Origin of the sequence: Microtetraspora fusca (assembly GCF_001570365.1) — a bacterium.
GTDB lineage: Bacteria > Actinomycetota > Actinomycetes > Streptosporangiales > Streptosporangiaceae > Microtetraspora > Microtetraspora fusca.
Genome location: NZ_BBYK01000063.1, coordinates 1 through 57209, shown reverse-complemented (window position 1 = coordinate 57209; position 57209 = coordinate 1). Strand labels below are relative to the sequence as shown.

The following is a 57209-nucleotide window of genomic DNA, read 5'->3' as shown; positions in this document are numbered from 1 at the left end:
GCCGCCACCCAGTCTCCCCGATGTGCAGCGAGCTGGGGTGGAACTCCGAATGGCACAGCCCGAACGGCGCCCGTTCCGCTCCCTGTGATCGCGCCGGTGTCGCGGTCTGCAGCGCGGTGAGCATCTCGGCGATGTCGTCGGTGTGCGTCCAGCGCCCTACCTGGCGGAGATAGTCCAGGTGCGCGAGCGCCCGCGTGGGCAGCCTGCGCAGCCCGGCCCCGCCGAGGGTGATCGGAAGGAGTTCTGATGCGCGGACGGCGTGCAGGCGCGCGGCAGCTTCGGCTCCGTCGCGGTCGTCGGCTTCGCGTACGGGCCTGCCGAGGTCTTCCATCACCATGCCGAGGATGCGCTCGCTGACGGCGGAGCCGTACAGGATCGGGACGGGAACGCCGTAGGCGGCGGCGAGCGTGAGCGCCTGGTCCTCTGTGGTGAACGGCTCGGCGGCGTACTTGAAGATGGCGGTGGCGCCGCCGGGGAAGTGCAGGCGTTCTACGGCAGAAAGAGACCAGGCGCGCAGCGGCTCGCGTTTCGGCGCGCTGTCGAATCCCGCCGCGGCGCATATCTGGGTGCACAGCCGCGTGACCGTCGCCTCGTTCATCGAGTCTTCTCCTTCCGGGAGCAGGGGCTGTACGGCTCCGCACGGGAGCCGTACAGCCTGTGGCTTGGTCAGGCGGCGCGGCAGGCGTACACCTTGGCGAGCCACTCCTGGCGGAAGCCGGTCAGCTCAGTTCGGAAGGTCTCCATCGAAGCGCCGTACGGCACGCAGGCTCCGCCGGACTGGTCGGGCACGGACTGGCAGCCGTGGACCAGCCGTCCGCCGAGGGCGGTGTGGGCCTTGATGGACTCGATGCGGCGGTACTCGTTGAACCAGGTGCCGTGGTAGACGTCGTCCAGCATGCCGCCCTCCGCCTCGTCGAGGTCGAAGACGACGCTGGTTGCGGCAGGGAAGAACCAGCACGGGCCGACGTTGGAGATGTGCCCGTCGAGTTCCACCTTGTTCAGGGCCATGAAGGTCGCGGCCTCGCGGAGCATCCGCAGGTGTTCGGCGGTGACCTGGGGCAGGCCGAGGGCGGGCAGGTGCTCGTCACGGAAGAGGTAGCTGTAGACGTCCCAGGCGGTGGACAGCACGAGCCCGGCGTCGGAGGTCGAGAAGCCGTACGTCTTCACGAAGTCGAGGGCGAGCTGCTCGACGGTGGTCTCGGTGGTCTCCTCGCAGGTGAGGAGCTCGCTGCTGACGATCTGCCAGTCACACAGCACCCAGGTGGAGGTCTCGAACTGGAAGAAGTACGTCTCCGGTTCGACGGTGATGGTGGTGCCGTTCACGGTGATGCCGGGGATGCGGTTCCAGCGCGGGTCGAACGCGACCGGCAGTTGTACGCCGAACCCGGTGCGCGTTTGGGTGTTCGGGGACATTGCTCGTACTCCTTCGTGTAGTGACGGGGTGAAGGGGGAGCTATCGGGCCTGGCCCAGCAGCAGGTGGTGCCACAGCCGTTGGGCTTTCGCGGCAAGGAGCCAGGGACCCTCGTGGACGACCGGACCATCTGGTCCTCGGACGGTGCGGCGGATGAAGGTGAGCCCGCCGGCCTGGCACAGCTCGTAGATCGTCGCCTTGCATTCGCACGTGTGCTCGCGGACGCGGATGCGGCTGCTGCGCGAGGTCGGGGCGATCCAGCGGATCTTGTCGTGTTGCTTCTGCGTGGGGGCGACATGGAGGCCGTGGTACTCGGTGAGAAGGGCCTTCGCATCAGATTGTTGTGGCGGGTCGCGGATCGCTGGGTGTTCCGCGAGCGCTGTGCCGTATTCGGTCATTGCCGCCTTTTCCTGGAGATATCGAACGCCTTGGGGGTATTTGACCTCTGGTCAGTTCTCATCTGCTCGACTAGAGGAGTTACAGGCTCCTTTATGACTCCTCTAGATGAGTTCGTCAAGCGTTATCGCGCGGGAAGTTCGTAGGTCAGCATGTAGGCGTCGCTGGACATCACGGTGTCGCACACCTCGACCGCGCGGCCGTCGCCGGCGTAAGCCGTACGGACCAGGTGGAACACGGGAACGCCGGGAGCGAGCCGCAGCGCCTTGGCTTCGTCGCGCAGGGGCATCCGGGACTTGATCTCTTCGATGAAGTGGTCGAGCTGGAAGCCGAGCTCCTCCAGGCGGGCGTAGATGCCGCCCGGCCCGCTGTCGGGCTGCATGATCGGCGTGCCCTTGGCGATCTCGGCGGGAATGTACGACACCGCGGTCTCGACCGGCTGACCGTTGATCAGATAGCGCCTGGATCGGACGATCACGCGGTCCTTTGCGGCGAGACCGAGCCGTTCGGCGATGTCGGGTGTCGGCGTGGCCTCGGTGATCTTTATGGAGTCGACGGACGGAGTGCCGCCGGCTTCCTCCGTCTCGGCGATGAAGGCCGCCTTGCCCTGCTCGCGATGGCGGCGGGCGAATCTGTCGGAGGCGAGCCGCCGTACGGGGGGATGGGAGCGGACGAACACGCCCCTGCCGTGCTCGGCGACGGTGAGCCCTTCGCTTTGCAGGACCTGCAGGGCGTTGCGGATGGTCATCCGGGCGACACCGTAGTGCTCCATGAGCCGGGCTTCGGAGGGCACCTTGTCGCCCTGGGCGAGGGCGCCGCGCTCGATCGCGTCGCGGAGGTGGTCGGCGATCTGACGGAAGACCGCCCGGTCGCTGGTCGGGTCCAGATCCGGCAGCGACAGCTCCGCCACGGGCCAACTCCTCAACTCGTACATACGTGTAGGGTCGAGGATAGCCACCTGTGGAGGTCTGGGATGGATCATCCGAACATGCACTCGGTCAGTGTGTCCGGCGTGATCCTCGACGGACAGGGCCGGGCTCTGCTGATCCAGCGCCGCGACAACGGCCACTGGGAGGCGCCCGGCGGAGTCCTGGAGCGCGACGAGGACATCATCTCCGGCCTGCTACGCGAGGTCCGCGAAGAGACCGGCCTTGAAGTGGTCCCTCACGCGATGACCGGCGTGTACAAGAACATGACCCGCGGCATCATCGCCCTCGTCTTCCGCTGCGAGGCCGTCGGCGGAGAGTTGAGCGTGAACGACGAGGCCCGCGCGTTCCGCTGGGCAACCGCCGACGAGGTACGCGACCTGGCCACCGAGGCCTACGCCGTCCGCGTCCTGGACGCCATCCATGCCCTGCCGTCGCCCGCTGTACGAGCCCACGACGGCGTCTGCATCACCGCTGACCGCGCTCTGCTTCCCAGATAGTTGATGAGAACCCCTCGATGTGATGCGCCAGGCAAATTGCCATCTCTCATGAGGCGATGAGGACATCGCTCTCGACTTGGGAGGCGGTGGACGGGTCACGTCCCAGGTTGCGACCCCTCGTAGGGGCGATGAGGACTCCGTCACCCGCGAAGGCGTGACGATGACGTTCCTGTTGCAACCCCTCGTAGGGGCGATGAGGACCACACACACGCTCGCTCGCGGCACACGAGCCACGTTGCGACCCCTCGTAAGGGCGATGAGCACCACCTCCCCTGAGCCGGACCAGGTCGGCATCGTCTAGTTGCGACCCCTCGTAGGGCGATGAGGACCACCGTCGAGCTGCTCGGCCTGCTGCAGCAGCTCGGGTTGCGACCCCTCGTAGGGGCGATGAGGACTGCCAGGCGGAGATTGACGCCTGGGCGAAGGAGATGTTGCGACCCCTCGTAGGGGCGATTAGGACTCTTCGGCCGGACCTTGATCATGCGGGCGGGCATCAGCGTTGCGACCCCTCGGAGGGGCGATGAGGACGCGGGCGCTGTTCTTGGTCATGGCCTGTCCTTCGCGGGTTGCGACCCCTCGTAGGGGCGATGAGGACATTCGGTTCGCCATCCGGTACCCCCCTTTGTCAGTGTTGCGACCCCTCGTAGGGGCGATGAGGACTCTTCTGCCCAACCCGGTTACCGACCGCGCTACCAGGTTGCGACCCCTCGTAGGGGCGATGAGGACACCCGCGATCCGTTCGGCGACTCCGACGAGTTCGAGTTGCGACCCCTCGTAGGGGCGATGAGGACTACGGCGCACGTGCCGCTGCTCGGCCGCCTGCTTGTTGCGACCCTCGTAGGGGCGATGAGGACTGGGCCGGAAACATCTCTCTCGTCCCATCCCGGATGTTGCGACCCCTCGTAGGAGCGATGAGGACCTCGGAAATTCGGCAGGCCGAACCTGGGACAACGCGTTGCGACCCCTCGTAGGGGCGATGAGGACCCCCGACCACTACCGCGAGGGCGAGCGACTGCTCGCGTTGCGACCCCTCGTAGGGGCGATGAGGACTTCGCCGACTACGGCGACCTGAAGGCCAAGGCCGGTTACGACCCCTCGTAGGGGCGATGAGGACTTCTCTCTGTACCTCGGTTGGTTCTATGTCTCACTGTTGCGACCCCTCGTAGGGGCGATGAGGACCGGTCTTGGGGTCGTTCATTGCCACCACCATCCACCGGTTGCGACCCCTCGTAGGGGCGATGAGGACCTCCAGCAGGCCGAGAAGAGCGCCGCTGCAGAGAAGTTGCGACCCCTCGTAGGGGCGATGAGGACGCGCGCGGGGATTGGGCTGCGATATTTCGCGAATACCGGGTTGCGACCCCTCGTAGGGGCGATGAGGACCCCACGGTAAAGGCGCAGGTCACTGGCCTGATTATCGTGGGCCACGTGCGGTGTTTTGCAGCGAACCTTCGGTTGTGCAGAAAACCCGGGAGGTCTGCTGCAAATCTCATGATCAAATTGCATGTCCGATCACAGGATATCGCTGGGTGCGGGCTGGGCGATGCCCCATTCCTGGCGCTCCGGAGTCGTACCGGGCGGGAATGTGAAGACGAGCACGCTGTCGTATCCGGCGTCGATCACATCCTCGACCGCATGGCGAAAACGCCGGAGCTGTGCCGCGCTCAGCGCGCCCTCGAAGACGCTTCTTTGTACGTGATGGAGGTATTGGCGGCACAGGCGCAGGATGGCGGCGTTGCGTTTCGCCAGGGTGTCGTAGACGACCACGACATACATGTGACCTCACCACCAGATCTTGAACGGCTTGTACGGCGTTCCTTCCAGGCATGTGCGAGTGAGCTGGAGGGCTTCGAGATAGAGCAGCTCGTCGTATGCCACGCCGGCCGAGGGAGCGGTGCTGGATGGTCACGGCGAGCTCGTCACGTACGGTCTGCACGACAAGCTTGCGACCAGATTCGCTCAGCATCGCCTGGTTGACGTCGACATCGAAGTGGGCCGGCTTGAGCTGGCCGCGACCGGCGAGCCGGAGCAGCAGACGTTCGGAGAAGAGGGGCTTGAACACTTCGGATAGGTCGAGCACGAGGGAGTGCCGCTGGCGTTCCATAGTGCTGTGCCAGGAAGGCGACGCCGGAGTGCAACGGGGTGAGCCGGACGGCCGACAGCAGCCGGGCGTAGACGATGCCGTTGACGTAGCTGATGAACGCATTGCCGGCGTTGAGCGGGGGCCGGCGGCTGCGGCCGTCAAGCCGTAACCAGTCGGGCAGCCGAGTGTCGAGCACGGCCCAGGCGGCGCGCCGGAAGGTGCCTTCCGCCCCCATGAGCTCCTCGCGGGTCGACGCCGCCGCGACGGACGCCTCCAGCACAGCCATCGGACGGGTGAGCAGCTTGCGGTCGATCACTCGGCGCACGTTCGCCGCCGCACTCAGCACGATCGCCCGGGCGACGTCCAAAGACGCGAGCGGATCGCCGGCCAGCCGAGTCTGGGCGACGACGGTCTGACCCGAAGTGCTGCTCTCCGATGTCAGCAACGATCCGGCGTAGTCGCCGTAATGGCTCAGAAAGTGAACGTTGACGCGGTATTGGTTCAGCATGCTGATCACAGCGGTGTTGATGTCGACCGGCTCGCACGCCACGATGTCGCGGACGTCGGTGATCGGGATGTGCACCGGAGAGCCGTCGACCCGCTCGATCAACAGCGATTGGTCTTTCCGCCGGATGCGGCAGGGCGTGGTCAGCCAGTACGTACGGGAGGCAGCAGGCATCTACTCGTTCCAGCAATAGTCGATGTAGGAGCATCCTCGGCAGGCCGAGCGGGCGAGCCGCGGCGGCGAGGAAGGTGCGGAGACCACGGCCAGGACCTCCGCGATATCGGCCTCGGCCTGCTTCGCTGTCTCGGCCGTGTACGGCAGGCGCCGGGTCCGGCGTGTCTTCGGGTAGTGCAGGATTCCGCCCTGCGCGGCGACCCCCACGACGTGCAGCCGATAGCAGTAGTGCGTCGCCTGGGCCTCGTCGGCCCGGCTGGGCTTCGACGACGACTTGACCTCGTGCACCCAGGCGGCTCCGTCGAGGTGGTCGAGCTTGGCGGCGCCGAGGTCGACCGGGGAGGAACGGCTGTACGAGGTCTCGTGGACGGCCTCTCCCAGCTGAACCGTGGAGTTGAGATGCTCCGGTCGGACCCCGCGTGCGTACAACCAGAGCTGGCGACGGCAGTGGTAGAGGTACTTGATGTGCACCCCGCCGACATCGCCGGGTTCGATCACAGCACCTCACCCGCCTGGTAAACCTGGGTGGCCGGCCCGTGGACCGCGCCCAGCCCCAGCCGCTCGTCGTACTCGGCGTTGATGATCCGTACGCCGAGTCGCTTCTCCCATCTGGTGAGAGGAGTCGCCCAGTTCGGCATCGGGACCAGATACCGCTCGGCGAGCAGCCGTCCCGCCGCCTTCTGGCCCGTCGCCAGGTCCGCTTCGTACGCGTCGCGATCGCGTTCCAAGACAGCCTCAGTGCCGTCGAACAGCTCGTCGAACCGTTCGGTGAGCTCGTCTCGGCTGACGAAGGGATGGGCGAAGCCCAGGAATGCCTCCGTGAATAGGGTCTGGCTCCGCAGCACTTCATTACGCCATTCCCGGCCCCATGCGGTGGCGTAGACCTCGTCGAGCCACAGGCGGGCGTCCGATTCGTCTACGGCGAGGCCGTCATGGCGGGTGAGGATATGCCAGCCCGTTTCCACCGGTGCCTTGGGATAGACGCCGTCGGCGACGTCCTCGCCGCCTCTGCGCGGGGGAGCGAAGGCGGCGGCGTGCACGATGACGTCGGCTGGCGGACGGGCGGCGATCCGGTTGACCCGGCCGAACCGCTGCAGGAGCGCTTCCAACGGCGCCGCAGAGGTGAACAGGCAGTCGAAGTCCACGTCCAGGCTCACCTCCACGACCTGGGTGGCCACGACCAGTCCCGGCAGGCGGTCCCGGCCGACCCCGAACCGCTCGGCGATGGCCTGCTCCAGGGCCGACCGATCCATCCGGCGGAACCGCGAATGCAGCAGGAAGGCGGCATCGGCGTCCGCTTCGAGTTCGGTGAACAGAAGCTGGGCGTCCGCGACGTTGTTGGCGACCACGAGCACCGAATCGCCAGCCAGCAATCTGCTCCTGATCTCCCCGATCGACGCTGGATCGGTCAAGTGCCGCTTCCGAAGGCCGAGCCGATGGCGAAGCGGCGCGTCTTCGGTGGACGCCTCGATCAGTCGCACATCGTGATTGAGCAGGTCCTGGAACAGCCGGGCGAGCGCGTCGGGAAGCGTGGCGGACAGTACGGCGACGCGCCCGCCGAGCCGCTCCCACAGCCGCGCGGTCGCGAGGATGTAGCCGAGCCGCTGAGGATCGTAGGCGTGCAGCTCGTCCAGCACGAACACCGAATTGGCCGCATCGATAAGGGTTCCGGAATGGGCCGGTCCCGCCAGCGCGCCGCGCAGGATCTGGTACGGGGTGCCGACCCGTACGGTTTCCCGGAACAGGCGGGTCGCCGCGGCCCGGGACACCGCTTTCTTCGCGGCTTCGACGTGCTCGTCGTCGCCGTCTTCCGGGCAGATGGCGCGCGCCAGGTGGTACGACGCGGCCCGTGAGTGCATGACCCCCACCAGCGCGTCGTCCCCCAAGAGCTTTCCGAGACGTACGGCCATGGCGTTGATGGACGCGAGGTAGGGGAGCGTGAAGAAGACCCGCGGCACACCGCCCGTGCGGCGCGCGATCTCGGCGACCTGCGCTGCCGCCCAGAGGAGCCCAGCTTCGGTCTTGCCCGAGCCGGTGGGGGCGCGGAGCAGAAGATGGCCGTCCGCTTCCGCCGCGTCGGCTTGGTGCGGGCGCAGGGTTTGCCCCTTCTCGGCGAACGCCTTCTCCAACAGGGCTCGGAACCGGGCGCCGATAGGTTGGACGCCGTGGAGCGAGCCGTGTGCGGAGGAGACGTGGTCCGCCAGAGTGACGGCTCCTTGGAGGAGTACCGCCGCGAGACCTTCGTCGGGATGCGCCGGAAGCTCCCACCGGTCGAGCAGCAGCTTGAACACGCGCCGGGCCTCGCCGACCACGTCCAGGTCCTCCGGCGTGAGCGAGGACGCCGGAAGTCTGGCGCGTTTCGCCGTACAGGCCAGCCAGTCGAGGAGCTGGACCGCGACCGTGTCGGGGAGGGGCCGCAGCCGGTCGCGCCACTCCACGTCGGGAACGCCGTCGTACAGCTCGATCAGGGAGCCGCGCCCGCCTTCGAGTGACCGGTGGTGGGTGGCCACTCCGGTTGCGACCCAGGTCAGCAACGCCTCGTCCTCGATGAGGGCGGGGAGGAAACCAAGGGAGACGACCTCATGCCGTTCGCCCCACGACCGAGTGGTTCCTCGAAGCATCGCCTGGAAGCCGTCCGGAATCTTCCCGGCGTCGTGGCAGAGCGCCGCGAGACAGACCGCCGTCCAGAACCGACCTTCGATGACCCGCTCCATCAGGGCGATCTCCCCCACGCGCCGCCGGAGTGCGAGGGCGCCGTCCAGCGTCGCCGCCAGATGGTCGACCAGTCTCTCGCGTGGATCGCTCTTGGCCAGCATGTCCGGCAGCTCCATGTCACCTACTCCCCGTCAGCCGCGTGGGATGCACCGGTGGCAGCGGAGCCACGGCCCTGCCGTCCTCGTCTGCCCAGAGGGAGTCGACCAGCATCTCGCTGCGGCCCGACGCGTCGAAGTGATACGCGTCCCAGCGGGTCCGGTGCCGGTTGAGGGAGACCGCGGTTGGCAGCCGGAGCAGCGTGCCAAGGGGCAGGGGAGTGCTCCCTTCAGGAAGCACGGCGTCGCCCTGACGTCCCGGCCCGTTCCGGAGAACGACACGACGGGTAGCGAGCCCGACCAGGTCCTGGCTCCTACCCAGTCGCAACGGCCAGACAGGCCTGCGAAGCCTGCGTTCCCACACGTCGAGGTGCTCGGTCAGCCACACCGTCAGAGTGACGTCCGCCAGGAACTCACGCTCACGCGGCGTCGGAAGAGCCTTCTTTCCAGTGGCGTCCAGCGGATGGTACGTCTCGAGATCGACGCCTTTGCCGCGGGCGTGGAAGGCCATGGCGAACCGCGTCTCCGTATCCACGGCACGCCAACCGCCGGCAGCCGCGGCGAGCATCCCGCCCACTGTGGCCGGCGGAGGACAAGGGAGCGCCACCTGCACGCCCGCGTACAGCGGGTTGCGGAAAGAGACGATCGGCGCGGCGACCGTCACCCGCAATGCCTCGGTCGTGGTCATGCCTTCGGATCCTCGAACCAGGCGTCTCGCTCACCCCGCTCGATCTCGTCCGCCAGGCCGCCGAACAGCACACGCGGATGGCCGATGGCGAGGCTCCCGGAGTCGATCAGGTCGGCGAGTTCCGCGCGGGCCCTGTCCCGCTGCTCGCCGAGGAAACCCGGCGCCCAGCCCAGCAGCACGGGTCCGTCCAGCTCGTCGGCCCAAGCCTCAATCTCCGCGCGCAGCACGCCGGCGTCGAAAAGCGTGCGGTCGCTCCGGACACCGAGGACCCGAGTGAAGGGATTGACGCCGCCCTTGACAGGTGCGAGGAGGACGAGCGCCGGGGCGCGGTCGCCGTAGTGCATCGACTGCTTCGCTCCGCCGCGTACGGCCGTGAGCGTGCGCAGCAGAAGAGCGGCCCTGCGGCGTCGCTCCGCGATCGTCAGCCGCAACGCCGAGCAGCCGCGGAAGGTGACCGGTTCCGCTCCGCTGTCCGCGGCCTCCTTGGCGGCCGGTTCCGGCAGGGCGATCTTCAAGCCGGCACCGTCGATCTCGAACACGCCGATCCGGGCCAGATCGAGCAGCACGTCACCGGCCAGCTCGGCGCTGTAGAACTCGTGGCCATGCAGCACCGGGTTCTCCCTGGCGGCGAAGCCACGGCTCATCGTCCCGAAGTCCCGCTCGGGCCGACGCGGGACGACAGAGACGAACGTGCCCGTGGCGAGGACCGTGTCCCGCTGGCACGTCTTGTTCTTGTCGCCTTTGACCGCGACCATGTAGCCGAAAAGGTCGTCGTCGAGGTATAGGTCGGGACGGCCCTGCGTGTACGCCTGCTGCTTCTGCCCGCTGCCCGATCGCACGACTGGAGAGGCCGGTTCCGAAGCGGGCAGCGAGTCCCGCAGCCAGCGGCGGAAGGCCTGCGCCGACACGTAGGGATGCACGTCACGCCCGACGCGCAGTTGCTTCACCGTGGCGACGTTGTCCTCGCCGAGGCCGTTGTTCGGCGCGCCGGCCACGATATCCAGGACGATCTTCCCGACCAGGTAGCTCATTTGTCACTCCTCGCCTTTCAAGTAGTCGATGTCCTCGGGGTGCTCTTTCTCTTCGTCCGCCATGGCGGCGGCGACCTCGGCCCGGTCCACGGGCTTGAATCCCAGCTCGTGCAGCCGCTGGACTACCGAGACGATGAGCAGCTGCCGGTGGAACCACGCCTGCTCGACCTCCGGGTCGAAGAGCAACCGGAACTGGCTCTCGCTGACCAGCGGGCCGCTGATGCCGCCGTCCTGGGCGAGCAGGGCATCGAGGTTGCGGCGCATCAGCCAGTGCCGCATCCGCCGGGGCTCCTTGAGCGTCGCGTTGAAAGCGCGGAGCTGCCCCGCCGAGTTCTCCGCGTTCAGCCACGCCGCAACCTGGGCTCCGGCGGCCTTGATCTCGTCAATCTCGTTCTGGTTCATTCGCATCACCTCGGTCACGAAGGAGAAGCACAGCCCGGCTAGCTCGGCAGTGTCCGTACGGATCACGCCACGGTCGAGCCGCGCGGTCAGGTATCGGCCGCACGCGGACGCGATCTGCTCCGATGCGCGGAAGGCATTGCGCGCCAGGCCGAGCACGCCGGGCCGGTCCGGCGTCGAATGGGCGCGCAGCAGCGCGGCGAAGCCACGGTTGTACGGAGGCCGGGACGTGCGGCGCAACCACTCGGCGATCGGCTGGTCGAGCGACTGGATCTCCAGGGTCTGGCCTCGATTGTTGTTGCTGAAAACCAGCAGCTCGACCCCGGCGATCAGCCGGTCCTCATGGCGGCGCAAGGCCTGCAAAGCCATCACCTCGTTCGAGAGCACCCGGCCGGAGTCGGCCCTGCCCAGGGCGATCAACTGCCGATTGCGCTCCACTCGCCGGGACAGCGTCCGAGCCATGAACCGCTCGTCCCAGCTGTGCAGCGCGGTGGAGGGCCCGCCCGTCAGGCGGCAGCCGTATGGCAGGGCGTAGAAACTGCACAGGCACGGCCAGCACAGCGCCATCCCGGCGTGCCCGCGTGGCGTGTTGTTGCGGTAGAGATCGCTTTCGGCCAAGGGGACGTCGACCTTGCCGTAATAGCCCACGGCCTGGCGCCCGCACAGCACGCATGCCGCCTCCGGCCACGCCGACGGATCCGGGCACTCACGCCATCGCTCTACCGCACCACGGATTGTGGGGTTGTCCTTCTTCGCGTTGCTGAGATGGTTCATCTTCGAGTTCGGGAAGAAGGACATGCTGGTCTTGAGCCAGAAACCCTGCTCGCTCTTCGTGTCGCGGACGAGCGCTGCGGTCACCGCGTCCTGGGTCACCGTCTTCACCGCCGCGTCGAAGCCGTCGGGCGTGAGGCTCTCGACTGCTGACGTCTTGCCGAGGGCAGCCAGCGCGTACGCGCCGATCCGCTGGAGGGGGTGCGCGGTCAGCCGGAGCCGTGCCTGTTCGTCGTCCACATGCCGTGGATCGGGTTCGTTCATGCGGCTATCCACCCGAAGCCGGCGGCGTTGGCCTGTCCGAGACCCCAGCTCCAGATCGCCTGGAGTGTCTCCGGCGGCCCGGCCAGCTCGACCTCGACCGGCGCTCCGGGCTTCGCTCCATGGCCTACCGAGAACGACCGCTTGGAGCCGATCCAGGTGATCGCCGTCAGGTACACCTCCGGGTCGAGGCCGAGGGTCTCGGCCTTACGGCGGAGATTGCGCTGGAAGAACACCGGGAACTCTGGGTCGGTCGGCATCAGCCACGCCTGCCGCGTCGTCCGGGCCCCGTCGTCGTCTCGGCCCGTTCCCTTCATCACCACGGGAGTGGACGTACGGAACCGGCCTCGGCCTGACCGAAAGTCCGGCGGCTCTGCGAGGGCCACGTTCAACACGCGGAAGGCCGCGCCGCCCCAATCGAGCAGGGGCCGCTGCTTCATGCCCTGAGCCAGGGCGGTCACGACCTCGAAGAGCGGGCTGCCCAGCTCCACGAAGCCTCGCCCTCCCGCGGCGTACGTGCCCCTGCGTCGCGGAGCCTTCGGGAACACCGGCGCGCCGTGCCCCAGCGGCACCATTCCGTACGGCCCGGCCCCCTGGTAATGCAGTTGTCGTCCGATGTCGGGTGCCTCATGGGCCAGCAGGTCGTACGCCAGGGACCGCCCCGGTGCCAGAACCTTCGCCCACGCGAGCTCGGTCACCGCCGTCGCGACCTCGATCCGCAACCTCACTGCTCCGCCTCCCGTTTGCTTCGCCGTTCACCCTGTACAGATGGACGACGACTTCGTAGAGGAGGCAGGTGACTGTTTGCCGAGGTCAGAGTGTTAATGGATCAGAGATCGACGAGTGCTGGTTCCGTGAGGACGCACCTCGGGCTAATCTTCGTTCGCGATGTCGTCGACGGGGGTGTGGATCATGCTTTTGCAGCAGACCTCCCGGGTTTTTTGCACAACCGGAGGTTCACTGCAAAACGGCGCCGATTTCGGCTTCGCTTGTGCTCATTGACCTGCACCTTTACGGTGGGGTCCTCATCGCCCCTACGAGGGGTCGCAACCGGTTCTGTCCTGGGATCGGGATGGCAGGGGCAGTCGTCCTCATCGCCCCTACGAGGGGTCGCAACAGGGAATCGCAACGGCTGTTTCCGCAATCGTTGCGGTCCTCATCGCCCCTACGAGGGGTCGCAACGTCAGCAGGTCCCGCGTCTCCTCGGGAGCGGCGGAAGTCCTCATCGCCCCTACGAGGGGTCGCAACGTGACCTCACCCCCGCCCAGGCCGCTGGCCTCGCCGTCCTCATCGCCCCTACGAGGGGTCGCAACAAGCGCGGTACGGAGCTGCTGGCCGAGGCTCGGCGGTCCTCATCGCCCCTACGAGGGGTCGCAACCGGCAAACCGGGGCGGCAAGGGCAGCAAGGGAATCGCGTCCTCATCGCCCCTACGAGGGGTCGCAACGCTTAGAAGGGGTAGCCGTCAGCGATTCGCTGCTGGTGTCCTCATCGCCCCTACGAGGGGTCGCAACATGGCGCTGGCCATCGAGATGGGCGAGGACCTTCCCCGTCCTCATCGCCCCTACGAGGGGTCGCAACCGGCCTGTACGAGTCCGACCAGGCCGTCAAAGAGGTCCTCATCGCCCCTACGAGGGGTCGCAACTCGGCCTGCTTCTTGGCGTCCCGGACCAGCTCCGTCGTCCTCATCGCCCCTACGAGGGGTCGCAACACCCGGCCGACCGGCCCGGCGGGAGCCGTACAGACGTGTCCTCATCGCCCCTACGAGGGGTCGCAACCGGAGCGCCATCCGTGTTCCGGGCTGTTGGAGTGCGAGTCCTCATCGCCCCTACGAGGGGTCGCAACATGTCCCGCCCCCGGGTGGCCATGTCCCGTTCCGTCGTCCTCATCGTCCCTACGAGGGGTCTCAACGAGCAAGCGCGCCGCGGAGGAGCAGCGCGCGTCTTGGTCCTCATCACCCCTACGAGGGGTCGCAACGCCCAGTAACGGACGCTGTAGGACTCGGTCACCTGTCCTCATCGCCCCTGCGAGGGGTCGCAACTTGCTTGCCTCATCCAGCACCGCGTGCAGGATCGGGTGTCCTCATTGCCCCTACGGGGGGTCGCAACATTGCTGTAGAAACTGGCGTCGGCCATCGGGACGGGTCCTCATCGCCCCTACGAGGGGTCGCAACATGTGGCAGTGGGCTGTGGTCCGGCGGGCGAGGACGGGTCCTCATCGCCCCTGCGAGGGGTCGCAACATGGTGAGGTTCGCTCTTGTGGTGGCCATGCGTGTCCTCATCGCCCCTGTGAGGGGTCGCAACTTGATCCACGCAACCCACCCTGACGGGGCCTCCTCGTGCTCATCGCCCCTGTGAGGGGTCGCAACGCCGGGGCGTGGGAGGGAAGCTGCGGAACGGCCTGGTAGTCATCATCCCTGTGAGGGGTCGCAACATGACGGTGGGGAGTCGGCATAGATCGTGGTCGTCCTCATCACCCCTGTGAGGGGTTGCAACGCGGTGAGGGTCGGGCATCCGGGCTTGGCCATCATGGTCATCATCGTCCCTATGAGGGGTTGCAACATCTCCGTCCGGTACTCCGCCATGGTCGGCAGGCCCGCCGTTCGCATCGCCCTGTGAGAGGCGACGTCGGCGGGTCGTCGGCTACCAGGGCTAGTTGCTATTCGTATCCATCTCGTCGCCTTTCGTGTCGTCCATCTGTATTGGGTGAAGGCGGAAATGTGGGGCGGAGAGGACGACTGGATGGGGCTTTCCCGGGCTGGGACGACGGGCAGGGCGAGAGCGGCGATGGAGGGTGCGTCGCGGTGGAGCGTGGCGGCCCTCGCAGGTGTCGCGGCGGCGGTCGCCGCCGGCACGGTGCCGGACGTGATCAAGAGCTGGCTGGGCGACCAGCGGGGCTTCCTCACAGCGCTGTGCGTCGCGTCGGCGGCGGTGTTCGCAGGCATCAACCTGTGGCAGCAGCACAGCAAGGGCGTGGGCATCGTGATCGCCCTGCCGAGGGCGAACTGGCGAGCGCCGTGGAGCGGCCAGTGGGCCGCCGCCGCGGTTGCCCACGCGAGGCGGCATCACGATTCCTGCTTCACCGTACGGCAGGACATCATGGCGGCGCGGCCGGAGGACGGTGCGCAGGCGAAGGGCACCGCGCGAGAAGCGCGCAAGGACGCCATCGAGCTCGTCTGCGAGCTGGTGAACGCGCGGCTCACGGAGCTGGCCGAGGCCGATCCCTCGGTCCCGGTGTCGCTCTATGTCAACGCGGCTCTGCCTGACGCCTTCGAACTTGGCGCGAGGTTCAAGTTCAACGTGCATCGAAGGGTTGGCAGCGTAGGTGTATCCCCTCGCAACGACGCGGCCGCTGACTACCGCAAATCGGTCGCCGAGGTTGCCCTGCCGCAACGGGCCGAGTTCACCCGTACGGACTTCTTCACGGCTGTGCGGATCAGCGGCCGGTTGAAGGAGCCGCTGACCCCTGCGGAAGCCGTACGCGCGGCGAAGCTGGCCAAGGTGACCGAGGAGCCCGACTTCGCCGGCGCGCCGGACGGGGGAGCGGTCGCGCTCGTGGTGCATCTCGCGGACAACCCGATGATGGTTGCCGAGGCGCTGCGCGCGGCGCGCGAGGGCTGCCTGGACGTCAATGGGCGATGGGAGCGATGCCGCGCGGCTCTGGTCGTCGACGGCGGTCCGGCCAACATCCCTGAAACCACCGGTGACTTCGAGCTGGTTGTCCGGCACGTCTACGCGGCGTGGTCGGCGTGGATCGGAGCTCGTCCTCACTATGCCGGGCTGCGTCCGCGCCTGTTCATCACCGCTCCGGCCAGCGTCGCCTTCGCTCTCGGCTGGCTGCTGGGGCACACGGTCACCCCGGTTCCACACCCCTACGAGACAGGAGAGCCATGTACGTCGTCGTGATCGGTACGGCGGGCAACCAGCGGTACATCTTCTCCTCCGGCAAGCGGCAGGAGATCGTCGGGGCGTCGGATCTGATCGCACGCGTCAACGGAGCCTGGGCCGACGAGGCGATGGCTGGCGTTTTCCCCGGCTTCGAGCGGAGCTGGCGCATCAAGGACGGCCACGCCGCCGAGATGGTGACCGCGGGCGCGGGCACGATCACTGTGCTGGTCCGTGACAAGGACGCCGGCCGAAGGCTGGTGACCGAGCTGACGGGCCGAGCCCTGCGCGAGGCCCCCGGTCTCGATGTCTGCGGGGTGGTGGTCGAGGCGGTCGGCCCGCTCGCGGACGACATCTCCGCCGCACGTACGAAACTTGCGGAGGTACGTGAGTCGAGGCCGGGGCCGCTGGCGAGATTCCTGCGGCTGCCGCTGATCGAGGACTGCGCCTCCACGGGACTGCCCGCGATGTCACTCCATCGCGAAGGGCGGGGCGAGCCCGTCAGGACGAGGTCGGCGGCATCGATGGCCAAGCTCGGCCATTTCCCGCATGCGCTCGGCCGCCTGGCTCAGGACGCGGGGACGGACGTGGCCACGATGCGGAAGATCGTCGACAGGCTGGGGCTGGAAGCCGACTGGGTAGCGGTGGTGCATGCCGACGGCAACGGGTTCGGCGACCTCTTCCGCGGCCTCGGGAAGGTGGTCGAGACGGACGCCGGAGATCCCGATGCCACGTACGCGGAGGCCCTGCGCACGCTGTCCCTGGGGGTCGATGACTGCGCGAGAAGGGCCTTCCGTAAGGCACTGGCCAAGACGGCGGCCGAAAACGAGTCCGACACTGTGAACGGCAAGCCTCCGGTCCTCCCGCTGGTGCTCGGCGGCGACGACCTGACCGTGCTGTGCGAGGGCGCTGTGGCCCTGCCCTTCACCCGGCACTACCTGGAGGCGTTCGAGGATGAGACCGCGAGCGACGCCAAGCTCCGCCCGATCCTCGCCAAGGCGGACCGTCCTTGCCTGGGGGCGGCAGCCGGGGTGGCGATCGTCAAGCGCAACTATCCGTTCAGGTTCGCCTACGACCTCGCCGAAGAGCTGATCAGCGATGAGGCCAAGCTGGTCAAGGCATGGGGTTCGGCGCTGGCGTTCACCGTGCTGTTTGAGAGCTCGGCGCCCGATCTCGCGCGGATACGGAGCTCTTCCACCTTGGCGGGAGGGTCCGTGGCATCGGCGTCTCCGTACCTGGTTGGGCGAGGAGAAGCCGACCCCCGCGCGGAACGGCGGCGCTGGTCAGACCTCGTCCGCAGGGTCGAGGCGCTGCGGCGTAAGGATGCCGAGTCCGGCGAGCTGCTCATCCCGAGCGGTGCGGTGCACGAGCTGCGCGAGGGGTTGTGCCTCGGGGCGGAGGTGGCGGACGCCCGGCTCGCCCTGCTCCGCACGCGGTTCGGTGGCGCACCGGCTCGCCTGGCGGCGCTGGCGGAGCTGGAAGGGGACCCCGGACGGCTGGTGTGGCGTGATCACAGTTCACCCACCAGCCATGCCGGTCAGGGAAATCACATGAGCCTTGGTCAGGACGGTGACCGGGATGGTGGCGGAGACAGGATGGTGACGGGTCTCATGGACGCCGTGGCGGCGCAGCTCTTCCTGCCCGTGACGGGAGCGGCCGTATGAACATCAAGCTCGACCTCCACATGCTGAGCGACTGGATGGTCGGCACCGGTACTGGAGTTCCTGGTTATGCCGATCGGCTGGTCCAGCGGGATACCCGCGACGCGTCCAGAGCGCCCGCCGCGCCGATCGTTCCAGCCAAGACCCTGATCGGCGTCTGGCGGGACTCCTGTGAGCTGGCAGCGCACGCGCTCGACAGCGGCCCCTCCGGGGTGTGGCACGACTGGTTGGACTTCCTGTTCGGTGGCCAGTACGACGCCGACCGCCGCCATGCCGTACGGCCCGCGGCGCTGGCCCTCGACGGGGCCCTGTGCCTGCCGGGACGACTTCCCGAGCTGCTGCGCGGCCGTCCGGAGGTGGCCTGGGCCGCGACGTTCCGCAAGCCGGGAGTGGCGGTCGATCCGAAGACGGGCACCGCTGAAACCGGGATGCTGCGCTACGAGGAGATGTCCCGGGCGGGTGTCCGGTTGACCGGCCGAGTGCTGATCCGGGGCTTCGACGAGCTGGAGCGAGAGCAGCGGGACGCCGCCGTGGCCTTGCTGGCGGCGGGCGCCCGGTTGCTCGAACGGCTCGGAGGCAAACGGCGTCGCGGCTCCGGCCGCTGCCGGTTGGCGCTGCGTGAGGTCGAGCCCGACTTCGCCGTGCTCACCCGGACGGACATCCCGGCTCCCCCTCAGGACATGCCGTATGCGGTGGCGGACCGCCCTGCTCCGGTTCCCGCAGTGGCCGGTGATGGCTGGGAGTGCGCAGACCTGGTCATCACCGTCGAGCAGCCGGTCCTCGCCGCGGCCACCGTGCAGGGCAACCTGGTCCGAGGCGAGGCGTTCATCCCCGGCTGGTGCCTGATGCCCGAGGTCGCCAGACGGCTCGGGGGACCGGCGCACGCTCTCGTCCGTACGGGAGATCTCGTGGTCACCGCGGCCACACCTCAGTCAGCTGGTGGAGTCCGGACACTGCCGGTGCCGAAAGCGTTCGTGCACGCGAAGGGGAACAAGGGCGTCGTCGCCGGCAACCGGATGGCCGGAGACACGGCGCAGGGCAAGTCGTACCGGGACGGGCACGTCGTGCCGGAGGGTGAGGAAGCGGGTGAGGTCGTCAGCCCGCACTTCTCGCTTCGCATGCACAACACCATCCGGGATGACCTCCAACGGCCGAACCGCGATGTCGGCGGGGTCTATATCTACAAGGCGCTGGCTGCCGGATCGGTGCTCCACGCCAAGGTGCGGGTGCGTTCCGGCCTGATGGAGCCGGGCTGGCAGAAGCAGCTGAGTGGGAGATGGCGGGTCGGTCGATCGGCGAAGGACGACTACGGCCAGGTGCTGGTGGAGGCCCGGCCGGGTGCCCTGCCGAACGGCACCCGGTACGACCCGAGCGCTCCGCGGACGTACGAGGGCACGGCGCCGAGCGCGGCCGATGGCGAAGGCGACCTGCTTCGTATCTGGCTGCTGTCGGAGCTGCTGGTTCGCGACAGCAGACTGAGATTCAGCACGGACCCACGCGACGTGGGCCGTGCGTTGGAGCAAGCTCTCGCCCGAGCGGGCGCGCCCGGGCTGACACTGACACCGCTGACCGAGCCGCGAGGCGGCCGGATCCAGGTCGCACTCGGGGCACACCGGACGGAGAGCTGGCACCGGGGCTGGGGCCTGCCCCGGCACACTCTGTACGGTCTGGCTGCCGGAAGCTGCCTCACCTTCATGGCGTCCGGGGGGCCCATCCCTCCCGAGGCTCTGGACGAGGTCCGCGCTGCCGGGGTGGGGGAGCGCCGCGCGGAGGGCTTCGGACAGGTCGAAATCGATCACGACTTGCTGTTCAGGAGCGCCGACGGCATGACGCCTCACGGCGTTCCCGGCAACGAGCCGGCGCCACCCGCGGCGATCGCACCGGGCGAGGACGGCCACGCCGAGGCTCGGATCTTCGAACGGGCCGCGTGGCGTGCGGAGATTCACCGAACCTGCGAAGCCGTCATGGCGCATTGCGATCGCCGCGCGGAGCTCCTGCCGGTCACGGTGACCTCCACCCAGCTCAACGGGCTGCGCGAGGTCGTCAGGGAACCTTCGATGGAAAGAGCCCGAAACCGGCTCGCACGGCTCACCCGCTCCAAGAAGGGCCGCCCGTCCTGGCCGGAGAAGAGGGCGGAGCTGCTCGCAGCCCTGCTCACGGAGCCCGATCACATCTGGACGCTGCTCGGTCTGCCGGAGGAGAGGCTCACCGTGACGGTCGACGGCGCGACCTCGCTGCGCGCCGATCTGCATGACGAGGCGGTGCGCGTCCTGCTCACCGCCTGCGTGGCGGCGCACAGCCGTGAGCGGGCGAAAGGAGAAGGGGAGTGACGCGCAGAACGGGACGGCACGTGACGAGCCGGGTCCGGGCCCGCGGCTGGCTGCGCACCGAGTCACCGGTGCACGTCGGTGGCCTCGGCACGGACCCGTCGGAGCCGCTGCCGATCGCCCTGGACGGTCTGGGGCGCCCGTACGTGCCCGGCACGACCCTCGCCGGAGTCCTGCGGAGTTGGTCGCGGGGCGTCGATCCGAACGCGCCGCTGCACGACCTCTGGGGGACCGCAGGGGAAGACGACGGGGGCGGGGCGAGCCGCGTGATCGTCGCCGACGCCCTGGTGACGTCCGACACCCGGCTGGACGGTCACGGCCTGCCGGCCAACCCGCTCGACCGCGCGTTCCTGGAGTTCCGGCACTCGGTCGGCATCGACCGGGTGACCGGCACGGCCGCGTCGGAGTTCCTGTACGGCAGGCAGGTCGTCGCCGCCGGGTGTTTCATCCGGCTGGAGATCGACATCGAGACGGCTCCCCATTCGGATCCCGCCGTGGACGAGGCCCGGCTGGAGGCCCTCCTCATGGCGCTGTCGGCGGGGGAGATACGAATCGGCGCGGCCACCAGCCGAGGTCTGGGTTCGGTGCGGCTGCTCGACGACCCTCTTGAGGTCGTCGTCGACCGTTTCGACTCGCCGCAGGGACTGCTGGCCGTCGTGCGAGGGGACGCCGCGCGCGCCCGATCGAGGGCATCGCTGAGCGTCGCAGATCCGGAGCTGCCGGCCCGGCGTGAATTCCTCCACGTCAAGGTCGGCTGGAGGCCGCTGGCACCGGTGATGGTCCGGGCGACGCCGAGCGGGCTCACCGTCGATACGCTGCCGCTCACGGCCCGGGTCGATCAGCGTCACCTGACGCTCGTTCTGCCCGGCGGTTCTCTCAAGGGCGTGCTGCGATCCCACGCCGAGTTCGTGGAACGTACAGCGAGGTTCGCACTCGACGACCCTCCGGCAAGCGCTGCCCCGCAGGCCATCTCCGGGGACCCCGTCGCCGCGTACAGCACCGCGTTCCGGGCGCAGCTCGACCAGCTTCCCGCCGTACGGGCTCTGTTCGGCGGCGCACGCGACGACGTCAAGGACAGGCGGGCGGGAGCCCTGCGGGCCGAGGAGTGCAAGGCGCTGATCACGATCCCGGAAGCGCTGTGGCAGATCGTCACCGGAGCCGACCCCCTGCCGACGACCCCTGCAGGAGAGCGCGCGGAACTGCCGACGGCAGTGCGGGACCGGCTGGACGACCTCGGCATGGCTCAGGCCGACCACGTCGCCCTCGACCGGTGGACCGGCGGCGCGGCCGACGGACGCCTGTTCAGCGTGCTCGAACCGCACGCGGTGGAGTGGGAGCCGATAAGGCTCTCGATCGACCTCAGCTGGCTGGCCGACGGTCGCGAACCCGCGCTGGCCCTGCTTCTGCTTACCCTGCGCGACCTGGCTGACGGGCGCGTTCCGCTCGGCGCGTCCGTCAACAGGGGGTTCGGCGACATAGAGGTCAGCGAGATCACCCTCGTCGGCGGCCCCTGGCAGAAGCAGGTCACGCTGCACGAGGCACTGAACGGAGCGGAGATCTCGACCATCGCCCGAGCGTGGACGGACTACCTGGCACAGGAGGTGTCATGACGACCCTGTACGGCGCCGCCGCCACCGGCGTCACCCTGCCGGAGGCGCTGGAGGCCGCCCGACTGGACGGCGGGTGCGCGCTGCTCACCACGCCGTCGGCGTATCGCATCGCCAGGGTCGAAGCGGGTGGCTGTGTGGGCGTGTCCGGCCGGATGGACATGTCGGCCGCGTACGAGGCGAGGGTCTTCACCTCAACGGCGGAGTTGCGCTGGGTGGAGTCCGGCTACGCGGTGCTGCTTACGGAGGACGAGCGACTGCTGCCGAAGTCGTTCGGCGAGCGGGTGGAGCCGCTGGCCGCCGTCGCGACGTTGGACAGCCGCTATCTCGTCTGGGGCGCGGTGACATCGGCCGAGGCCGGCTGGACCAGCCTCACCTCCTCCCGTGTGGGCAGCCTGGCGGTCCCCTTGGCGCATGCCGGAGAGGAGGACCGCGTCCGGCTGGCCGCCCGCGAGTACGTCGTCGCGGACCGCGAGCACGGCAACGCCTACGTCGCCGAGGAGCGCCTGATCGGATTCGAACCCTACGCAGTGGAAGGGGCCGCGTGATGACCGGCGAATTCCTCAACCCCTACACGTACATTCCGGCGTTTCCCCGCGAGAGACTGCCTGAGCCGCTCCGAGATGCCGCGCCTCCTCCGCGTGACCGGCTGCGTCGCAGCTGCTGGACCGGCCGCATCGGCGTCGCCCTTACCGTGCAGACGCCGCTGCTGCTCCTGGACACCGCCCGGAAGTCCCCGCTGTCCGGCGCCGGGAACAGTAGGGACGACGAGAACGGCTCCGACGGCCACTTCGTCTACCCCGTACACCTCCGCGACGGCCGCCCCCACCTGCCCGCCACCTCGGTCAAAGGCATGCTGCGCTCCGCGTACGAGGCGATCACCAACTCCCGGCTCGGTGTCTTCGAAGGCCATGACAGTCCGCTCGGCTTCCGCCGGGACGCCGGGTTCGCCCTGGGCATGGTGCCCGTCCTCGTTGGGGCCGACAGAGTGCTGTACGAGTTCCAGCAGGCCACACTCAGGATGTACGACGAGAAGGGACTGAGCCTCTTCCCCCGGGACGGAGTGGAAGCGCCCCGGCATCTGGAGAAGCTGCGCGCCCTGGTCAGGCGAGGCAAGAACAACCAGACGGAAGCCGTCCGGTTCGTCCGGGAATCTTCGCCGGATGTGCTCAGACCGGGGTCGGGGGAGCGGTTGGTGAAGGGGCTTGCTTTCATCACCGGACCCAACATCGAGCGCAAGACCTGCGAGCGGTTCTTCTACCTCGAGGAAGGCCAGAAGCCGAGGAAACTCGAAGTCGCGCCCGAACTATGGAGCGAGCTGGAACGGCGGTGGAACAACCTGATCGCCGATTACCGCCGCGCGCACGACGACGCAGAGCTCTTCGGACGCCGCCGTGCTGACGGCGGCGTGGCTCGTCCAGGAGAACGGATCGGCGAAGGCCCGGGGCAGCTTGCCTGGAGCCCACATCTCTACGATGCGGCTCGGCAGGACATCAGGGGAGGTCGGCTGTGCTACGCCCGAAAGGAGAACGGCCGAGTCACAGCGCTCTATCCGGTTCTGGTGCCACGGGATCTCTATCCCGTTTCCCCACGAGAGCTGCTGCCCGATTCGCTGGCGCCGGCACGCCGCTACGACGAGCTGTCACCGGCCGACCGGGTGTTCGGCTGGGTCGCTCCGCAAGGTTCGGGCGCGCGTCCCGCGGCGTACCGTGGCCGGCTACGCATCGGCCCCGTCACCTGTGAGGAGAGCGCCGACGAGGCGGTGGAACGGTTCGACGGAGCCGGCATCCCGATCGCCATTCTTGGGCAGCCGAAGCCTCAGCAGGGACGTTTCTACCTGGCCGAGACCGCCGACCGGCCGGATCGTCCGGTCAGGGACGGGACCCCGAAGGAAAAGCTCTACCGGCCGGGGCGTGGCCTGCGCGGGAGGAAGGTGTACTGGCATCACGCCGGGCTGGACGCGAGCCGGCACTGGAGCGAGGGACAGGGAGTACGCGATCCCGCACAGGTCCGGATCGGCTCCCATTACCGCGAGTACCGCCGCTCTCGGGCCCCGTACGACGAGAACGGCAGCCCGGACGCGGAGAAGAAGCGATACCGGACGACCGGCGAGGAGCAGCGCAACACGCAGAACCGCTCGGTCAAAGGGTGGGTACGGCCGGGGACGACCTTCCGCTTCTCCGTCGATGTCAGGGACCTCGACGACCTCGAGCTCGGAGCGCTCGTCTGGCTGCTCACGCTGCCGCCGGGGCACTTCCACCGGCTCGGTCTCGGGCGTCCGCTCGGGTTCGGGAGCGTGCGGATCGACATCGACGCCGAGAACACCCGACTCCACTCGGGCGAGCAGTACGCCGGCTATTACCGCTCGTTGTCGGAGCCTCTGCCGGACGGTGATGGAGGCAAGATCCTTGAGGCGGCGCGTGAGGCGTTCGTTCTGCTGGTGGAGAGCTCAGACCAGCTGGTCACAGTCAGGGATGCCGTGCTCGCCGTGGCACGCGGCAACCCCGAGCTGCCGGTGCACTATCCCCGCACGCACCCGAAATGGCTGCCGGAGAACATCCCGGCTCCGCCGGATCCCCGGGGGAGGACCTACGAGTGGTTCACCGAGAACGAGAGGTCCGGCAAAGCAGACCGGGGCCGCTCGCTGCCTGGATTGGGGGCCACGGATACGCCGCTGACCACCTACCTCGCGGACGAACGCCGAGAGGATGGTGACGACGGCCGTTCTGGACGGCCGAGACGACAGAGAAGCCGTTGAATCGTAATTAATGCCCAACGCCTACTGCTTTAGGTGCGTGCCGGAAATGACCCGAGGGTGATAGTTCATGACTTTGCGGGAGATGCTCCCGTGTGATGGGTTAACGTCACCCGGTCGATTCCGTTACGACCTGCCATGTGGAAGGCGTTGTCGTGGAGAAAACCGAGGGCGTTCTGCTCGTTCACGCCGTGGGCGGCGGTGATCTGGGGCTGCCGGGAGCCCGGAGCTTCGACGGGCTGCTCCCCGATCTCGATGGTGATCCGCAGGGTGAAGGCAAGGACCGCCGACCGCTGAGGAAAGTGTTCGAAGGGCTTGCCTCCGCCCGGATCCCGGTCTCTCTGGTCGCTCTGCTCGGGACCACCACACCAGGAGGGCCGGGAGGTCGGACGTTCGCCGAGCACGCCGAAGAGATACGGACGCGGCTCACCTCTCAGGGCGGGCTGTACGGCGTGCGTTTCGATCCTGCGGCGGTCTCCGTCGTCACGGTTGAGGCGCCCACCCTCGGAGACGGATCGCAGGCCCTGTGTCGATGGCTCCTGGGGAGGTACCCCACCGAAATCCTGGTCACGTGCGGCTCTGGCGCGTTCGCGCTCAGCGCCGGTGCGGTGTGCGCCGCGCTGGCAGCCTGCCGTCCGGCCCAGATCGTCCACATCGACACGCCACAACGCCCGTACGGTCTCGACAGCCCGCGTGACATGGGTACGCGGCTCTCGTCCTGGCTGCTCCGCCACCGGTTCTGGGACGCTCTTGCCGAAGCCGATCCCACCAACCGTGACGTGTGGGAACTGCTCGCCGCCCGGCAGGCCGGGGACACCACCTACGCCGCCGCCATGCGGGAACGCTCCAATCCGGTCGCTGGCCGCTCCGTCACCGACGGTCAGATCAGCAAGTTCACCGAGACGTTGCCGACCGCGCAGGCAGCCCTTTTCGAGCGGCTCGGGCGCGGAGAGGCCGCGGATTACGGCCTGCTCCGCGCCTGGTTCACGCAGCGTCTCCGCGACCTCTTCAACGGGGAGAAGAGCCAACTCTCGAAGGAAGCTCGCGATCACATTGAGCGGCTGATCGACGCGCTCACCCACCGAGGTGTCGGGGAACGTGGCCTCGTCGGGCACATCCGTATGACTGCTCAGCAGCTCTGGAAGGAGCCGGCCAGCGCATGCGGGGTCATGCTCAAGGACGACGCGCTGATCAGGCTCTATACCGCTGCGTCCACCCATCGGGCCCATCTCAGCTCGGAACGGCTCGCGGGACCGCTGCCGCCCACACTGCTGAACGCCGCCGACCGGTGGGAGAGGGACGACCAGGGGGTCAAGCTGGTCTCCCGCACCGGCATGACCGGGTGGCCGGTGCTGGGCAGCGGCGATGTCCTGGGGCTTCTCGCCGTCGGGTTGGACCACGACGGCAGGGAAAGCGAGGACCGGCTCGCCGTACGAACGGTCCTCGCCGAGTTGCGGAAGAGGCGCGATTCCTTGCTTCGCCGAGGAGCCGTACGACTGCGGCTGCTCGCCAGCGCCGAGGCTCAGGAGCGGGCTCTGGCGCTGCAGTGCTGGGCAGCCGAGGACGGCGACGCGGACGTACGAGTGATCGCGCCTGTCGCCACGGACTTCGGGGCGGCTCGGGATGCCATCGTCGCCGGGCTCCAATCTGAAGCGGCGCCCACCGGGAGGCGAGGGTCCGGCAGCCTTCGCGATGTCGACGAGCTGGCGCTGGTCCTCAATCCGGGACCGCCACTGACCAACTACGGCATGATCGCGGCCGGCGTCGAATGGTCGCTGGCAGCCGCTTGCCCCCTATGGGTAACAGAACTGGTCCGCAGGCCCGACGCGGCGTCCGAGCTTCGCGGAGGTGAGCGGGTGTTGGCGAGGCTGGGTGCCGATCGCATGCTGGCAGGCTTGGCGGTAAGCGCTGTCAGGAGGCTGGACCTTCGGACCGCTCGGCGGCTGGTCGGACGTGGCTCCGACACTTTGCGTCAGGTGATGCCGCTGATCACGGCACTGGAAAAGGACGCGTTCGGTGCCGCTGGTGATGACTGGACGGCTGCCGAGTGCCTTGCCGCGGCGAGGCGGCGCCTGACCCTGCTCGCCGAGATCGGTCGTGAACAGCGACACCGGGTGCCGGCCTTGTACATCGCCGTGGAAACGCTGCGCCCGGCGCTGTTCTCCTGGGGGCAGTGGGCAGATCTCCGCCGGACGCGGCCGGCGCTGATGGAGCTGGGCAAGCTCGCGAACGAGTCGATCCAGGGGCACGGTCTCGATCGGCGCGATCGAGGTCGCCCTCGGGCCCGCTCTGTTGATGTGCGCGAGGCTCTGCGACGCGCTGTGCGCGATCTGGGGGGACCGGCCAGAGGTGATGACGTACTTGCTGTTCGCCACAAATCGGTTGTAAGGGCTCTTGAGGCGATTTATCGGGAAAGCGCTTGACGGAGGCCGGGGCCGTTGGCAGCCTGGTCTCGTTCAACGGCGGAACGCCTGCGAGCTTGAGTGGTTCATTCCGCTCCCTCTGAGGGCCTCGGACTTCGAGGCCAATGTTCACGAGACCGCGTTTTCAGGCGCGTTCTCCTGCCATGCCTCGGAGGGGCAATTCTCATGGACCTCGCCGCAGTCGTTTCAGCATGCGAGTCGACCGCCTTCCATGCGTACTTCTCACTGATCTCACCGGCACTCAGGGACGCCGCGCGCGGGCCGCTGCGCCGGGCGCGGCACAACGGACGGTCGTGCAGTGGAGTGGACCGCACTCGTTGGTGCGATGAGTGCGAGCAGGTAGTCGCGGATCACCTGCTCAATGGATACGCCAGGCTGCGCAAGGCGCTCGCGGGAGCACCAGCGCGCACGCGGTCGGGGGAGGCGGTACGCGAGATGGAGTCGGCCGTCCGATGGCTGACGTCGTCCGATGCCGCTCGAGAGAGGCTCGACCTCGTGGCTCGCCAGATGCGGAGGCGGCCCAGCGACGAGGAGCCGCGCGGAGTTCGCGCGGCCCGCGCACAGCTCATCTATCACCCGCTGCGTAGCATCGAGGCGCGGGTACGCCGTACGGACGCGATGAGTCGAGGGGCATCGGCGAAGCCTGAGCGTGACCTCCGGACGTCCGACTGGGCGAAGCCGCTCCGCGAGGACAAGGCGGCTTTCGAACTTCTGGAGGACGCCGTCATCAGGTTGCGCAACGGCGGCCTGGATCTTTACGACATTCCCCGTGGTCTGCTGGAACGCCTGCAGCTGGACCCGCCGGCCGCACGGCGCATGCTGCGTGAGTCGCTGGAGCGTCTCCGCACCCTCCGCCCGGGCTTCTACGCGGCCAATGTGGCCGGGTACCTGGGGGAGGAAGCCCTGATTCCCGGCGCTACTTCCCAGCAGGGGCCGGAGGAGACGTTCATCCTCGAGGAAGCGAAGGAATCAGCTCGGCGGACGCTGAACAAGCTGTTGGTGGCCGGGCCGCGGACACGCGCGCGTTGTCAGGAACTCCTTGCCCGACTTTCCGGTGATGTTCCTCCGGACGGCACCGAGATCATCCCCTGGACCATGACCGAGTTCGGGATCAGCGTTATGGCGGCCGAGCGTTTCCTGCGGCGCCTCGTTCGCCTGGTCACGCTCGCGGACCTGGACTGGGTCGCCGATCAGTGCGCTAGCCTCCGCCTGAAGGGCGACTGAGCCCGAGAGGACCTGTGCTCTTTGGGAGCCGAGTCGGCTCCCAAAGAGCCCCCGCATCGGGCCGCGCTCGCCGACCCCTCGCAGGAACGATGAGGACGCCCGTCGATATGTGGCAGCTCGCCCGAGAACTGGAGTTGCGACCCCTCGTAGGGGCGATGAGGACACGCCGGGTTCTCCCGTGACGCGATCAACCGCTACGCGTTGCGACCCCTCGTAGGGGCGATGAGGACATCTTCTCGGGGTGCAGCGTGCGCGAGGTGCGATTGTTGCGACCCCTCGTAGGGGCGATGAGGACCTGCGGCTTGCCGGTCACTACCTGGTCGACGACGTGTTGCGACCTCTCGTAGGGGCGATGAGGACGGGGGATTGGATGGACTACCCGCAGCCTGCCCGCTGGTGTTGCGACCCCTCGTAGGGGCGATGAGGACGGTCGAGTTCCTGATCTGTCCCAGCGCGCTCACCTTGTTGCGACCCCTCGTAGGGGCGATGAGGACGAGCACACCGAGCGCGAGATGTACGCCGCCACCGTGTTGCGACCCCTCGTAGGGGCGATGAGGACGAGGACTACCGGCCGGTCCGTGAGATCGGACGGCACGTTGCGACCCCTCGTAGGGGCGATGAGGACGCGGACGGCTCGTGGTCGCTCCCCGGCGGCAGCCTGTTGCTACCCCTCGTAGGGGCGATGAGGACCGCGTGCCTTGACGCGCCCGCCGGACTCGGCGAGCGGTTGCTACCCCTCGTAGGGGCGATGAGGAACCCAGCATAAAGGCGCAGGTTAGCGACCTATTATCCCGGCGACCCGGGCGGTGTTTTGCAGCGAACCTCCGGTTGTGCAGAAAACCCGGGAGGTTTGCTGCAGCAGCCATGATCACCTAGGTGAACGTGTCGCTTGAATGATATCGCCGCGTGTGGCATTGAGCTGTTGTTCACCTTCGAGAACGTGATCGTGTGCGGGTGAGAGCGTCGAGGGCTGTTTCGTCGGCGTCGGGGAGGGTGTGGAGGTATTTCTCGGTGGTGGAGATGCTGCCGTGGCCGAGACGTTCTTTGACGACCTGAAGGTCGGCGCCGCCGGCGAGGAGCCAGGAGGCGTGGGCGTGGCGGAGGTCGTGCATCTTGACCTTGAACTCCAGGCCTGAGGCCGCCAGTGCGGGTCGCCATACTTGGTCGCGGAACCATCGGCGGGGGATGTGGCCGTCGCTGTCCCATTGTCGAGGTTGGCGCGGGTTGTCCTTGCCAGTGGCTCGTCGTTCTGCCCGGTATGTCGCGTAGGCGTTCTTGCAGTGCTGGCAGCGGCACTTGCCCGCGGAGTACGCGCTGAGCGTGCCATGCCGATACCGCCGCCCGGCTTCGTTCGGCTCGGTTAGGCCCACGTGCTCGGCTGGCTGTGGCGCCGCCTGCGGTGCGGGCACTTCGGGGCGGTAGACGAAGAGCAGGTCGTCGCGCTCCAGCTTGCTGTCCTTGATGTGCTGCTTGAGCTTGGCGGCGATCGGTGGGCTGATCTTGAACCGACGGAACTCCCTGTCCTTGGGGTACTCCTTGATCAGAAACCGTTTGCCCTCAGGGTGGTGCTTGGGGTTGATCTCGACGACCGTGCGGCTCACCGTGACGAGGCAGTTGATGAGTTCGAGGTCTTTGACGCGGAGTTCGGTGAGCTCGCCCCAGCGCATGCCGCTCTCGATAGCGGTCTCGGCCAGGAGCCGAGTCTCGTCATCAGGCAACGCCAAATAGAGCTGGTCGAACTCCTCGGGGGAGACGATGCGCAGCGGCTTCTTGGGTACGGTCGGCGTCTTCACGCCCTTGCACGGATGCAGGGAGGTGACCTGGTCGTTCAGCGCCGTGGTAAAGATGCCGCTGAGGATCGACTTGTTGAGCCTGATGGTGGCGGGGGAGAGACCGCGCTCCTGCTGGTCCTTCACCCAGGCGCGTACGTCACTGGGGAGGATCTCGATCATGCGCATGGGCCCGAACCACTTCATGATGTGCGCGTAGATCGAGTACGTGTACCCCTCGCGGGTCGTGGCCTCCATCATGTGGTGCGGCAGCCACTCCTTCTCGACGTACCGCTGGAACGTCTGGCGGCTTCGGGCGGCGTTTCCCGCTCGGCCCTCGGCGACTCGAGCTTCCGCTGCCTGCCAGGCTTTGTCGGCCGCCTTCTTGCTGGCGAAGGTCCCGGCGGAGTGCCGCTCTCCCCGGATGTCCCGGTAGATCGCGGTGTAGCGCTTCTTGCCGTCTGCCCCGACCCTGACATAGGAGTGGCCCATGCATCCCCCATGATCGTCCGTTGCTCATTTGTTGCTGTATCCCGCGTCAGAGACCGAGACGCGGCGACAGGATTCGACAGCTGATCAAGCCGTCTACCTGCACTTTAGCCTGGACGACGCCTTCGGCGCGGGATGAGATTGAACGAGAAAACGTGACTGGGGGTCAAGGGGTCGCAGGTTCAAATCCTGTCGTCCCGACAGTAGAACAAGGCCTGTCGGCCGGGGCAAGAGCCCTGGTCAGCAGGCCTTGTTGCTGTGTCGTGGGTGTTCTTGGGATCAGCTAGACGGCCCTGAGCCGGGGACCATCTGGGGACCGTCTGACCGCGAGATGGGCGCTGAGCGCGGCCCCAGCCTCCGAGATCGAGCGCATGTCGGGGTGAAGGTATCTCTGAGTTGTCGTCAGTGATCCATGTCCGGCGATCTTCCTGAGCACGTGGACCGGAACGCCGGCGTCGGCCATCCAGGTGAGCCCTGTGTGCCGCAGATCATGCCGGCGAAGGTGTTCGTAGCCGAGGCGTGTCACCACGTCATCCCAATGGGTGGCGTCCCGGAGTACCGCGGTGGTGATGCGTCCGCCCCGAGGGCCGGTGAACAGCCGGGCGGAGGGGTTCGAGCCGAGCGCATCGAGACGCTGGGTGACCAGGTCACGCACTTCCAGGATCAGCGGGACGACGCGCGCACGCTTCCCCTTCGTTCCCTTGTCCACGGCCCCGCCAGGGCTGGGGGTCGTCTGCCGGCGCACCGTCCATGTCCACGCCGAAGATGCCGACCAGCCAGGCTTGGCGAAGTCCTGCACGCGTATCGACATGCTGCTTGAACTGCATTGATGAGACTTTCGGCAGGTGCAGGGATGTCAAGTTCACCGACGTCTTCGATGCGGTCGTCATCGGTCGGCGTAACGGTGATGGGGACGCCACCGCGCACGCTCCAGGCGAACGGCACCTGCGGTCGGTGCTGATGGAATATGCCGATTACTACAACGGCTATCGGCCGCACCAGTCCCTTCGGTAGCGACCACGCGATCGCGACGAGCGGTCCGCCGTACCGCTCGAAGGCCAGGGGTGGTGCCGGAAGGTGCTCGGCGGACCGGTCGACGAACATCACAGAGCCGCGTAGCCGTACCAGAGAACTCCCAGCTCAAGCCCTGTGCGATCGATCTTGAAGCGATACACGCCTGCCTCAGGCGGCGGGCCTGGTCCGGCGTGCGATCCGCAGGTATGTGAACGGCTCTTGACGAGGGGATGGCTTCGTCGATATCTATAATAAGTATCATATATGTTAAGGAGTCGATCTTGCGGGAAGTACCAGATCCAGAGGCCCCGCGGGCAGCCGCCGGACATGTGATCGCGGTGGATGTCGGTGGGACATTCGTCGATGCCACCCTTTGCGACCTCGCGACGGGCCACCGCTGGGTGACCAAGGTCCTTTCCCATCAGGGCCCGATCGATGCGTTCCTGCGGGCGGTCGAGGCCGTGTGCGCACAGGCGCGCATCACACCCGACCAGATCGCGCGGATCGTGCACGGCACGACGCTGACGACGAACGCGTTGCTGGAGCGCGACCAGCTCGAGACGGCGCTGGTGACCACGGCCGGCTTCGAGTCGGTGCTAGAGATCGGCCGGCACGACTCGCCGCGCAGTGGCAACGTGCTGAGCTGGCTGAAGCCCCGCCGTCCGATCGGCCGTGAGCGGATCTTCGGGTTGGCCGAACGCATGTCGTGGGACGGCGCCCCGCTCCAGGCCCCCGCCGAGAAGGCGCTGGAGCCGTTGATCCGGTCGATCGCCGACCTCGGCGTCGCGAGTGTCGCGGTGGCCTTCCTGCACAGCCATGTCAACCCGGCGCACGAGCTGTGGGTACGCGATCTCCTCTGCGAACGGCTGGACGGCCTGCTGGTCACGCTGTCGCACGAGGTGCTCCCGCAGGCGGGGGAGTACGAGCGGACCATGGCGGCGGTGCTGAACGCCGGCGCCCAGCCGGTGGTCACGCACTATCTGACCGGGCTGCGCGACGCGCTGCGGCAAGCGGGCGTCGCGGCCCCGCTGTACGTGATGGCGTCCGATGGAGGCGTGGTCGGCGCCGAGTACGCGGCCCGATTCCCGATCACCACGGTCCTGTCAGGGCCGGCAGGTGGCGCGAACGCCGCCGCGCGGCTGGCCCGCTCGCACGGCATCGACCGGTCGTTCGCCCTCGACGTGGGCGGCACCAGCTCCGACGTCAGCTGCGCGGTCGATGGCGTGGTCGACATCAATACGGATGCGTACGTGAGCCACTTCCCGATCGGCCTGCCCGTCCTGGACGTGCACACGGTCGGCGCGGGCGGTGGCAGCATCGCGTCGATGGAGGCGGGCCGCTTCAGTGTGGGCCCGCGCAGCGCCGGATCCAACCCGGGCCCGGCCGCATACGGCTACGGCGGCACGGTACCAACGGTCACCGACGCCCTCGCTGTGCTCGGCTGGCTGCCCCGCGAGTTGGCCGGCGGCGCGCTGACCCTCGACCACGCCGCCGCCGAGTCCGCCCTCGTCGAGGGGCTGGGCTCGCTGTCCGGTGGGGACCCCGAGGCAGCGGCCGTCCACGTGCTGCGGATGGCCAACTCCCACATGGCCAACGCGATCCGCACCATCTCCACCGAGCGCGGGCGTGACCCTCGGGAGTACTGCCTGGTCTCGTTCGGCGGGGGCGGCAGCCTCCACTCGATCGAGGTTGCCAGGCAGATCGGTATCCGCAAGGTGCTGGTGCCGCTCAACCCGGGCGTCTTCACCACGGAGGGCCTGCTGTCGGCCGACGTCGCCCGCTACTACGTGCGCTCGCTGCCCGACCGCCCGGTGCTGAAGGAGCTGGACCTCGACCGCCTGTCGCGCGTGCTGGACGAACTGGTGGCCGAGGCGGGCCAGTGGTTGGCCCAAGACGGCAACCTGCTGGAGCGCCGCTTCACCCCGCTGCTCGACATGCGCTACGACAACCAGGGATTCGACCTGACCGTGCCGCTGGAAGGCTTCGCCGACTCGCCGGGCGAGGCGCTGGAGAGAGCACGCAAGGCCTTCGATGAGACGCACCGCGACCGCTACAGCTACGCCTTCGAGTCCGTGGACGTGCGGATCGTCAACGTCCGCCTGCGCGCGGCCGGCCTGGTGCCGCACACCGACGTGTCGTTCGAGGCCGCGGATGGCGGCGAACGCGCCACCACCCGGCGGGTGTTCTTCGACCCCGAGGGCTGGCTGGAGACGACCGTGCTCCGCCGTCCCACCCTGAAGCCCGGTCACGTGGTCAACGGGCCGGCCGTCGTGGAGAGCGTCGACTCCACGGTCGTCATCCCGCCGGGCGCCGCCGCGACGGTGACCCCGCTCGGCGCCTTGGAGGTTGATGTGCATGTCTGAGACCACCGACCTGGCCACGCGCGAGATCGTGTACGGCGCCATCCGGGCGACCACCGACGAAATGGAACGCCTGATCGGGCGGACGGCGATGTCGGAGGGCTTCCGCGACAAGAAGGACTACTTCGTCGGCCTGTTCGACACACGCGGCCGGATGATCTTCGCGCTTGCGGGCCTGACGGGCGCCGGACTGGTCGACCCCATCCTCGATCACTTCGAGCTGGACGAGGTGGCCCCGGGCGACATCTTCTTCTTCAATGACCCCTACACGACGAGGGGGGCGGTGCAGCACCTGGGCGACGTGGTGGTCTCTGTGCCGATCTTCTGCCAGGGCGAACTGCTCGGCTTCGCCGCCGGCTACGGGCACGTGGCCGACCTCGGCGGCTTGCGCGAGGGCGGCGGTGCGGGCAAGGCGACCGAGATCTTCCACGAGGGCATCGCGTACCCGCCGATGCGTGTGGGCCGCGATCACGAGATTGATCCGTCGTTCCTGCGCCTGCTCGAGCGCAACTCCCGGCGCCCCGACCTGGTGCGCGGTGACTGGCGGGCGCTGCTGGCCGCCTGCCGACTCGGCGCCGCCCGCGTCGACGCCCTCGCAGAGCGGTACGGTCGGCGAACGCTGCTGGAGACCATCGACTGGGCGCTGGCCCACACTGCCGCCCGGGTACGCCAGATCCTGGACGAGCAGATCCCCGACGGCACCTACGAGACCGTGACCTCCGCGGACGTCCCGGGTCTGGGGCTCACCGGACTCCAGGTGTCGGCCTCCCTGCACCGCCGCGGTAACGAGCTGCTCCTCGACCTGACCGGCACCTCTCCCGACGTTCCCGTGCCGATCAACTACCTGGCCACTCTGAGCGGGGTGCAGCTGCTGCTGGCCAGGGTGCTGCTGGTGTTCGACGAGAACCTGGAGATGAACCAGGGCATCCTGGACACTCTCACCGACCTGCGGCTCACCTCTGGGACGTTGGTCTCGCCGGAGTTCCCGCGCCCGCTCAACAACCGCTCGCTGGTCAAGTCGATCGTGCTCAACTGCCTGAGCACGCTGGTCGCGCAGGCCAACGGCGGCCACATGACAGCGAATTTCCCGACCTACATCGTCTGCAACTTCCAGTTCCCCAGCGGCGTGTCCTACTCCGAGTCGCTCGGCGTCGGCTTCGGCGGCCGGCCGTTCGGCGACGGCCCCGACGTCATCTATGGCATGGCGCAGCGTAACTATCCGGTCGAGTTCGTCGAGCCCACCTATCCGGTGCGGATCCGCAGCTACCGGATCAACGACGGCTCCGGCGGTCCCGGCAGGTTCCGCGGCGGGTGCGGCGCGGTCAGGGAGATCGAGGTGCTACAGGAGGCCACTTTGAACCCGTCGATGAGCCACACCGACGCCGGGCCCGACGGGCAGCGCGGCGGCGGGGCGGGCCGGCCCGGCTCGATCGTGGTGGAGGGTCGCGACGGCGAGCGCCGCCGCGTCCCGGGTGTCTCGGTCGGCACGAAACTCCAGCCCGGCGACGTGGTCGTGCTGAGCTCGGCCGGCGGTGGCGGGTGGGGCGACCCGAAGGAGAGAGACCGGGAAGCCGTACTGAGGGATGTGCGCGAGGGCTTCGTCTCCGCCGAGGACGCGGAGCGGGACTACGGCGTCACGGTGGGATCCCGATGAGCACGCTATGCCTACCAGGGCGCACCTTGTACTACGAGATCCACGGCGAGGGCTTCCCGCTGATCTACGTGGGAGGCTTTGGCCTGACTACCGGCGCGCACGTCGCCACCGTCGACGAGGGTCTGCGGGAACGTTTCCGGATCATCGTCTTCGACCACGCGGGACTCGGGCGCTCGGACCCCGCGCCGGGGCCTGGCCGTACTGAGGAGATCGCAGTCGACGTGGCGGAGTTGGCCCGCCACCTCGACCTGTCGGACGGCTTCCACCTGGCCGGTACCGGCGGACTCGGCGCCTGTGTCGCCCAGCACCTGGCCATCATGAAGCCCCCGGGGCTGCGCAAGGTGATCCTCTCGCAGGGCTGGGCCTTTCCGGAGCCCTTCCACACCGCGCAGAGCCGGACGTTCTACACGCTACGGCAGCAGAGCTACGAGGCGTACGCGACCTACGGCGTGACCGTGGCGTACCTGCCCGAAGACGTGAACGCGCACTACGCCGAGCTCATCCGCGTCGCTCCGGACGACACCTCCGCGGCCGCGCGCAAGGATGCCCACCTGCGGCTCATCCACGCCAACATGACCCACGACGCCCGGGACGGCCTGGGCTCGATCCGCGTGCCCGTGCTCGTGGTCTGCGCCGAACTCGACCAGCTCGGCGCGCCCCGGCTCTCCCGCGACCTGGCCGATCGCATCCCTGGCGCGAGATTCCACCAGATCCCCGGCGCGCCGCACGTCATCTCCAGCGTCCGGCGTGCCCGCGCCGAGCGCGAGCGCGCGTTCGTGTCCTTCCTGACCGAGAACTGACCGGTCGTCCCCCGGAAAGCAGGCAACCATGCGCCTTACCGCCGTCTGTCTCTCGCTCCTGGCGCTCGGCGCGACCGTCGCCGGCTGCGGAACGTCGAATGACGACGCGACGCTGACGATGGGTCTCTCCACGGCCCCCACCACACTCGACCCGTCACTGGCCCAGGTCGGCTGGCTCGTCAACGGGCCGATCCAGCTCGCATACGAGCCGCTGATCAGGATGGGCAACGACGGAACGCTCCAACCGGCCATCGCCGCCGGCTGGAAGTTCGTCGGCAGCGACAACACCAAGCTGAGCGTGTCGCTCCGCTCTGGGGTCAAGTTCGCCGACGGCAGCCCGGTCACCGCCGACGCCGTCGTCGACTCGATCAACCACATCAGGAAGGCCGGCGGTCCGAACGCCTCCGCCGCCTCCCTCATCAGCGGTGCGAAGAAGGTCGACGATTCGACCGTCGAGGTGACAGCCACGGCCCCGGTGCCCAACCTGCCTGCGCTGCTCACCCAGTCGTGGCTGGTCGGCGACGTCATCTCGCCCGCCGGTCTGGCCGCGGGGGACAAGCTGGCCACGACCACATACGGCGCCGGGCCGTACACATTGGACTCGTCGGCGACGGTGGTGGGTGACACGTACACCTTCACAGCGAACCCCCACTACTGGAACAAGGCCCGCCAAGCGTTCAAGCGTGTCGTCGTCAAGGTCATCACCGACGGTAACGCACTGCTCAACGCGATGAAGTCGGGCCAGGTCGACTTCGCCGGCGGTGACTGGGCGGCCGCCTCGAGCGCAGGCAGTGCCGGCCTGAAGGTCTCCGGCGTCGGCAACTACTTCGCCGGCTTCTTCATCGTCGACAGGAGCGGCGCCACCAGCAAGCCGCTCGGCGACGTCCGGGTACGGCAGGCCATGAACTACGCCATCGACCGGGCGTCCATCGCCAAGGCCGTCTACCGTGGCTACGGCCGTCCCACCAGCGCGTTGACCTCACCGGGCGCCGACTCCTACGGCAAGGCCGTGACGGAGGCCTACCCCTACGATCCGGGCAAGGCCAAGAGTCTGCTCGCCGAGGCCGGCTATCCGACCGGCGTGGACGTCTCTCTGGACGGGTGCAAGATCCAGCTGCGCAACTGCAGGCTGGTGCAGCAGGCGATGATCGATCAGCTGGCCAAGGTCGGTGTCCGGGTCCACCCCGAGTTCGGCGCCGACATCGCGACCTACACCAAGATGTCGCTCAGCAAGAAGTACGGCCTGGTCTACATGAGCTACGGCACCTCGCCGTTCAATCTCATGCACACCAGCCTGGCCTCCATGCTCGTCACGCCGTACAACCCGTTCGGCGACTCCATCCCCGAGGTCACCGCGCTGGTGCGCAAGGCCGACGCCACGGCCGACACGGCCGAGCGCAACGGCATGTACAACCGGGCGCTCACCACGCTGACCGAGCAGGCGTGGTTCCTCCCGGCGGTCAACCACGACACGATCTACTTCTCCCGCGCCCGTGTCGGCAACGTGCCCGACCGGTATGGCGCCTACATCTCCGCGCCGGACGTCACCCAGTTCACCGCACACGCGGGATCCCAGTGATGCGCCGCGTCATCGTCAAACGGCTGGCCTTCGCGGTGCCGCTGACACTGCTGGCGAGCTTCCTGTCGTTCGTGCTGGTCGCGCTCAGCCCGGGCGACCCCGCCGTGACCATCCTCGGCGAGGGAGCGACCCCGGAGCAGTACGCCGCGCTGCGCTCCCAGCTCGGCCTGGACCGGCCGTTGGTCATCCAGTACGGGGACTGGCTGTGGCACGTCCTGCAGGGTGACCTGGGCCGCTCCATCATCACCAAGGAACCGGTGCTGTCCGGCATCCTCGGCCGGGCCACACCCACGATGAGCGTGATCGTCGGGACCACGATCGTCAGCGCACTGATCGGAGTCGCGATGGGCATCCACTCCGGCGTCCACGGCGGCGTCTCAGGGCGGGTCGTGGACATGCTCTCGCTGGTCGGCTTCGCCGTACCGCACTACTGGGTGGGGCCGGCGCTGGTGGTGGTGTTCGCGCTGGGCATGCCGCTGCTGCCGGCCACCGGCTACACGCTCGCCGGGCTGGTGCTCCCGGTCGCCACGCTGGCCATCAGCGGGGCGGCCGCGATCGCCAAGCAGACCAGGGACTCGATGCGGGCCACCATGCAGGGCGAGTACGTGCGCGCGCTACGGGCCCGCGGCCTGCCGGAGCGGCGCATCGTCTACCGGCACGCCCTGCGCAATGCCTCGGTGCCGGTTGTCACCGTGGTCGGGTTGCTGGTCGTGCAGTTGCTCAGCGGCACCGTGATCGTGGAGTCGATCTTCGCCATCCCCGGACTCGGCGGCCTGGCGGTGGCCTCGACCCAGCAGCACGACCTGCCCATGATCCAGGGGGTGGTGTTTGCGTTCACGATGGTCGTGGTCGTCGTCAACCTGGGTGTCGACCTGCTCTACCTGGTGCTCAACCCGCGGGCCAGGGTCGCATGAGGCGCCTGGAGCTGTTGATCCCCGCCGCGGTGCTCACCCTGGTCGTGCTCGCCGTGCTCTTCGCTCCGCTGCTGGCCCCGCACCAGCCGCTCGAGCAGAACCTCGACGACGTGCTCGGCTCGCCGTCGGCCCAGCACTGGTTCGGCACCGACTCGCTCGGCCGCGACATCCTCTCACGCATACTGTACGGCGGGCGGGTCAGCCTCAGCGGCGCGGCCATCGCGCTGGCGGTCTTCGTCGCCCTTGGCGTGCCCCTCGGCCTGTGGGCCGGGTTCACCAGTGGGCCGGCGGACCGGACGATCACCTGGCTGGCGGACCTGCTGCTGGCCCTGCCGACTGTGATCATCCTGCTGGTCGTGCTGGCCGTGTTCAAGGACAACGAGGTGGTGACCATGGTCGCGCTCGGCGTGACCGGGTCCACGTCGATGATCAGGGTTGTCCGCGGTGCCACGAAGGCCGTGCGCGGCCAGGTGTTCGTCGTCTCGGCCGAGGGGGCGGGCCTCAACCAGTGGCATATCCTGCGCCGCCACGTGCTGCCGCACGTGCGCGGCCCGATCACCGTGCAGGCCACGTTCTTCGCGGCCACCGCCGTGCTGGTGGAGACCTCGCTCGGCTTCCTCGGCCTCGGCGTCCAGGCGCCCAGGCCGACCTGGGGCAACCTGGTCGGGGAGTCGATCCAGCAGATCCAGCCGGCTCCGTGGTTCCTACTGATCACGGGCGGGGTCGTCGCCCTCGTCGCCCTCTGCGTCGGCCTGGTCGGGGACGCCATCCGCGACATGACCGCGACCGAGCCCGACCTGCCATCGCCGTCCAGGCCCGCCCGCGCCCGTCCCGGCACGGCTTCCACCTCGCCATCCTCGGGCGTGCTCGCGCTGGAGAACGTCACGGTCTGCCATGGTGGGGTGACGCCACTGGTCACCGACGTGTCCTTCGCCCTGCGTGCCGGCGAGGTCGTCGGGCTCGTGGGGGAGTCGGGGTGCGGCAAGAGCATGACCGCCAGGGCCGCGCTCGGCCTGCTGCCCGACGGCGTCGAGCTGGTGTCCGGGGTGGTTCGCGTCGACGGCGCCGACGTCGCGGCGCTCTCGTCGGCCGCGCGACGCCGCCTACTCGGCCGGCTCATCGGGTACGTGCCGCAGGACCCGGTGCCCAGCCTCGACCCGTCGTTCACGGTCGGCTCCCAGCTGGCCGAGGTCGTCGCGACGGAACCCGGCTTGTCCCGGGCCGAGGTTCGGGAGAGGTGCGCGGACCTGCTACGCCGCGTCCGCGTGCCCGACGTGCCGCGGGTCCTGGCCAGTTACCCGCACCAGATCTCCGGCGGCATGGCGCAGCGGGTCAACATCGCGCTGGCGATGGCGCTACGCCCCAGGATCCTCATCGCCGACGAGCCGACGACCGCCCTCGACGTGACCGTGCAGGCAGAGATCCTCGATCTGCTGCGCACGCTCGCCGCCGAGCAGGACCTCGCGGTCCTGCTGGTGACGCACGACTGGGGCGTGGTGGCCGACCTGTGCGAGAGGGCCGTGGTGATGTACGCCGGTGAGGTGGTCGAGATCTCGCCGGTGGCGACCCTGTTCGCCCGACCCTCCCATCCCTACACCCGGGCGCTGCTCCGCGCCGACCTGCGCGGCAGCACGCCGTTCTCCCAGCTCCCCACCATTCCCGGCGTCGTCCCCGCGGCCGGGGCGTGGGCGTACGGCTGCCGCTTCGCGGATCGGTGCGTCCTGGCCGCCGACGAGTGCCGTGCGGCTCCGGTACCGCTGCGCTCCACGCCCGACGGCGTCGCCCGATGCGTGCGGTCCGACGAACTCCAGAAGGCGGAAGTGCGATGAATCCCCTGCTCCGTGTGCACGAGCTCGGCGTACGCTTCCACATGCGCCGCTCGGAAGTGGTGGCCGTCGACGGCGTCAGCTTCGAGGCCCGCAAGGGCGAGACGGTGGGCATCGTCGGCGAATCGGGCTCTGGAAAGACGACGCTGACCGGGGCGGTGCTCGGCCGTGTACCGATCTCCTGCGGCCAGGTGGTCTTCCGCGGTGAGGACGTCACCCACGCCACTCCCCGACGCCGCCGGGAGCTGACGGCCGAGCTGCAGCCCGTCTACCAGGATCCCTTCAGCTCGCTGAACCCGGCTCGGACGATCGGTCAGACGCTGGAGGAGCCGCTGCTCGTGCACACCAGGTTGCCGGCGGGGCGGCGCCGTACCAGAGTCGAGGCCGCGCTTGAGCAGGTCGGGCTGTCGGGACGAGACCTCGACCGGCTGCCGCGGGAGTTCTCCGGCGGGCAGCGGCAGCGCATCGCGATCGCCCGCGCGCTCGTCGCCGAGCCGAGCCTGATCGTCCTCGATGAGGCGGTCTCCGCGCTCGACCTGTCGGTCCAGGCGCAGATCCTCAACCTCCTGTTGCGGCTGCAGGCCGACCTCGGGCTCACCTACCTGTTCATCAGCCATGACCTCGACGTGATCAGGCACGTGTCGCACACCACGGTGGTGATGCGTCGCGGCCAGGTCGTCGAGGCGGGACCGACCGCCGAGATCGTCACCTGCCCCGCCAGCGAATACACTCGCAGGTTGCTGGACTCCACGCTGGTACCCGACCCCGAGCTGCAGGCGGCCCGCCGCGGACGAGTCATATAAAATACTTGACCCGGGCTGACTCTCATCGGAAGGCTTCCAATGGCGCGTCGCAAGGGTTCCACGAACGTCGGCAACGCCCTGCGTGACCGGCTGGTCGCCACCGACCAGTCCTTCGCCAGCGTCAAGCCGCCGGTCAGCCGAGCGGAGTACGTGCAGTCCGTGTTGAAGGCGGAAATTCTCAGCGGTGCGTTGCCGCCGGGCACGCCGATACTCCAGGAGGAGATCAGCGCCCGTCTCGGCGTCTCAGTCACCCCTGTGCGCGAGGCGCTGCGCAAGCTGGAGAGCCTCGGGCTGCTCGTCTACAAGACCCACGGCGGCGCCACCGTTGTCGAGCTCAGCCAGAACGAGATCGAGGAGCTCTACGCGCTGCGGGCCACGGTCGAGGGACTGGCGGCCAGGCTCGCGGCCGACAGCATCACCGACGCCGAGTTCGACCGGCTGCGCGGCATCCACCAGCAGATGAAGGACGCCCACGCGGCGCACGACGCGCAGGCGCTGGCCGCCAAGAGCCGCCTGTTCCACTCGGCCGTGGCCGAGGCGGGCGGGCGCACGATCATCGCCAGGCATCTGGGGCTGATCTGGGAGGGGCACCCCATCCCGCTCAACCAGTCGGTGTGGTCGGACCCGGCAGTCGCCACAGAGGCGATCGAATACCACGAACAGATCATCCGGGCCCTGGAGGAGCGCGACAAGGGCCTCGCGGAGCGGCTCATGCGCGAGCACGTCGAGCTGGCGGTGTCGCATCGCCTCGCCAACTCCGCCCGCTGACCGCCTCCACCCGAGGGCTCCCCGGGCCGTACGGGTCTTGTACGCCTCGCGCCGGGCTCCGCCGTACTTGCGGGTGCCGAATATTCATTCGTGCAGGTCGTAGACATGATGGGCGAACCTGCCCCGGGCGGGTGTCTCGAGCGCCGCGCCAGTGAACGGCATGGCGATCGGTCGTGTTGCCGCGCTTGGTCTGGCTCACGGTGACGAACATCGTCTCGCTCCTGCACAGTCTGGGAGATTGTCAAGGACCACGGGATGGACCCGGACACCCGGGCGTGGCCGATCAGGGCGCCGCCGGAGTGATCGCGCCGACGCGTTCGACCGTCCGGAGGATCGGCGCGGTTTCCATCGCTCGGATGCCGGGGAGGCCGCCTACCTGGTCGGCGATGTAGTCGTAGAGGGCATACACGTCCGAGGCCACCACAGAGCCCAGGAGGTTGGTCGGGCCGGTGGTGGCGGCGGCGAAGGAGATCTCGGGGTGCCGTTCGAGCGCATGTCCGGCCGCGGCCAGCTGGGACGGTTCAACGGAGATCCACAGCAGGGCGGTTCCGGTGTAGCCGAGCAGCCGGGTGTCGACGTCGAGATCGAAGTACAGGGTCCCGGCTGAGCGCAGGGCCGTGATCCTTCGGCGGACCGTGGTCTCGTTCCAACCGGTGGCCCTGGCCAGCTGCGCGTGGCTGGCGCGGCCGTCGTGCGCCAACTCGGCCGCGAGGATGCGGTCGCCGTCGTCCAGGGCGACCGGGGTGGAGTGGCGGGCCGAGTGCCGGAGCAGGCACGGCGAGCCTGAGGATGCCGTCTACTGCACTGATGTCGTCCAGTACGAGTGCTCCGATCCGGTATCGGTGGCGCGGTACGAGTCTCGGTACTACGGCCCCCGTGCTCACTTGGAGGTCGTGATCATTCCTGCCACAGGACACGACCCGGCGCTGTCCACAACCGCACCCCTCGTCGATCGCGTCATGATCGGCTGGGCTCGTCGAGTGGTGGCCGACGGGTGAGAAGCCCTCACGATCAGTTTCCGGGCAGGGCATCGGACTCCACGCCTGGGCTGACAGTCGGTGCGCCGTCGGTCAGTTCGGCCTCCGCATAGCGCCGCGCCATCGCAGGTTCGGGGGCGGTCCCGAAGGGCAGGCGGCCTCGATCGTGCAGGGTGGTGTCCTCGCGGAACTCAGCACGCCAAGACGGGCGCGCCATTCACGCGGGGTAAGGCCCCACTGGTCGCGGAAGCAGCGGGCCACGTAGCCGACGTCGCCCCATCCGGCCGCGCGCGCCTCGAGCGGACCGACTCTCGGCGAGGAAGGCGTGGATGGCGCGTCGGAAGGTCTCCACGAACCACAGCGGCGCGGTCCGCGGGGCTCGGCCCGAAGCGGACCAGACGTTCGCCGCTGTCCAGCCGCCGCTCAGCCGGGCGGACTGCGTGCAGTCCGTCCTGCGTGAAGAGATCCTCAGCGGTGCCCTGCCGCCGGGTACGCCGATTCTTCAGGATGAGGTCAGCAACCGGCTCGGCGTATCGGTGACGCCTGTCCGCGAGGCGTTGCGCAGGCTCGAGAGCCTCGGACTGATCGATTACAAGATCCACGGCGGTGCGACCGTGGTCCAGCTCAGCCAGAGCGAGATCGAGGAGCTCTACGCCCTGCGCGACACTGTGGAGGGCCTGGCGGCCGGGCTCGCCGCCGAGGACATCGACGAGAAGGCGCTGGATCGGCTGCGCGCGATCCACCAGGAGATGAAGGATGTCCTGCTGGTGCACGACGCGCAGGCCCTGGCGTCCGCGAGCCGCCGGTTCCACGCGGCCGTCGCCGAGGTCGGCGGTCGCAGGAGCGTCGTCCGCCATCTCGGCCTGATCTGGGAAGAGCCCCCCGCGGCGACCTCGGGGTCGGACCACATGGACTGCGCGAGCGGGATCGGGTGGCGATCGAGTTCCACGAGCGGATCCTCCAGGCGCTGGAATCCAGTGACAGCGTCACCGCCGAGAGGTTGATGCGTGAGCACGTCGAACTGGCGGTGTCGCACCGCCTGACGGCGGGGGCTTCGGCGAGATCGACGTTCTAGCACGTCGTCGCCTTCCGCGGGGGGCCGCGTAACGCGTTCTTAACCTTGACCCCTGGGAGAAATAACATATATCTTATTTGCATGTTTCCTCCAGCGGCTCTCAAGGTTGTAGACGCGGCCACCCTGTTCGCAGGTCCTCTGGCGGCCGGCATGCTCGGCGATTTCGGCGCCGATGTGATCAAGATCGAACATCCCCTGCGCGGAGATCCCAGCCGCGGGCACGGGCCCCTCAAGGACGGCGTGAGCCTGACGTGGAAGCAGCTGGGACGCAACAAGCGTGCCGCGGCCATCGACCTGTCGACCGCGCAGGGCCAGGAGGCGATGCGACGGATCCTGGCCGACGCCGACGTGCTGATCGAGAACTTCCGTCCCGGGACCCTCGAACGGTGGAACCTTGGCCCGGATACCCTGCTCGACCTCAACCCGCGCCTGGTCATCGCCCGCGTCACGGGCTTCGGCCAGATGGGGCCGCGCGCCCATGAGCCGGGTTTCGGGACGCTCGCCGAGGCCATGAGCGGTTTCGCCGCGATGACGGGCCAGCCCGACGGCCCGCCGACTCTACCTCCGCTGGCGCTGGCCGACGGCATCGCCGGTCTCGCCACGGGTTTCGCCATCATGCTTGCGATCGCGCACCGTGCGGAGACAGGGCGCGGGCAGATCGTCGACACCGCGATCATCGAGCCGATCCTGACGCTGCTGGGCCCCCAGATCACGTTCTACGAGGCGTTGGGAATCGTCCCGCGGCGCCACGGCAACCGCTCGGACAAGAACGCGCCGCGCAACATTTACCGTAGCCGCGACGGCAGGTGGCTCGCGGTGTCCACGAGCGCCCAGTCCATCGCCGAGCGTGTCGTCACATTGGTCGGACGGTCTGATCTCGTCGCCCAGGAGTGGTTCCGCAGCGGGCATGGCCGGGTCCAGCACGTGGACGAGCTCGACGAGGCGGTGGGCTCCTGGATCGCCGGTCGAGACGCCAAGGAGGTCGTCGACGCGTTCGTCGAGGCGGAGGCCGCCATCACGCCTGTCTACGACATCAGCGACATCGTGCGGGACCCGCAGTACGAGGCGTTGGGCACCATCGTGCGGATGCCCGACCCGGATCTCGGCATGGTGGCCATGCAGAACGTGATGTTCCGGCTGTCTGAGACGCCGGGTGCGGTGCGCTGGGCGGGTCGCCCGCTGGGCGCGGACACCGACGAGGTGCTCCGCGAAGCGGGGTTCGAAGCCGAGGAGATCGCCGGCATGCGCACGGCGGGAGTGATCCGATGACGTTGCTCACCTGGCTGTACGCGCCGGCGGATCGCCCCGAGATCGTCGCCAAGGCCTTGGCCGCCGGGGCGGACGCGGTGGTGGTGGACCTGCAGGACGCCGTCGCCGCGGACCGCAAGGACACCGCCCGCGGCAACCTCGTCGAGCACCTCGCGGCCTGGTCCGAACGGGCGGGCGCGCGCGGCGTCGAGCTCCACGTCCGCGTCAACGAGATCAGCGGCGACCAGGGCGTACGCGATCTCGCGGTCCTGCGCTCACTCGACGGAATCGACGTCATCCGCGTGCCGAGGGTCGAGCAGCCCAGTGATCTCGATCCCGTACGCGAAGCCTGGGGCGACCGGGACCTGCGGCTGCATCCGCTGATAGAGACGGCTCGCGGGCTGCGGCACGCGTTCGAGATCGCCGCCGCACCGGATGCCGCGGCGATCTCGCTCGGTGAGGGCGATCTGTCGGTCGATCTCGGAGTGGCGGATGAGGAGGGCCTCGCCTGGGCTCGCAGCCGACTGGTCGTGGCCGCCGCGGCGGCCGGGTTGCCGGCGCCGTCGATGTCGGTCTTCGGCGATCTGTCCGACGCGAGGGGCTTGGCTGACTCCTGCGCGCTCGGCCGCCGCCTCGGCATGCGGGGGAGAGCGGCCATCCACCCGCGCCAGCTCCCAGCCATCGTCGAGGCGTTCACCCCCAGCGCGCGCGAGATAGCGCTCGCCGAGCAGGTGATCGGCGCGGCGGCGCGGTCCGGTGGGGCACAACGGCTCGCAGACGGCCGATTCGTCGACGCGCCGGTCGTCCGCGCCGCGCGGCGGGTTCTCTCCAGCCGCCGAGACCGGCACGAGAAGGAGGAGACGACGTGAACGTCATGGCCGCCGGGGCCGACTCCGAGCAACGAACCGATCACCCGCTGATCGAGTTCGACCACGTCGGCATGATCTACCAGGGTGCCCGGCAGTCTTTCGTCGCCGTCGACGACCTCGCCGTCGCGGTGCCGCGTGGCCAGTTCTGCTGCGTCGTCGGCCCGAGCGGTTGCGGCAAGTCCACCCTCCTCAACATGGTGGCCGGCCTCCTCGAACCGAGCCGGGGGACGGTCCGCTACGAGGGCGAACCGGTACAGGGGCCCAACACGCGGGTCGGCTACGTCACGCAGAAGGACAACTTGCTGCCCTGGCGATCGGTTCGGCGCAACGTCGGGCTGCCCCTGGAGCTGCGGGGGATGGGCAAGCGGGAGCGTGCCGAGCGCGTCGACCAGATGCTCGATCTGGTGGGGCTGGCCGGCTTCGGGGACGCGTACCCGCGTGAGTTGTCCGGCGGCATGCGCAAGCGGGTCACGCTGGCGCGCACGCTTGTGTACGAGCCGGAGGTCATCCTGGCCGACGAACCGTTCGGCGCGCTGGACAGCCAGTTGAGAACGGTGCTGCAGGACCAACTGGTCCGGATATGGGAACGGACGAGGGCCACCGTTGTCTTCATCACCCACGACCTCGGAGAGGCCGTCGCCTTGGGCGACCGCGTCGTGGTGATGAGCAGCCGGCCCAGTCGGGTGGTTCTCGACCGCACCATTGACATCCCCCGGCCCCGGGACATCTTCTCGGTACGGTTCGACCCGCGTTTCGCCGCGCTGCACGAGGAGCTGTGGGCGGCGTTGAGCCCTGAGATCGAGGGGCGGAGACGAGCATGAGCGCGATCGCCGGCCCCATGGAGGCGGACGCCGCGGTGCCGGCCGAGGCATTGGAGGCGGACGGGCGAGAACGGCGTCTCCTGTCGCGTCGCTACCGGCTCGTGGTGATCACGACTCGGGTGCTGCTCGTGGCCGCCGTACTCGGCTTCTGGCAAGCGGGCTCGGGGACGATCATCAACCCGTTCTGGGTGTCCTCCCCGTCCCGGATCGTGGCGCGGCTCGCCACCTGGATCGGCGACGGGACGTTGTGGGCGAACACCGTCGCCACCCTCACGGCGATGGCTCTCGGCTTCACACTCGGCTCCCTCGCGGGGGTCATCGTCGGGTTCACCCTCGGCCGCGTGCGGTTCCTCGCCGACGTGCTCACCCCGTTCGTCATCGCGGTCAACAGCCTGCCGAAGCTCGCGCTAGCCCCGCTGTTCATCCTGTGGTTCGGCATCGGGCTCCAGGGCAAGGTGGTGATGACCTCCCTGGTCTGCTTCTTCCTGGTCTTCTACAACACGTTCGCCGGCGCTCGGGACACCGACGACGAACTGCTCGGCGTGGTGAGCCTGATGGGCGCCGGCCGCCGGGATCGGCTCATCAAGGTGATCATCCCTTCGTCGGCGACCTGGATCTTCACCGGTCTCCGGCTCGCCGTGCCGTACTCGCTGGTCGGCGCGGTCGTCTCCGAGATCACCGCGTCCAGCGAGGGCCTCGGCCACCTCCTGAAGACCTCGGCCAACACCTTCGACACCGCGGGCTCCTTCGCCGCGATTGTCGTTCTCGTCGTCGTCGCGCTCGTCATCAATATCGCCGTCTCCAAAGCAGAGGGGCTCATCTCCCGCTGGAAGTAGCGCTCCGCTCCACCCCCCACATCACGGAGTCCAGATGAACCGCACACTCGCGTCCCTGCTCGCCGGATCCCTTCTCGTCACCGTCTCGACCGCCTGCGGCGACACCGCCGCGGACGCCGTCTCCACCTGCCACGGCCAGACCCTCAACATCGGTGCCTCCACCGCCGCCAATCTCCAGTACTCAGCGGCGTACGTAGCGGACAAGAAGGGATACCTGAAGGAAGAGAAGATCAACGCCAAGACGGTCGAGCTGGGCGGCGGGTCCGAGACCCTCCAAGCGCTGGCCGGCGGCAGCATCGACGCGGCCGCCACGACGTTCGCGGCGGTCGTCACCGCGGTGAACAAAGGCGCGCCGCTGGTGGCCATCGCCTCCACAGCGAACAGGAACACCGCCGACATCGGCATCAGGAGTGACAAGGCGCCCGCCGCCGGCGCCGATCTCGAGACCGCCATCCGCGCTTTGAAGGGGCTACGCGTCGCGGTCACCTCACCGGGTTCGGGGTCGGACCAGACGTTGCGTTACCTCGTGAAGTCGTCCGGCCTCGACCCGGACAAGGACCTGAGCATCGTGGCCACCGGTGGAGCCAGCGAGACCGTCGCGGCCTTCGCCCGCGGGTCGGTCGACGCGTTCGTCATCGGCCCCCCGGCCTCCTACATCGCCGCCGAGCAGGGCGACGGCGAGGTCGCGCTCAAGCTCGCTTCGGGTGTCGCACCGAGCCTGGACAATCTGCTCTACGGGACCATCGTCACCAGCGAGCGCACCCTCGCGGAGAAGAGGAACCCCTTACGCTGCTACGTCCGCGCGATCGACAAGGCCGTGCGATACATCCACGATCATCCCGCCGAGGCGGGAGACCTGCTCCGGCCCCAGTTCGAAGGCCAGATGAGCGACCGGCAGTTCGCCTTGTCCTGGACGTCGATCGTGCAGTCCACACCGGCCTCGGCCGCCATAGTGCCGGCGGAGGCGCTGAAGGCGGCGAAGTTCGTCGAGGTCGTCACCGGCGCTGGGCGGATCGACGCGGAGAAGGCGTACGACACCACGTTCACGAAGGACCTCACATGACCACGGAACCGACCCCTACACTCGCCACGGCTCTCACCTGGCTGGGCGCCGCTCGGGTGATCGAGCTCGGGCATCGTCTCGAAGACGGCATGCCATGCTCGCCCAGCCATCCCGGCTTCAAGATGAGCCTCCTTCGCCGCCACGGCGACCGCGTCAACGCCGAAGGCGGGTCCGGCGCGAACGAGCTCATCGTCACCGGCGGGCACGTCGGCACGCATGTGGACGCCCTGTGTCACGCCGCGTCCGACGGGCTCATGTACGACGGCGTGGACGCTCACTCCGCGAGCGTGGGCGGACGTTTCACGGTGTACGGCGTGGAGACCGTCGCGCCGTTCGTGAGCCGTGCCGTCCTGGCGGACATCCCGGCCCTGCTCGGCGTGGGACGGCTGGAGCCCGCGTTCGGCATAACCGGTCGGCACCTCGCCGACGCCCTGGCCGGCGTCACGGTCAACGAGGGAGAAGTGGTGCTCGTCCGCACCGGCTGGCCTCAGCTGTACGACAACCCCGTCGCCTACGTCGGCACCGAGACCGGCGTTCCGGGCATCACGGCCGACGCCGCCGTTTATCTGGCCGACCTCGGTGTGCGAGCCGTCTGCACGGACACGATCGCGTCGGACCGGCTACTGCCCGGCCGAGGACACGCATCGCTGCCCGCGCACAAGGTGCTGCTCGTCGACCGCGGCGTCCACATCATGGAAGTACTCGACTTCGAGGAGCTCGCGACCACCGGCGCGAGGGAGATGCTGTTCCTCGCGCTGCCCCTACGGATCACCGGGGCGACCGGCTCACCGATCCGGCCGATCGCACTTGTGGGTGAGACGAGATGACGAGCCTGTCACACGACCTCGCGGTCTGGGCGCACGAGGCGTGGAGCGGCGGGCGGCCGGCCGACGTCGACGAGGCCGCCCGATTCCACGTGATCGACACCGTCGCCGTCGCGATCGCCGGCGCAGGCGATCCGGCCACCCGGTCGATGGCCGCCGCCGTGAATGACTCCGACGACGCGCTTGAGCAGGCGCTCATCCTGGGCACCGCCGCCCACGCCCTCGACTACGACAACGCGCAGGCGCCGTCGCTGGTGCACCCGAGCTGTGTCGTCGTACCGGCGATGCTCGCGGCCGGGGCTCAGCGTGACCTGACGATCGATCAGGTCGTACGTGCCGTCGCCGTCGCCGAGGAGGTCAGCCTGTGGCTCGGCGAGTCGGCCGTCCGCAACAGGGACTCCAGCCTGTTCGAGCGAGGCTTTCATCCCACGGCGGTCTGCTGTCCGATCGGCGCCGCCACCGGCGTCGCTCTTCTGAACGGGCTGGACGTCCACCAGACCGCGCACGCGATTGGCGCCGCCGCGTCGATGTCCGGGGGCATTCTCGAAGGCAACCGTACCGGTGGCCAGATCAAGCCGATGCACGCGGGCTTCGCCGCCAGGGCAGGAGTGTTCGCCGCCGGGCTGGCCGTGGCCGGGGCGACGGCGGCGCCGACCGCGCTGGAGGGCAGATTCGGCTTCGCACACGCCTTCTTGGACGGTGCGGAGCTTCAGGTGGCCGACCTGCCCGTAGATCAACGAACCTGGCGGGTTACGACCGTCACCACCAAGCCCTATCCCGTGAACGGGTTCATCCATTCCGCCGTCGACGCCGCGCTCGAGCTACGTCACCAGGGATTCACACTCGAGCCCGGAGCCACCTTGACGATCGGCGTCGCCGAGCCGGTCCTGCGAACCATCGCCGAGCCCCGAGCGGACAAGGTGCGTCCCGCGACCGCCTATGCCGCACGGTTCTCCGGCCCTGTCGTCGTCGCTCTCGCCCTGCGCGGCGGGACGGGCCTCGGCGTTGGCTTGAACGACTTTCCCGCCTCGCTGCCGGACGACACCGATCTGCTCGAAGCGGCCGCGAGAGTCGAATTCCGGGCGGACCCGCGCTGCACCGAGGTATTCCCGGCAGCCGTCTCCGCCGCGGCGCAGGCGGTCGGCGTGGACGGAAGGTCGTACAGTGCCGTAGTCGACCACGCCCTCGGCAGCCCGCGGCGACCCCTTACCAGAGATCAGCAGTGGCAGAAGTTCGACGACTGCGTCGCCCCCGCGCTGGGCTCCACTTCGGCAAGAGCGTTGTGGGATTCCCTGGCCCGCGCGAGGTCGTCCGCTCGCTGTGCCGACGTGGTGAACGAGGTTCGACGGGCAGTCGGTCGCGTCGTCCGCCAAGCGGGTCGGGAGGACGGGAGTAGCGGCTGATACGGCCTGCGAACAAGGAGTACGGCCGTGGAGTGACGGTTCGTTGGGCTTCATCGCAGGCGAGGAAATTGACAGTCTGTACTGTTCAGTTTAAATTGAACAGTACAGACTGCATTTTTTTGGAGGGTGACCGATGAGCGAGCAGGTCTCGGAGTCGGCGATGCAGGCCGCGAGCGACGCCTGGGTGGCCTTCAGCCGGCTGAAGCGACGCCTGGGGGAGCTGGCCGTCTCGGGCGACCTCAGCCCGGGGCAGGCGTCCGTGCTGGCCCGGTTGGCCAAGCACGGTCCGGCGTCGGCCAGCGAGCTGGCGGCCGCCGAGCGGGTGCGGCCCCAGTCGATGGCGACGATCGTCGCCGCGTTGGAGCGGGCGGGCATGGTAGAGCGGAACCCCGATCCCGACGACGGCCGCCGGCTGCTGGTGACGCTAACCGAGCTCGGGCGGGAGCGTCGTCTGGACGACCGGCGGGCCCGTGAGCTGTGGCTGGCCCGGGCGCTGCAGGAACGGTGCACACCCGCGCAGCTCCGTACCATCACCGAGGCGATGGCGCTGCTGGATGACGTTGCGCAGTCATGACCCGGGCGCCGGTGTCCGCGCCCGCCCCCGGCCGCGAGGCGGGCGGCGGGTTCGACCGGAAGCTGGTCGCGCCGATGATCCTCGGGTCGATCCTCAACCCGATCAACTCCTCGATGCTGGCGGTGGCGCTGGTCCCGATCGGCCGCTGGTTTCATGTCTCACCCGCGCAGACGGTCTGGCTGGTATCCGGGCTGTACCTGGCAACTGCCGTCGGGCAGCCGGTCATCGGGCGGCTGGTCGACACCTTCGGGCCGCGCCTGCTGTATCTGTGGGGAACGGCGTTAGTGGGGATCGCCGGGCTGACGGGTCTGTTGGCCCCCAACCTGGACGTGCTGGTGGCCTCCCGGGTGCTGCTCGGGCTGGGCACGTCCGCCGCCTATCCGGCGTCAATGTTCCTCCTGTACGCCGAGTCCGAGCGCACCGGACTGCGCAGCCCGAGCGGCGTCCTCGCCGCGCTGTCGATCTCCAACCAGGTCAGCGCCGTGCTCGGGCCGACGCTCGGCGGCCTGCTGATCGGGGCGGGCGGCTGGCACGCCGTCTTCGCCATCAACGCGCCGCTGTCGGCGGCCTGCCTGGTGCTCGGTGCCCGTCGGCTGCCCCGCGGGCGCGGGGCCGAGCCCGGTCGGCGGCTGGACGTAGCGGGCATGGCGGTGTTCGCCTGCATGTTGACCTCCTTCATGCTGTTCCTGACGAACCCGGCAACAGACCGCTGGTACCTGCCGCTGATCGCCGTGGCGGCCGGTGCCGCGTTCACCGTGCGGGAACTACGCACCCCCGAGCCCTTCCTCGACCTGCGCGTGCTGCGCGGCAACCTCCCGCTGCTGGCCACCTACGGGCGCCAGCTCCTGGCCTACACGACCGCGTACGCCTTCCTCTACGGCTTCACCCAGTGGCTCCAGGACGGCCGTTCGCTCGACGCCTCGGCCGCCGGCCTCCTGCTGCTGCCGATGTCGGCGGCGGCCATCGCGGTGACCGGCCTCACCGGCCGCCGCGCCGACGTCCGCGGCAAGCTGCTGATCGGATCCGTCGTGCAGATCGCCGCCTGCGTCGCCCTGCTGCTCGTCGACGCGCACAGCCCCATCTGGGTGCTGGCCCTCATCGGCGCAGTCGTCGGCGTTCCGCAGGGCCTCAACGGCCTGGCCAACCAGAACGCCCTCTACGCCCAGGCCGACCCCACCCGGATGGGCTCCTCAGCCGGACTGCTGCGCACCTTCATGTACCTCGGCGCACTGATCGCCTCGGCCGCCAACGCCGCGTTCTACCGCCACGGCGCCACCACTGGCGGGCTGCACCGGCTCAGCTGGCTCCTGCTCGGCATCGCGATGCTGTTCCTCGCCGTCACCGTCGCCGACCGGTCACTCCGCCGCATCTCATCACGAAAGGAAACGCCATGACCGTCACCTCGCTGGACACCGAGACCGCGCTGGTCGTCATAGACCTGCAGAACGGATTTCTCGCCGCCCCCGGCAGCCCGCACGCCACCACCGACGTGCTGGCCCGCACCGCCAAGCTGGCCGACGCCTTCCGTGCCCACGGCCTGCCTGTCGTCCTGGTGCGCGTCACGACCGCGCCGGACGGCTCCGACGCCGTCCCAGGGCGCACCGAGGTGCCGCGCCGTACGCAGACACCGCCCGCCGGATGGGACGAGGTCGCCCCGGAGCTGGCCGGGCACCCGCAGGACATACTCGTGACCAAACGCAACTGGTCCGCCTTCTATGGCACCGACCTGGACCTGCGGTTGCGCCGCCGCGGCGTCTCCCAGATCGTCCTGGCCGGCATCGCCACCAGCATCGGCGTCGAGTCCACCGCTCGCGCCGCGTACGAACACGGCTACCACGTCACCCTGGCCGCCGACGCCATGACCGACGTCGATGCCGACGCCCACCGGCACAGCATCGAAAGGATCTTCCCACGCCTGGGGGAGACCGGCACCACCGCCGACATCCTCGCGCTGCTGCCCACGACCCGCGCCTGAACGCATGGGCCAACCGGCCCGGCCCTCACACCCAGGGGCCAGGATCGGGGGTCGTGCGACCCCTGACGATCATGCGGAACCGCGGGAGCGTGCCGGGATCCGCACGCTGGTGATGCCCGTCAATATCCGCCATCGATCGGTCGGGAGGCCGTTTCCCCGCGTTCATCTCGGGCTTTCCGCTGCTTGAGGTCCCCGTGCAGGCGGGCTTCGAGGATTGATCCCCGGAAGGTCCGGTGGTCGCAGGCGCCGGTCTTGTGATCGTCGGTTGAGATGGCAGTGGCACCCGGGGTCGCACTGACCTACAAACGCTGTCGCAACTCACCTGCAGAGCCACGCAGTCGGGAGGACGCTCGCTTCCGTGCAGGCTCAGGTGACGGGCCACCACGCTGTAGACGCTGACGAGCAAAGCGGTGGCTGGGCTGAGTGACAAATTGAGTGACAACGCATGCGGACGGCTGAGGACGCCGACGGACTGTCAAGGATCGTTTTCCCAGTTCAGACTCGCTTTGGTGCCGTCTGGGCAGACGGGTTGGGTTGCCTGGGGGTCAAGGGGTCGCAGGTTCAAATCCTGTCGTCCCGACCGCGTTTTCGCAGGTCGGAGCCACGTGATCGGATTTCGTGGCTTTTCTGTTGTGTCACCCAGGTGTCACCGAGACTCGCCCTCTCGCAGGGTGCCGTTCGGTGACGGATCTCTGCCCGGCGTGTCACCGCATTCGCCGGTTCACGAACCGGGGTTGGATGTCGTGTTCAAACGCCGTCGAAAATCTACGAAGTAAAGGCGGTCGGTCGAAGCCTGTTTTGACCGCCTTCTTGCCTAGCTGAAGCTGTCGGCGGTCTGCCCGTAGAGCTGTAGGGGCCAAAACTCGGCCACCCTACGCGACCTGCGGATACTCGTGGATCAGCCCGCCGAGGCGATCGCGGCGGGTGCGGACGGGGCTGGAACTGTGGCAGTTTCACGGGCCTTCCACGCGCCGCTCCCTGCCCGAGGACTGGGAGCGGCTCTACCTGCACTGGTCATGCGGCCCTACGAACGGCTGACCGTGCGCGGGCTGCCCGTCCGCCGGATCACTGACGTGCGTCTCCTGGGCGCGGACGGAGGCTCGCCTGGTCGGTGCTGCCCTGGCTCAAGGAGGTCCACTCCGGAACCCGAGACCCGCTCGGCGACCTGCGCGTGGAGATCCCATCCGCCCTGCTGGACCCCATGCGCAGCGTCGTCGTGGTGGACCTCAACCGAGCGGCGGTTTCTCCTTGGGGTGGTAGGAGTCGTGGATGCGGACCCAGACGTGGCGTGGGCAGGACCAGCATCCGGCGACCAGGTAGCCGACGCTTACCAGCGTGACCGGCAGTAGAGGTGGCCGAACTTCCGCATTTGCTCAGCTTGAACCTCGCCGCCGATGGGCGGTAGCCGATTCCCGGTGCAGCGCAGCGTTGAGCCGTCACTGCCGTGGTAGACCGCCACGACACCACCGTGCCAACTGCAAGCACCTCTACGCCCAATGGACGTGGATTGCGAGCTGTCTGGGGTCTGAGGAACATTGGAACCGGATCGTGCGCTAAGTGTTTGTCCTGGTGAGCATCGGTTTGACCGCCGGTGATCGCTACCGGAAGCCTTCGAGGGTCTTGTCGTAGACCTGTAGGAGGTTCAGGGTGCCGGTCGAGTTCTTGTCCGATGAGCGGGCTGCGCGGTTCGCCTCGTTTCAGGGGCCGCCTTCGCGTGCTCAGCTGGAGAAGTACTTCTTCCTGGATGACGCCGACCGTGAGGCGATCGATGCCAAGCGCAGAGATCACAATCGGCTCGGGTTCAGTGTCCAGCTTGGCGTGGTCCGGTTCTTGCGGCGGTTTCTTCCGGCCCGCGAGGAGGATCGGAACGGCCAGTAGCGACTCAGCCGTGTGGTGACTTTGACGACTGGACATCGTCGGGTTATGGCTGATCAGCGGGCCGCCGGGGTCACAGGTCGTCGCGCTCCAGCCACTGCACCGCGGCGAGGAATTGTTCCGGGGTGAGCCCGGTCGCGTTCTGTAGGTCTCCGGCCGAGACCTCGGTCCGGTTGTCCCGCCTGGCGTCTTCAAGCGCGCGAAGGAGTTTCCCGGCCCATAGTTCGGCGTCGATGTAGGGCCGGGCGGCCGCTTGGGCGTGGAGCTGCCTCATGTGATCGGCGGAGCAGGCGACCACCATCCGCCGTCCGTCCCAGGCGGGTTCGGTGGCGTGGGTCGCCGAGGAATCGGGCGCGAGCCCGTACCGGCGGTGTTCTCCCGAACGTGGCCCCAGGGCCAAAGTAGCTATGCGTAGCGAACCGTCACTCTTATGGCGTGATCAGACGTGGCTCAGCTCAGGCCCAGCGATCTGACCAGGTCGAGCATCTCGGCGCGGTGCAGGGCGGCAGGGTTGCCTGCTACGGGGTGGATGTGGCCGTCGATCTCCAGGGTGACCAGGCCGTGCATCCGGCCCCAGACGCGCAGTGCGAGGGCCGCCGCGGCGGGCGGCACGTCGGGGAGATCCTCCTGGATCTTCGCGGCGTGGTCCGGATGGAGGTCGGACCAGGAGGTGTCTTCGGGCTGGTGGTGCCGGGCATGCGGCCACGCGGTCGCCACCAGGCGGGTGAGCTCGCGGCACACACGGCGGGCCGTCTGGTCGACCGGCCCGTCCTCGGGCGGCTGGTAGCCCGGGACGGGGTGTCCGTAGAAGAGCCGGAAGCTCTCCGGATGGGCCAGTGCCCACTCTCTAAGCGCCCGGCCCCAGGCCATCAGCCTGCCACCGGGGTCGGTGTTGGGCACCGCGTTGCTGGCGGACTCCAGCGCATCCGCGAGCGAGGCGGCGATCTCGCTGATCAGTGCCGTGATCAGGTCGTCCCGGGTGGGGAAGTAGCTGTAGATCGCGCGCGCGGTCATCCCCATCTCGCGGGCGATGCCCCTCAGCGAGATCGCTCCCGGCCCGCCTTCGGCCATCTGCCGCAGCGCGATGGTCTTGATCTCCCGGCTCGTCTCCACCCGCAGCCGCTCCCGGCGGCTCATCATGCCCCCGGCGCGTTCGCCCTCATCGATGCCCACCTTGAACAGGTTACAGGGATGCGCTAGCCTTCGGCGGGCCAAAAGTACACGCCGTGTCCGAATGAAACGGAGTTTCCATGCCTGCTTACGTCATCGCCAACGTCGATGTGCTCGATGAGGAGGCCGGCTGGGCCTACGCCCCCGTTGCCCAGCGGTCGATCCTCGACCACGGCGGCCGCTACCTGGTCGCGGGACCCGTGCCCGAACCCGCCGAGGGCACTTGGGCCTCCTCCCGGCTCCTGATCATCGAGTTCCCCGACATGGACCGTGCCCGGCAGTGGTACGACTCCGCTGAGTACCGGCGGGCCAGGCAAATCCGAGACGGCAAGGCCCGCGTCGGGCTGCTCTTCGTCGAAGGCTCCCCACCCGAAGGCTTCACCCTTCCCTCCTATCTAGGGCCTGTATCGAAGTCGGTTAGAGCCATTCGTTGATCGCGGCGATGAGGATCGTGGCTTCGTAGCGCACGGCGAGTTTGTCGTATCGCGTGGCGACAGCCCGGTGGCGTTTGAGCCGGTTGATGCCACATTCGACGGCATGGCGCCGCTTGTAGATCTCAGGGTCGAAGGCAGGTGGCCGGCCGCCCTTGGACCCTTTGGCGCGGCGGTTGGCGTCCTGGTCGGCCTTGGTCGGGATGGTGGCTTTGATGCCGCGCCGCCGCAGGTAGGCGCGGTTGGCCTTGGATGTGTAG

At 68.5% G+C, this 57209-nt stretch carries 47 protein-coding genes, 1 tRNA gene, 3 pseudogenes and 3 CRISPR repeat arrays (1 of these 54 running past the window's edge); of the genes and pseudogenes, 31 read left to right on the top strand and 20 right to left on the bottom strand.

Features of this window, described 5'->3' with window-relative positions:
- The 4 genes from AWQ68_RS29885 to AWQ68_RS29870 all read right to left on the bottom strand — a co-directional run.
- On the bottom strand, window positions 1-598 hold the 5' portion of the coding sequence (locus tag AWQ68_RS29885; protein WP_066946608.1) for a phosphotransferase family protein. The gene continues 320 nt to the left of window position 1, outside the view; only the first 598 of its 918 coding nucleotides appear in the window; its start codon is at window positions 596-598; its stop codon lies beyond the left edge, outside the window.
- Window positions 599-666: 68 nt separating this feature from the next.
- Complete coding sequence (locus tag AWQ68_RS29880; RefSeq protein ID WP_066946606.1) at window positions 667-1413, bottom strand: hypothetical protein; 747 nt, start codon at window positions 1411-1413, stop codon at window positions 667-669.
- A gap of 40 nt (window positions 1414-1453) precedes the next feature.
- Window positions 1454-1810, bottom strand: coding sequence for a hypothetical protein (locus AWQ68_RS29875; RefSeq protein ID WP_084464546.1), 357 nt, complete (start codon window positions 1808-1810; stop codon window positions 1454-1456).
- 122 nt (window positions 1811-1932) lie between these two features.
- A complete protein-coding gene (locus AWQ68_RS29870) occupies window positions 1933-2718 on the bottom strand; it encodes a GntR family transcriptional regulator (RefSeq protein ID WP_218007096.1) in 786 nt (261 codons plus the stop codon).
- A 78-nt stretch (window positions 2719-2796) separates the two neighbouring features.
- Between AWQ68_RS29870 and AWQ68_RS29865 the strand changes: the two genes are divergently transcribed.
- Window positions 2797-3234: an NUDIX hydrolase gene (locus tag AWQ68_RS29865; protein ID WP_245656203.1), complete on the top strand. Its 438-nt coding sequence runs from the start codon at window positions 2797-2799 to the stop codon at window positions 3232-3234.
- Window positions 3235-3598: 364 nt separating this feature from the next.
- Window positions 3599-4025: direct repeats of the CRISPR family, unit length 30 nt; unit sequence GTTGCGACCCCTCGTAGGGGCGATGAGGAC.
- Between the two features lie 97 nt (window positions 4026-4122).
- A CRISPR array of direct repeats spans window positions 4123-4614; the repeat unit is 30 nt; unit sequence GTTGCGACCCCTCGTAGGGGCGATGAGGAC.
- Window positions 4615-4743: 129 nt separating this feature from the next.
- Here the strand turns inward: AWQ68_RS29865 and cas2 are convergent.
- The 9 genes and pseudogenes from cas2 to AWQ68_RS29825 all read right to left on the bottom strand — a co-directional run bounded on the left by cas2 (window position 4744) and on the right by AWQ68_RS29825 (window position 12681).
- Window positions 4744-5007, bottom strand: a complete 264-nt coding sequence (cas2, locus tag AWQ68_RS29860; protein ID WP_066946599.1) for a CRISPR-associated endonuclease Cas2 — start codon at window positions 5005-5007, stop codon at window positions 4744-4746.
- A 208-nt stretch (window positions 5008-5215) separates the two neighbouring features.
- Window positions 5216-5335, bottom strand: a pseudogene (locus AWQ68_RS45835) (CRISPR-associated endonuclease Cas1); the annotation flags it as partial.
- A 64-nt stretch (window positions 5336-5399) separates the two neighbouring features.
- Window positions 5400-5993: pseudogene (gene cas1, locus AWQ68_RS29855) on the bottom strand (CRISPR-associated endonuclease Cas1); the annotation flags it as partial.
- A complete protein-coding gene (locus AWQ68_RS29850) occupies window positions 5994-6491 on the bottom strand; it encodes a CRISPR-associated protein Cas4 (RefSeq protein ID WP_066946597.1) in 498 nt (165 codons plus the stop codon).
- Entirely contained in the window at window positions 6488-8824 is a 2337-nt protein-coding gene (locus AWQ68_RS29845) for a CRISPR-associated helicase/endonuclease Cas3 (RefSeq protein ID WP_066946594.1), read from the bottom strand. The genes AWQ68_RS29850 and AWQ68_RS29845 overlap by 4 nt, the downstream gene beginning before the upstream one ends.
- 1 nt (window position 8825) lies before the next feature.
- Window positions 8826-9491, bottom strand: a complete 666-nt coding sequence (gene cas5, locus AWQ68_RS29840; RefSeq protein ID WP_066946592.1) for a CRISPR-associated protein Cas5 — start codon at window positions 9489-9491, stop codon at window positions 8826-8828.
- A complete protein-coding gene (gene cas7i, locus AWQ68_RS29835; protein ID WP_066946589.1) occupies window positions 9488-10522 on the bottom strand; it encodes a type I-B CRISPR-associated protein Cas7/Cst2/DevR in 1035 nt (344 codons plus the stop codon). The genes cas5 and cas7i overlap by 4 nt, the downstream gene beginning before the upstream one ends.
- A gap of 3 nt (window positions 10523-10525) precedes the next feature.
- Window positions 10526-11956 carry a hypothetical protein gene (locus AWQ68_RS29830; protein WP_066946586.1) on the bottom strand — a complete coding sequence of 477 codons (1431 nt, stop codon included), beginning with the start codon at window positions 11954-11956 and terminating at the stop codon, window positions 10526-10528.
- On the bottom strand, window positions 11953-12681 hold the full coding sequence (locus AWQ68_RS29825) for a CRISPR-associated endoribonuclease Cas6 (RefSeq protein WP_066946583.1): 729 nt from the start codon (window positions 12679-12681) through the stop codon (window positions 11953-11955). The genes AWQ68_RS29830 and AWQ68_RS29825 overlap by 4 nt, the downstream gene beginning before the upstream one ends.
- Before the next feature lie 2134 nt (window positions 12682-14815).
- On the opposite strand from AWQ68_RS29825, the gene AWQ68_RS29820 reads away from it, so the two are divergent.
- The 8 genes from AWQ68_RS29820 (at window position 14816) to AWQ68_RS29785 (ending at window position 27832) form a co-directional block, all read left to right on the top strand.
- Window positions 14816-15856 carry a hypothetical protein gene (locus AWQ68_RS29820; RefSeq protein ID WP_157545884.1) on the top strand — a complete coding sequence of 347 codons (1041 nt, stop codon included), beginning with the start codon at window positions 14816-14818 and terminating at the stop codon, window positions 15854-15856.
- A complete protein-coding gene (locus AWQ68_RS29815) occupies window positions 15841-17499 on the top strand; it encodes a Cas10/Cmr2 second palm domain-containing protein (protein WP_066946578.1) in 1659 nt (552 codons plus the stop codon). Before AWQ68_RS29820 ends, AWQ68_RS29815 begins: the two co-directional genes overlap by 16 nt.
- Window positions 17496-19826: an RAMP superfamily CRISPR-associated protein gene (locus AWQ68_RS29810; RefSeq protein WP_066946575.1), complete on the top strand. Its 2331-nt coding sequence runs from the start codon at window positions 17496-17498 to the stop codon at window positions 19824-19826. Before AWQ68_RS29815 ends, AWQ68_RS29810 begins: the two co-directional genes overlap by 4 nt.
- Complete coding sequence (locus AWQ68_RS29805; RefSeq protein WP_066946572.1) at window positions 19823-21433, top strand: RAMP superfamily CRISPR-associated protein; 1611 nt, start codon at window positions 19823-19825, stop codon at window positions 21431-21433. The genes AWQ68_RS29810 and AWQ68_RS29805 overlap by 4 nt, the downstream gene beginning before the upstream one ends.
- Window positions 21430-21978: a type III-D CRISPR-associated protein Csx19 gene (gene csx19, locus AWQ68_RS29800; RefSeq protein ID WP_066946570.1), complete on the top strand. Its 549-nt coding sequence runs from the start codon at window positions 21430-21432 to the stop codon at window positions 21976-21978. Before AWQ68_RS29805 ends, csx19 begins: the two co-directional genes overlap by 4 nt.
- A complete protein-coding gene (locus AWQ68_RS29795; RefSeq protein ID WP_066946567.1) occupies window positions 21978-24188 on the top strand; it encodes a TIGR03986 family type III CRISPR-associated RAMP protein in 2211 nt (736 codons plus the stop codon). Before csx19 ends, AWQ68_RS29795 begins: the two co-directional genes overlap by 1 nt.
- 152 nt (window positions 24189-24340) lie before the next feature.
- Entirely contained in the window at window positions 24341-26608 is a 2268-nt protein-coding gene (locus tag AWQ68_RS29790; RefSeq protein WP_066946564.1) for a hypothetical protein, read from the top strand.
- Window positions 26609-26773: 165 nt separating this feature from the next.
- Window positions 26774-27832: a hypothetical protein gene (locus tag AWQ68_RS29785; RefSeq protein ID WP_157545882.1), complete on the top strand. Its 1059-nt coding sequence runs from the start codon at window positions 26774-26776 to the stop codon at window positions 27830-27832.
- Between the two features lie 133 nt (window positions 27833-27965).
- Window positions 27966-28588: a CRISPR direct-repeat array (repeat unit 30 nt; unit sequence GTTGCGACCCCTCGTAGGGGCGATGAGGAC).
- A 170-nt stretch (window positions 28589-28758) separates the two neighbouring features.
- Here the strand turns inward: AWQ68_RS29785 and AWQ68_RS29780 are convergent.
- Window positions 28759-30093 carry a tyrosine-type recombinase/integrase gene (locus AWQ68_RS29780; protein ID WP_066946559.1) on the bottom strand — a complete coding sequence of 445 codons (1335 nt, stop codon included), beginning with the start codon at window positions 30091-30093 and terminating at the stop codon, window positions 28759-28761.
- Between the two features lie 128 nt (window positions 30094-30221).
- Between AWQ68_RS29780 and AWQ68_RS29775 the strand changes: the two genes are divergently transcribed.
- Window positions 30222-30291 (top strand) — tRNA-Pro (locus AWQ68_RS29775).
- 82 nt (window positions 30292-30373) lie between these two features.
- Here AWQ68_RS29775 and AWQ68_RS46265 read toward each other — a convergent pair.
- Window positions 30374-30901 (bottom strand): tyrosine-type recombinase/integrase, encoded by a 528-nt coding sequence (locus AWQ68_RS46265; protein ID WP_373281554.1) that lies wholly within the window; start codon window positions 30899-30901, stop codon window positions 30374-30376.
- Window positions 30902-31385: 484 nt separating this feature from the next.
- On the opposite strand from AWQ68_RS46265, the gene AWQ68_RS29765 reads away from it, so the two are divergent.
- From AWQ68_RS29765 to AWQ68_RS29730, 8 genes are read left to right on the top strand one after another with little or no spacing between them, the layout of a single operon-like run.
- Window positions 31386-33467 (top strand): hydantoinase/oxoprolinase family protein, encoded by a 2082-nt coding sequence (locus tag AWQ68_RS29765; protein WP_169809011.1) that lies wholly within the window; start codon window positions 31386-31388, stop codon window positions 33465-33467.
- A complete protein-coding gene (locus tag AWQ68_RS29760) occupies window positions 33460-35118 on the top strand; it encodes a hydantoinase B/oxoprolinase family protein (protein WP_066946556.1) in 1659 nt (552 codons plus the stop codon). The genes AWQ68_RS29765 and AWQ68_RS29760 overlap by 8 nt, the downstream gene beginning before the upstream one ends.
- Window positions 35115-35918, top strand: coding sequence for an alpha/beta fold hydrolase (locus tag AWQ68_RS29755; RefSeq protein WP_084464543.1), 804 nt, complete (start codon window positions 35115-35117; stop codon window positions 35916-35918). The genes AWQ68_RS29760 and AWQ68_RS29755 overlap by 4 nt, the downstream gene beginning before the upstream one ends.
- 28 nt (window positions 35919-35946) lie before the next feature.
- On the top strand, window positions 35947-37497 hold the full coding sequence (locus AWQ68_RS29750; RefSeq protein WP_066946550.1) for an ABC transporter substrate-binding protein: 1551 nt from the start codon (window positions 35947-35949) through the stop codon (window positions 37495-37497).
- Window positions 37497-38411: an ABC transporter permease gene (locus AWQ68_RS29745; RefSeq protein WP_066946547.1), complete on the top strand. Its 915-nt coding sequence runs from the start codon at window positions 37497-37499 to the stop codon at window positions 38409-38411. The genes AWQ68_RS29750 and AWQ68_RS29745 overlap by 1 nt, the downstream gene beginning before the upstream one ends.
- Window positions 38408-40240, top strand: coding sequence for a dipeptide/oligopeptide/nickel ABC transporter permease/ATP-binding protein (locus tag AWQ68_RS29740; protein WP_066946544.1), 1833 nt, complete (start codon window positions 38408-38410; stop codon window positions 40238-40240). The genes AWQ68_RS29745 and AWQ68_RS29740 overlap by 4 nt, the downstream gene beginning before the upstream one ends.
- Window positions 40237-41040 (top strand): ATP-binding cassette domain-containing protein, encoded by an 804-nt coding sequence (locus AWQ68_RS29735; protein ID WP_066946541.1) that lies wholly within the window; start codon window positions 40237-40239, stop codon window positions 41038-41040. The genes AWQ68_RS29740 and AWQ68_RS29735 overlap by 4 nt, the downstream gene beginning before the upstream one ends.
- Before the next feature lie 39 nt (window positions 41041-41079).
- Window positions 41080-41808: a GntR family transcriptional regulator gene (locus AWQ68_RS29730; RefSeq protein ID WP_084464541.1), complete on the top strand. Its 729-nt coding sequence runs from the start codon at window positions 41080-41082 to the stop codon at window positions 41806-41808.
- 283 nt (window positions 41809-42091) lie between these two features.
- Here the strand turns inward: AWQ68_RS29730 and AWQ68_RS29725 are convergent, their stop codons facing one another.
- Window positions 42092-42541, bottom strand: coding sequence for an Lrp/AsnC family transcriptional regulator (locus AWQ68_RS29725; RefSeq protein ID WP_281217780.1), 450 nt, complete (start codon window positions 42539-42541; stop codon window positions 42092-42094).
- A gap of 573 nt (window positions 42542-43114) precedes the next feature.
- Here AWQ68_RS29725 and AWQ68_RS29715 point away from each other — a divergent pair.
- From AWQ68_RS29715 to AWQ68_RS29665, 11 genes are all read left to right on the top strand, one after another.
- Window positions 43115-43789 (top strand): GntR family transcriptional regulator, encoded by a 675-nt coding sequence (locus AWQ68_RS29715; RefSeq protein ID WP_084464540.1) that lies wholly within the window; start codon window positions 43115-43117, stop codon window positions 43787-43789.
- A gap of 221 nt (window positions 43790-44010) precedes the next feature.
- Window positions 44011-45129, top strand: a complete 1119-nt coding sequence (locus AWQ68_RS29710; RefSeq protein ID WP_245656201.1) for a CaiB/BaiF CoA transferase family protein — start codon at window positions 44011-44013, stop codon at window positions 45127-45129.
- The gene (locus tag AWQ68_RS29705; RefSeq protein ID WP_066946529.1) at window positions 45126-45977 is read left to right on the top strand and encodes an HpcH/HpaI aldolase/citrate lyase family protein; all 852 of its coding nucleotides are present in this window, start codon (window positions 45126-45128) and stop codon (window positions 45975-45977) included. The genes AWQ68_RS29710 and AWQ68_RS29705 overlap by 4 nt, the downstream gene beginning before the upstream one ends.
- Before the next feature lie 5 nt (window positions 45978-45982).
- On the top strand, window positions 45983-46798 hold the full coding sequence (locus AWQ68_RS29700) for an ABC transporter ATP-binding protein (protein ID WP_084464561.1): 816 nt from the start codon (window positions 45983-45985) through the stop codon (window positions 46796-46798).
- On the top strand, window positions 46795-47634 hold the full coding sequence (locus tag AWQ68_RS29695; RefSeq protein WP_084464539.1) for an ABC transporter permease: 840 nt from the start codon (window positions 46795-46797) through the stop codon (window positions 47632-47634). The genes AWQ68_RS29700 and AWQ68_RS29695 overlap by 4 nt, the downstream gene beginning before the upstream one ends.
- Before the next feature lie 34 nt (window positions 47635-47668).
- Window positions 47669-48697 carry an ABC transporter substrate-binding protein gene (locus AWQ68_RS29690; RefSeq protein ID WP_066946527.1) on the top strand — a complete coding sequence of 343 codons (1029 nt, stop codon included), beginning with the start codon at window positions 47669-47671 and terminating at the stop codon, window positions 48695-48697.
- The gene (locus AWQ68_RS29685; protein ID WP_066946524.1) at window positions 48694-49524 is read left to right on the top strand and encodes a cyclase family protein; all 831 of its coding nucleotides are present in this window, start codon (window positions 48694-48696) and stop codon (window positions 49522-49524) included. Before AWQ68_RS29690 ends, AWQ68_RS29685 begins: the two co-directional genes overlap by 4 nt.
- A complete protein-coding gene (locus AWQ68_RS29680) occupies window positions 49521-50924 on the top strand; it encodes an MmgE/PrpD family protein (RefSeq protein ID WP_066946523.1) in 1404 nt (467 codons plus the stop codon). The genes AWQ68_RS29685 and AWQ68_RS29680 overlap by 4 nt, the downstream gene beginning before the upstream one ends.
- A gap of 133 nt (window positions 50925-51057) precedes the next feature.
- Window positions 51058-51498 carry a MarR family winged helix-turn-helix transcriptional regulator gene (locus tag AWQ68_RS29675; RefSeq protein ID WP_066946520.1) on the top strand — a complete coding sequence of 147 codons (441 nt, stop codon included), beginning with the start codon at window positions 51058-51060 and terminating at the stop codon, window positions 51496-51498.
- Window positions 51495-52892: an MFS transporter gene (locus tag AWQ68_RS29670; RefSeq protein ID WP_066946517.1), complete on the top strand. Its 1398-nt coding sequence runs from the start codon at window positions 51495-51497 to the stop codon at window positions 52890-52892. The genes AWQ68_RS29675 and AWQ68_RS29670 overlap by 4 nt, the downstream gene beginning before the upstream one ends.
- Window positions 52889-53473 (top strand): hydrolase, encoded by a 585-nt coding sequence (locus tag AWQ68_RS29665; protein ID WP_066946514.1) that lies wholly within the window; start codon window positions 52889-52891, stop codon window positions 53471-53473. Before AWQ68_RS29670 ends, AWQ68_RS29665 begins: the two co-directional genes overlap by 4 nt.
- Before the next feature lie 1327 nt (window positions 53474-54800).
- Here the strand turns inward: AWQ68_RS29665 and AWQ68_RS46465 are convergent.
- Window positions 54801-54989 (bottom strand): annotated as a pseudogene (locus AWQ68_RS46465) (hypothetical protein); the annotation flags it as partial.
- A gap of 131 nt (window positions 54990-55120) precedes the next feature.
- Between AWQ68_RS46465 and AWQ68_RS29660 the strand changes: the two are divergent.
- Complete coding sequence (locus AWQ68_RS29660; protein WP_066946512.1) at window positions 55121-55351, top strand: DUF4158 domain-containing protein; 231 nt, start codon at window positions 55121-55123, stop codon at window positions 55349-55351.
- Window positions 55352-55421: 70 nt separating this feature from the next.
- On the opposite strand, the gene AWQ68_RS29655 is transcribed toward AWQ68_RS29660, so the two are convergent.
- Window positions 55422-55622: a hypothetical protein gene (locus AWQ68_RS29655; RefSeq protein ID WP_157545880.1), complete on the bottom strand. Its 201-nt coding sequence runs from the start codon at window positions 55620-55622 to the stop codon at window positions 55422-55424.
- Between the two features lie 176 nt (window positions 55623-55798).
- Window positions 55799-56521, bottom strand: a complete 723-nt coding sequence (locus AWQ68_RS29650) for a TetR/AcrR family transcriptional regulator (RefSeq protein WP_245656199.1) — start codon at window positions 56519-56521, stop codon at window positions 55799-55801.
- A 77-nt stretch (window positions 56522-56598) separates the two neighbouring features.
- Here AWQ68_RS29650 and AWQ68_RS29645 point away from each other — a divergent pair, with 77 nt between their 5' ends.
- Entirely contained in the window at window positions 56599-56952 is a 354-nt protein-coding gene (locus tag AWQ68_RS29645) for a DUF1330 domain-containing protein (protein WP_066946505.1), read from the top strand.
- On the opposite strand, the gene AWQ68_RS29640 is transcribed toward AWQ68_RS29645, so the two are convergent.
- On the bottom strand, window positions 56936-57209 hold a 274-nt coding region (locus AWQ68_RS29640; protein ID WP_157545879.1), incomplete at its 5' end, for a transposase. The genes AWQ68_RS29645 and AWQ68_RS29640 overlap by 17 nt on opposite strands.

What these genes read in the sequence shown, in the direction of transcription:
- AWQ68_RS29880 (WP_066946606.1), bottom strand. Translation starts at nt 1,413, where the DNA reads ATGTCCCCGAACACCCAAACGCGCACCGGGTTCGGCGTACAACTGCCG.
- AWQ68_RS29875 (WP_084464546.1), bottom strand. Translation starts at nt 1,810, where the DNA reads ATGACCGAATACGGCACAGCGCTCGCGGAACACCCAGCGATCCGCGAC.
- AWQ68_RS29865 (WP_245656203.1), top strand. Translation starts at nt 2,797, where the DNA reads ATGCACTCGGTCAGTGTGTCCGGCGTGATCCTCGACGGACAGGGCCGG.
- cas2 (WP_066946599.1), bottom strand. Translation starts at nt 5,007, where the DNA reads ATGTATGTCGTGGTCGTCTACGACACCCTGGCGAAACGCAACGCCGCC.
- AWQ68_RS29845 (WP_066946594.1), bottom strand. Translation starts at nt 8,824, where the DNA reads ATGGAGCTGCCGGACATGCTGGCCAAGAGCGATCCACGCGAGAGACTG.
- cas5 (WP_066946592.1), bottom strand. Translation starts at nt 9,491, where the DNA reads ATGACCACGACCGAGGCATTGCGGGTGACGGTCGCCGCGCCGATCGTC.
- cas7i (WP_066946589.1), bottom strand. Translation starts at nt 10,522, where the DNA reads ATGAGCTACCTGGTCGGGAAGATCGTCCTGGATATCGTGGCCGGCGCG.
- AWQ68_RS29830 (WP_066946586.1), bottom strand. Translation starts at nt 11,956, where the DNA reads ATGAACGAACCCGATCCACGGCATGTGGACGACGAACAGGCACGGCTC.
- AWQ68_RS29815 (WP_066946578.1), top strand. Translation starts at nt 15,841, where the DNA reads ATGTACGTCGTCGTGATCGGTACGGCGGGCAACCAGCGGTACATCTTC.
- AWQ68_RS29810 (WP_066946575.1), top strand. Translation starts at nt 17,496, where the DNA reads ATGAACATCAAGCTCGACCTCCACATGCTGAGCGACTGGATGGTCGGC.
- csx19 (WP_066946570.1), top strand. Translation starts at nt 21,430, where the DNA reads ATGACGACCCTGTACGGCGCCGCCGCCACCGGCGTCACCCTGCCGGAG.
- AWQ68_RS29795 (WP_066946567.1), top strand. Translation starts at nt 21,978, where the DNA reads ATGACCGGCGAATTCCTCAACCCCTACACGTACATTCCGGCGTTTCCC.
- AWQ68_RS29785 (WP_157545882.1), top strand. Translation starts at nt 26,774, where the DNA reads ATGGACCTCGCCGCAGTCGTTTCAGCATGCGAGTCGACCGCCTTCCAT.
- AWQ68_RS29780 (WP_066946559.1), bottom strand. Translation starts at nt 30,093, where the DNA reads ATGGGCCACTCCTATGTCAGGGTCGGGGCAGACGGCAAGAAGCGCTAC.
- AWQ68_RS46265 (WP_373281554.1), bottom strand. Translation starts at nt 30,901, where the DNA reads ATGTCGATACGCGTGCAGGACTTCGCCAAGCCTGGCTGGTCGGCATCT.
- AWQ68_RS29760 (WP_066946556.1), top strand. Translation starts at nt 33,460, where the DNA reads ATGTCTGAGACCACCGACCTGGCCACGCGCGAGATCGTGTACGGCGCC.
- AWQ68_RS29755 (WP_084464543.1), top strand. Translation starts at nt 35,115, where the DNA reads ATGAGCACGCTATGCCTACCAGGGCGCACCTTGTACTACGAGATCCAC.
- AWQ68_RS29750 (WP_066946550.1), top strand. Translation starts at nt 35,947, where the DNA reads ATGCGCCTTACCGCCGTCTGTCTCTCGCTCCTGGCGCTCGGCGCGACC.
- AWQ68_RS29745 (WP_066946547.1), top strand. Translation starts at nt 37,497, where the DNA reads ATGCGCCGCGTCATCGTCAAACGGCTGGCCTTCGCGGTGCCGCTGACA.
- AWQ68_RS29740 (WP_066946544.1), top strand. Translation starts at nt 38,408, where the DNA reads ATGAGGCGCCTGGAGCTGTTGATCCCCGCCGCGGTGCTCACCCTGGTC.
- AWQ68_RS29735 (WP_066946541.1), top strand. Translation starts at nt 40,237, where the DNA reads ATGAATCCCCTGCTCCGTGTGCACGAGCTCGGCGTACGCTTCCACATG.
- AWQ68_RS29730 (WP_084464541.1), top strand. Translation starts at nt 41,080, where the DNA reads ATGGCGCGTCGCAAGGGTTCCACGAACGTCGGCAACGCCCTGCGTGAC.
- AWQ68_RS29715 (WP_084464540.1), top strand. Translation starts at nt 43,115, where the DNA reads ATGGCGCGTCGGAAGGTCTCCACGAACCACAGCGGCGCGGTCCGCGGG.
- AWQ68_RS29710 (WP_245656201.1), top strand. Translation starts at nt 44,011, where the DNA reads ATGCTCGGCGATTTCGGCGCCGATGTGATCAAGATCGAACATCCCCTG.
- AWQ68_RS29705 (WP_066946529.1), top strand. Translation starts at nt 45,126, where the DNA reads ATGACGTTGCTCACCTGGCTGTACGCGCCGGCGGATCGCCCCGAGATC.
- AWQ68_RS29700 (WP_084464561.1), top strand. Translation starts at nt 45,983, where the DNA reads ATGGCCGCCGGGGCCGACTCCGAGCAACGAACCGATCACCCGCTGATC.
- AWQ68_RS29695 (WP_084464539.1), top strand. Translation starts at nt 46,795, where the DNA reads ATGAGCGCGATCGCCGGCCCCATGGAGGCGGACGCCGCGGTGCCGGCC.
- AWQ68_RS29690 (WP_066946527.1), top strand. Translation starts at nt 47,669, where the DNA reads ATGAACCGCACACTCGCGTCCCTGCTCGCCGGATCCCTTCTCGTCACC.
- AWQ68_RS29685 (WP_066946524.1), top strand. Translation starts at nt 48,694, where the DNA reads ATGACCACGGAACCGACCCCTACACTCGCCACGGCTCTCACCTGGCTG.
- AWQ68_RS29680 (WP_066946523.1), top strand. Translation starts at nt 49,521, where the DNA reads ATGACGAGCCTGTCACACGACCTCGCGGTCTGGGCGCACGAGGCGTGG.
- AWQ68_RS29675 (WP_066946520.1), top strand. Translation starts at nt 51,058, where the DNA reads ATGAGCGAGCAGGTCTCGGAGTCGGCGATGCAGGCCGCGAGCGACGCC.
- AWQ68_RS29670 (WP_066946517.1), top strand. Translation starts at nt 51,495, where the DNA reads ATGACCCGGGCGCCGGTGTCCGCGCCCGCCCCCGGCCGCGAGGCGGGC.
- AWQ68_RS29665 (WP_066946514.1), top strand. Translation starts at nt 52,889, where the DNA reads ATGACCGTCACCTCGCTGGACACCGAGACCGCGCTGGTCGTCATAGAC.
- AWQ68_RS29655 (WP_157545880.1), bottom strand. Translation starts at nt 55,622, where the DNA reads ATGAGGCAGCTCCACGCCCAAGCGGCCGCCCGGCCCTACATCGACGCC.
- AWQ68_RS29645 (WP_066946505.1), top strand. Translation starts at nt 56,599, where the DNA reads ATGCCTGCTTACGTCATCGCCAACGTCGATGTGCTCGATGAGGAGGCC.